We start from the raw sequence: 57,671 nt of genomic DNA, 5'->3' as shown, positions 1-57,671 counted from the left end.
TTGCTGATGCTGCACTTGGAAAAGGTATTGGCTCTAAACTAATAAACCATTTGGTCAAAGTCTCAGCGCTTTCAGGCTATAAAAAAATACGGTTAGTTGCGGTTCAGAACTCTCGCTTATTTTGGCAGAAGCATGGCTTTACACCTGTCGATATTAGTGTCTGCGAAAGCTATGGTTCTGATGCCCGTTTGATGCAACGAGAAATTCTGGTATAGCAAACGGCCCATGAGGACTGTCAGCGTATGATGTTGCCATTTCTGATGAGTGGAAATGATTCATGCGTTACTTTGTTTTTTGCTGGGTATCTGCTTATCCGTAGTTGCCTTGTGATTGATTGTCGTGTGCTGGCATTCAGGCTCGTCAGTATCCGATAAGTATCTATAAAATGAGTCTGTAAAATGAAGATTTACCACTAGGGACGATGAGATAGAGGATTATCTGGTGTTTATTTCACACATCGTCTTGAAATAATAAAAATGGAGAAGTAAAGGTGCAATTTTCGAAAGCGTTCCAATATAAAAAATGGGCCAATGATGAGTTATTAATGTTTGGTGAGCGTCAGTTTTCCCAGTTACCTGAAAAGGATGCCACTTTCTTTCTTCGAATTTTGAATCATACCACTGTTGTCGATAGTTTATTCATTAGCCGTATTTCAGGTGAGCCTGAAAAGTATCAATCGGATAATACCGTGGAAACACCGACGCTGGCTGAATTGCGCCAGGTTATCGAAGAAAACGACGCTTGGCTGGTTCAGTTTACGGAGTCAGTAACGCAGGAAGAGTTAAACCGTCTGATTACGTTTCGCTTTATTGACGGTGGTTTTGGTCAACTGACCGTAGAAGAAATCTTATTACATTTGTTGACGCACGGGAGTAACCACCGTGGGATGGCATCACGAGTACTCGCTGAAAACGACCTTGAACGCCCGGGAGACACTTTCACTCGTTACCTACACCAATCTGAACCCACTAGACGACAATTGATCAACGAACAATAAGCGTTTTATTCAATAGACTGGCACATATGATGTTGCCAGTCTTATTAACGAATAACGATGCTTTTTGGGGAGAGCACGCGTTGTTTTCAGCGTTTCATTTTTCTGTTTTCTGTTACCGCTTAACAATCTATTTGACTCATCATCGGTAATAGCTTGCGTTACCAAACTCAGAATTTGTAGTTCATACCAAGTGTTACGATGTAACTATCGCTGCTATAAAAATCAATATTGGATGAGGTGATAGTACTTCCAGCGAAAGAAGTTACGCTCCAGTTATCCCATCTAGGAAGGTTTTTATATTCATATGCAAGAAATACCCGGTATATATCATCACTTCGTCGTTTAGAAAAAATGGGGTTTATTGCATTATAATCACGCAGACCGTAACTGCCCGTTAATGACAAGGAGTAATTTTGAGCCAAATAAAAGTAACTGAGGTCAGCTTTATACTCGTTAAATGAGGCCGCTTTTCCTTCAGCATTGTGATCTGTATGGCTTATCGCTGAGATGTAACCTGAGTTAGGCGTTAGCATTGAGCGGTACTGGCCTTTGAGGTAATAGGTATCACTCTTACGTAGCAGCGAAGAATCTGAAATCATCTCATTATCAATTTCTGAGGTTGCATACGCCATATCAAATGAGATACCGCTGTTCGCTAGGTTGGATAATTTTAGTCGGTAGACATTCCCACTACGATCTGTTGTCTCACGCTGTTCGCCGATCAGGTAAGGGTTTGACCAAACTTCATCGGATAATACGGTCGGCAAATAGCCAATATCCAATTTTGTCCCATTGCTGAAATCATACTGATAGCCGATTTCAAAGGCGAGTGTACCCACTGCCAAGTCATCACGAGATGTACCTAAATAGACGCGCTGGTTGTTTTGTTCATTCAGTGCGTAGTAGAGGGTGCCTAAAGGCGCAATAAAGGTATCGTTTGTTTGCGAGCCTTTATCCAAGCGAGATAGTGTGTTAGGGCCATTTGTATCGAGGTTGGAATTAGTGCTTGTATAACCGGTATGGAGAGAAACCTCACCTCTAAAGCGCGATAAGTCGACGGCTTGTGCTGTTGCCGTAGAAAGAGAGAGAAGGGTAAATAGGCAAGTCAGATTCTGGTTCATCAGTTTTTCTCATCAATAGGTTATAGCAATTATAAAGCGCCGGATCCTTAAGTTGCTGAGAAGTTTATCGTGGATGAGGTGCCTCAACGATGAATTAGAGAAATGCATTATTGCTATATCTGAGTTAACCCTTGGGCTGCGTGACACGATCAAAGTAAGACTGGATAATTTGATGGAGCTTCTGGTTGAGTGGATAGCCCCGTTTAGTCTGCAGATAGCCGCCGCAGATTCGTATATGTCTCATCTGTTTTGGTAGCTCGGGTAATGGATAGCTAGAAAGGCGTGAATCCATTGAACTCACAAAGCGACTACCAAACATAATCGCATCGGATTGGCAGAGTTTATTTATTAGCACGCGAATACTGTGTGTGGCCAACGTCACCCGCGGCTGATACCCTTTTGCTAAAAACACTTCCTCAACGGGTGAGCGCTTAGAGTTTATCCCATCGATAAATACTCGGGTTAATGGTAGCTGGTGGATGGCGTCCCACGCCGAAGTCTGGCTGAGAATGGGGTGGTTCTTTCTTGCAATAAGGCAAAGTTCAACATCTTCCAATGTATGACAATAGATCTCCTGAGGAAGCGGGTAGCCTTCAAAATGAATCAGGTAGTCGATATCACCATTGAGGACTTCTGCTAATGATCGTTCTTGCCAATAGACCAGCTTAAAATTGGCATTGGGAAATTCGCGACGTAGCACGTTAAAAATGCCATCACCATAGACTTCCAGAAAGAAAATATTCATCGCGATTTTTATCTCACCACTAAATTGAGCCGGTTCAAAATTCTGGTAAGACTCAATGACTTTAATCAGAGGGTTTAACATCTGCTCGCTTGCTTCCGCTAATTTTACAGCAAGTTCTGACGGTTCAACTCCGTGAGCCTTGCGAATGAAAAGTTGTTCGCCGAAAACATCCTTCAATTTTGCCAGGCCGCGACTCACGCTGGTTTGAGATATGCCTAACTGATTTGCTGCCGCATGAGTGTTGCGGGTGTCGACCACGGCTTTCAGTAGTTTCAACAGGTTTAAATCGAGGTCTTGGAGTGTATTTTTCATAAGTCTGTTTCTGAGTCCTTCTGAGGCAATAAGATCGGGTAAAAAGTGAGCGTTAATAGAGGTTGTTGATATATTGGGAACTTATATGTTCTGCTTTTTAGCCAGCGTTCGTAATAGCTTTAGGTGTAAAAACGTTTGTTGCAAAAACCTGTAGCTACAAAAACCTATAGTTACAAAAAACGTTAGTTACAAAAACTGGGTGTAAGCCACTGTTCTAAATCTATAAAGCCTCATAGGTGGCATCTTTTTATCCTAGCAAATAACCCGCGATGTGACTGGGTTTCTCGGTTTCAAGTCGCTGGCTTCAGTCAAATATGAATTTCTCTAATTCATATGCCCGGTGATTTGTGATGCGTACATTACGGCTATCCCAGCAAGGAGTGCTTTAACTGCAAACTGTAGAGGTGAAGCTATGAAAACACGTCACATCGTTATTTCTCTTATCACGGCAAGTATTGTCAGCACTGGTGCATTGGCAAAGGTGGACAAAAATAATTTGTCTCTATCTACGTATCCGGTTCCTCTTTCGTCGGCGGTAAGTGATGAGTTCTACGCATTTTCCTGCCGTGTCCCGGCCCCAGATATAGCAGCACTGCAGGAGAATATTCCATCTAATTCTGAGGAGTGGCGCGCATTCATTGAGTCTCGGGATAAACCAGCCATAAAAAGAGCCGAGACGCTTGCTCAGCAGTTAGGCGTCACAATAGAGAAAGACTCGATTGCGGGCGTGGATGTGTATTGGGTAACCCCAAAAACAGTTGCCCCAGAGCTAAAAGATAAACTGCTGGTTGCCATTCAGGGCGGTGCTTACTTGCTAAATAGTGGCTTGGCTTCAACAATAGAAGCGTCAATGATCGCAACACACATGCAGATCCCAGCAATCGCGATTGACTATAGTAAAGCACCTGATTTTCCAGCTCCCGCTGCGCGCAACGATATCATCAAGGTGTGGAATGAATTGCTGAAAACGCGCTCAGCTGAAAACATGGTCATGGGTGGATCTTCAGCGGGCGGTTCATTGAGCCTGGTGGTGACTCAGGCATTAAATAAGCAGAAAATTCCAACACCCGCGGCATTGTATAGTGGGACTCCAGGCGTCGATATGACGATGACAGGAGATAGCCGATTCATCAATGAAGGTCTAGACCATATTTTGGGAAGTTGGCGAGGTTTATCTTCGGCGATGGTCGATGCCTATGTAGGTGAGTTACATCATAGCGATCCTGTTGTGTCGCCAATCAACGGCAGCTTTGACAATTTCCCGCCTGTTTACCTGATAACGGGTACTCGGGATTTGTTATTGAGCGATACCGTTCGACTCCATCGAGCGCTTAAACGGGCCGGTTCAGTCGCAGAACTCAACGTGTATGAAGGACAGTCACATGCAGATTACGCTATCGCTTATGGCACGCCGGAATCACAAGAGCATTATCAAGCTCTGAGTGAGTTTTTTTACGGCTATCTCGTGAAGTAGATGAGTATGCAATGGGGGAGACCTAATTGGGGATAGCTAATAGGGGATAAATAATAAGGGATAAGTAAATAAGGGATAACTATCGGGACAGCCAACTTGAATATTGAATCATAGAGATGAAACTCCTCATTTCCGTGCTTGATTAACACTGAGGCGCCAGAAAAAACGCTATGGCCTGATATGTATTTACGCCGGTCATAGCGTTTCTCGATTGAGACAACTGCCTGCTCCGCAGAGCATCAGATTTTGTTTTGGAAGCCTGCGACCATTCCGGATAATGGAATGGCTCGCGGAGTCACATTACTGACGTTTTGGCTGCTGATAAGTGCGGCCGGCAGCCTGGTAAACATCTTTCTGCTTCATGTCGAACATGTCAAAGAAGAACCAGGCAACAAATTTGATCACGTCGTCACCAACGTTCATGATCCACTCAACGTATTCTTCTTCCAGACCTTCATCGTTTTCCTGCATTGACACATGGTAAATACGTTGCTCGCCCTCGATTTCAGCCAGTTTGAACTGCCCGGTCAGGGATTGTGCCGCTTCAGCCACGTCTTCGTGCTCACAGTTTTTCAGAATATCCAGGGCTTCAGGCAGTGTGTTTGCTTCACAAGCCGATTTAACCAACGTCACGAATTGATCGTGTTGCATGTTTCTTTCCTCAGTCGTCCTCAGGGGTAATGGCGCTATTGTAGCAGTGACGATGGACGACACAGCTATTTTCTTCCAGAAGCGGCCTAGTAATCACTGCAACTGACGAATTTTTGCTCAGTCACGGATCCCGAGATTGGCCAGAAGCCGATAACCGATTCAACCAACGACGAAAAATGTCAGATTCGTGCGTGTTTTCACAATGTTAGTGACTGATAAATTGAGGAAGGTGCAGTTTGCGCAGGTTCTCAGTATGAGATGAGGGAATTTGCTAAACGGGTGCCAAAAAACTGGTCATGTCACGCTTCGTAGCCCTTCCGGTTTGGCTTAATCCGTAGAAAAAGGCAAAAAAGCACATTGCTTTCGAACATCTGAGCGTCGTTTCCACTACGCCCTTTGTCTCCGCCCCCTTTCTATGCCCCAGAAACCGCTTCAGGCTGGGCGGTCAGGAGGGTCACAGCACGCTAAAGGTATGAATAAATAAGGAGATAACAAAAACTGTTCAACACTTATATTCGAGCGCTTGTTAAAGAGTGGCTGAGGGATAGCCAGGGATAACCCGGTTGAGCGATGAGCGATAATGGAGAACACGGTTGTGAAACAAAACATTGTAAATAGAACAAAAGCACCGACATTGCTCGCAATGACAATTGCTGCGACGTTGAGTACTTGTAGCGTGGCTGCAACGGCATCGTTGCCTGATTCATCTGCTCAGCAGACACAAACGGTGTCGTCGGCTTATGCCTGTCAGCCGGACATGATGACCCGCGCAGATAATCTTCGCATTTACCAAATCATGGTTGAGAGCTTTGTTGATGGTGACAAAGCGGTTGGTCATGGAACCGGTTACGGTACCAGCCACCATCATGGTGATCTTCAGGGCATTATTAATTCGTTGGACTATATACAGTCTTTAGGAATGAATGCGATCTGGCTGACGCCCGTGTTTGAGTCCCTCCCAATGGAGGGGCAAGATCACTGGGCAGATCGTCTGGATGCAACCGGTTATTTTGCCAGTAACTATTTCGCGATTGATCCCCGATTTGGAACGCTGGAGCAAGCGAAAACCTTAGTGGATCAAGCTCATGCCAAAGGAATGTATGTGTTTTTTGATGGCGTGTTTGGTCATCACAAAGGCAATGTAGTGCCATCACCAACCGGCAAGTTGCCGGTTGGCGAATCAAACCCCGTAAGCTATCCGGAAAGCCTGCCGTTTTATCAGGAAGTGGCTACGTACTGGATCAAAACATTAAAAATTGATGGCTGGCGTCTGGATCAGGCGTATCAGGTGCCGCCCGAAGCCTGGCGAGAAATTCGTAAAAGTGTCGATGACGCTTCACAATCCGTGACCTATCAAAACCATGAAGGTAAGCAAGTGCATCCGCTGGGCTATATGGTTGCAGAAATCTGGAATAACGAGAACTATATTACTCAACATGGGTACGGAACGAATATGCAACCGGCACTGTGTTCTTCGTTTGACTTCCCCGTGCGATATCGGTTGGTCGAGACTTTTGCCGTCAATGAAAACGGAAATGGCGGGAAAGGTGGAGAGTGGCTTAACGAAGGGATGGCGCTGCACCGTTTATACCCTGAGCATGCCAAGCCGAATCTGATGTTGGGCAACCATGATCTCGTCCGGTTCGGTGATCTTTTGGAAAGAGGCTATCTAGCGACACCAGCCGATGAGCAGTACTGGGCCCGCCACAAAGCGGCGCTGTCATTTCTGGCCGCTTACACCGGACCGATCACCTTGTATTACGGTGAGGAGATTGGGGATGAAGTGGCCGACTATGCTGCGAAGGTTTATCAGGACTGTGCCGTGCAGGGATTGTGCGACGACCATGTCGCGCGCAGCAGCGCGAAGATTGACGGCCTGACAGTAACGTTGGAACAACGCCAGCAGGATTTGAAAGCGTATGTGTCAGCCCTGATGTCAGTACGGGCTAAACATCCGGCGTTGTCACAGGGTAAACGCACAAACCTGATAGCGACGGCAACAGCATACATCGACCATAAACAGGCCGATAATGATAAAGGTGTAAATGAAGCGGTGTTGTACGCCGTCAGCACCATGGATGCGGCTTCTACCGTTGATCTGCCGGTTGCGGGCTCCGGATCAGAAGGGGTACTGACAGATCTGATAAGCGGGGAGCAGTTTCAGGCCAAAGAGGGTTACTACCACATTCCACTGAAAGGGTTTGAAGCGCGTTTCCTTCTCATTGAAAAGCCTGCTGCATCTGGTGTGAAATTGACAACGCAGGCTGAAATGTCCCTGTCCGGGCAAGGATTTATGGCGCAATGTGATAACCCGACAGTCAGTGATGCCGGGCCTATGTCGGAAACCTTGTATGTGGTGGGAGACTTTACTGATTCTGGCTGGAAGCATAAAGATCATCGCCAGTATGCTTACAAGGGTAACGGTGTTTATCAGGCAGTGATTGAAGAGCAGGCCGGAGCCTATCGTATGCAGTATGCTGCAAAAGACTGGACACCACAGTTCACGGCTGATGGACTGACATTAAAGGCTGGCGAGGAAGGCACGCTGAAGCGGGGCGGTTACGGTAAAGATACTGCTGTTACGCTGCCGGAAAGCGGAAAATATGTCTGGAGCCTGAAATTTTCGGTAACTGGTGAACCTGAAACAGTCATGGTATCGAAATGTCCTGATGCCCTGTGACATTAAATGATCGACATTAAGTGAAACGTTATTTAAATCACAGCTAACACATTGATAAAATAGGAGGGCCTGGCGTCCTCCTTAGTTCATTGGTTTGCCGTGGGCGTACACATGCCCCAGTTTGTTTTTTTACTGCTAATAGTGATTATCTGGAAGGGGCTCAAAAGTGCAATCGGATCCCTAACGCTCTAATGCGCTTTTCTGCTCGTTCTTGTTCAAAATTTAGATGGAGATTGTTATGAGTGATTCCTCCCCATACTGTGTGGTCATGACGACCTTTGCTGATGAAGAAGTGGGTGAGTCCATCATTCACTCGTTGATTGAAAAGCGCCTTGCCGCCTGTGTGCAGGTGCAGTCGATTGAAAGTTACTATCACTGGCAGGGGAAAGTGAACAAAGACAAAGAAAAGCTGGTGATGATTAAAACGACCGAGGCACTGTACCCACAAGTGGAAGCGGATATTCTGGCCAATCATGATTACGAAACGCCAGAAATAATAAGGCTGCCGATTACCGCGGGATATGCTGATTATCTGGCATGGATACAGGCTGAATGCCGTTCTGCCTAATTGAATATGTACGGTATGTACAAGCTTAAAAGTAGTATGAGTTATTTGGGCTGGCAGTAGGCCAGCCATTGGTTACTGTTTTGTGCTTACTTATATCAATTAAGACCTGACCCGACAGTATTGATTATGTAGTGTGGCTTAATCGTACAATTTGCATTAAACATCACGTATCTCATTTCTGGACAAAAGTGAGTCAGTGAATTTGCTAATTTAGTAAAGTACGGATAACTTCACGTATTGTGTAGTGGCACACTAAGTTTGGCCACCTGATTAGAGGTGATATCATCGCCTCAGAAGCCAACAGGTGACAACATGACAAAACGTAGCAGAAGAAGATTTAGCCCCGAGTTTAAACTAGAAGCTGCGCAACTAGTTCTAGACCAAGTGACCTGACACTGATTGTTTAAGGTTGTGCTAATATAAATTAAGTTGATAAGGATATAAATAATGAAGAAAGTGACTTGCTCTAAAGTTCAAACTTTAAGTGAATAAGATTTAAATCAAGTTGTAGGTGGCTTTGATCCCAGAAATCAAAATGACTATACAAATGAAATAAATCGAATTTTCGGTAGCGCATTAGGTGGTGGTCGGTATGGTGGTTCTGGTACGAATGCCGGAGACATTAAGAAAGGTAACAATATGAATCAAGGCACTCCAATTCAAACCGGAGGCTGTAATACCCGAGCTAGTGGAAGAGGTCGAAGTTCAGGTAGCAGTTCGGGTAGCGGCGCTGGTCTAAATGTAGTACGCGTTTTTGCTGCTAAAGCATCCTAGAAACATAAACACTAACTGCCAGACTTAAATGTAACAGCACCATAACTTTCAATATTTTTGACCAACTAAGATTGTTTTATGTTCATTCTTTAGTCGAATTTGGGGCTTTACGTTAATATGTTTCGTTTCGCTAAAAAACATAAATCAAGTTTGGCTTATTAGATAGACGCTGTTATTAGAATTTTATAAAATTAAAGGCTTATTCTCTGAAGGTTTAAGCTTTATTGCTCTTTAATCGATCAGTATTGAAACTAAAGAGTAGTTTGTTGATTATACGGATTAATTATTAGTTAACGAATAGCTAATGAGATTTAGCTGCGTCAAAGTGACAAATTTAAATGAATTTTAATATGAAAAAAAATCACTCTTCCTCTTCGGATTTTTTGCTTTATTGTTAGTCTTGTCATTGTTATTGTTGTATAACGCAAATACTTCTAGAGATAACGAGTTAGTAGTACATAAATGCAGTAAAAATGATACATTAACCACCACTTTAAGGTTTTTCGTCGATCGCTCAATTGATATGAGCGAAGAAGATATTGTAAGCCGGATTTCCGAATTGGTGTTGACCTCCAATCAAGTTTTGCAACGTTCATGTATATCTATTGAACGTCTCTTAACTAGTGTTACTTTCGTTGATAACGCATTCACTCCGTACAGTGCGAAAGAGTTTTCACTTCTATACGATCGTCTGATAAGCAATTTGTCTAACCAAGAAAAACAAGAACATCTAGAGTCGTTAACTGACTTTATAGTTGTTGTTGTCAAGACTCTACCATCAGAATATAAAGGTTATACTTATCCAGAAGTTGTTGCTCGAATGGCTGCGATTACGCTAAATGGCAACCCTTATGTTCTTGAACATGAACTAGGGCACCTTGCAATGGCTGGCCATCAGAGAGGCGGACTCGAATGGTTTCAGGCAGCACAATCCCAAGCGCATGCCTATCATTGCGGGCCTTATCGTACAGTGATGAACGAGAACCTTAAAAATGGTTTCGTGATTGGTTTGTATTCGAACCCTGACATTAGTATTGGTGGTCAGCCATGTGGAGTGCAAAACGAAGCAAACAATAGTGAGGTGCTCAGGCAATGGGCTGCTTTTACTCAGGCTAAGCAGAAATTGTTAGAGAAAGTACGAGGATAAATAATTGGTCGACTTATTTAAAAGAGCGGTCTGCATGTTCGATAAATTTATAGATGAAGAGAATTATGATCTAATCAATGAGACTATCTGCAAAGAAAACATAAGTACCATAGATCTTTCTAGCTTCGACATGCATGAGGTACCTAATTATTGCCATTTTATCTGGCTTGGCAAGCTTAACCTAAATAACTTAGATTATTTAAATATCTGGAAAAAATACTTCATCTGTGACACTTTGGATTGACAGTCAAACTCGATACTCTTCTTTATCTGACACTAGGGAGAATGACGACGATTATTACCGTAGGCTCCAGTACTATCGTTATGATGGAATTAAAAAAGGAGTTGATGAAGAAGTAACTCTTATTTTAACTGGACCATCACTTTTGTTAGAAGTGATGATTGGATGTGCTTATCAATTGTGTAAACTAGACAGTGAAGCAAGCCCCAGTGCGATCTCCTATGCTATTAGACTTAGGACGTTTGGTCTTTCTTATTCGGATCAAACTATGTTCACTCTCAAACACATTAACTCTTCTTGGATGAATCAATGAGATTATTACTAATTTTAATACTTGGCATCTCTAGTTATTCTTATGCTAACGATCCCTCCATTTTAGGCAGCTGGAAGTGCATCAACGACGGACCAGCTGCAACTACTATTGAGAATACTACCTATAGTCAAGAATCCTTTCAAAGTGATATATTCACACTACTATTGAAAGTTCCCAACGGAGAGGTTTTGCAATACAAAACAACAGTACAGGGGCAATGGGAATTGCTAGATAATATTGTGCATCACCAAATCCAAGAGATCCAAATTACAGCACTCAATGAGCTAGCATCTTCTTATGTTAAAGTACTTAGAAAAAAGGCAGATAATACCACTGGGTATAACTCAAAAATTCACAGTGTTGGCCCTCGCTTTATGAGTTTTTGGATATCTTCACAGAGCCTTAGCTACTGTTTAAAAATATAGTATGCTTTGTTGCGTAATTTAGTTTTTAAGCCAAGTTGTTTTATATTAGGTGCGCATCAATCAATACGTCAAGTTTTAGGCATATCAAGCTCAATCATATTGTTCAGCGTATCGCTAAAGTTTCGCCGACTTGTGCGTTAAAACCTTTTGGACTTACTCTCCTCATGAGCAATTGTTTCACACGACACATCGTTGTTTTGAATACCCACCTCAATTTATTAGTTTCGTTCATTTAGATAAAATACTGACATTATGAAAAGTAAGTCAAATGATACTTAGGTGTAGTTGTGTGTTCATTCGGTCGAAACACGGAATGGGGCAAAAGCGCGTTAGAACAGCCTGTAGGATCTGATTACATCGTTTTTTGAATACGGACAGGTTGAGTTCTGACGAGTCGAGTTTTTACTACACATTCTTTTTCGTGCTCCTTTCTTTTCTCCATCTTTCTTCCTTTTGGCTTTTATTACGCGTTCTCTCTACGGAGGGATTTCACGGCGTAAAGTCTGATCATTTTAAATCCTTCATCAATTCATCATCAGTCATGGATGGTTAAATTCATTTATTTCATTGGCTTATGTCATTTTTCAGAGGGCAGTGGTCGGTGCCAGTATTGATTGTACAAAAAAAATCTTTGTACAAGGTGATCGCTTGCGCTACATTGATTGTACAAGAGTTATGTTTTGTACAAGGTGGGATGAACCATGACTATTCAGGTTGGTATCAGTGCGTGCGTGTTTGGTGAACGTGTCCGTTTTGATGGTGGCCACAAGCAAAACCGCTTTGTGGTGGATGAGCTGTCGAAGCATTTCACCTTCAAACCAGTATGTCCGGAAGTCGGTATCGGGATGACGGTACCACGTCCGGTTATTCGCCTTCTGCAGTTAGCTGAAGGGGATGAACGGTTAGTGGAAAGTAAAAATCAGTCCATTGATTACACCGACAAAATGAAAGCCTTCGCAGATAAACAGATTCGCCAGTCAGACAATATGTGCGGATATATCGTGTGTGCCAAATCACCGACATGCGGTATGGAACGAGTGAAACTGCATATTCCGAACAACAACACGGTGCCCGGCGGAACAACAGGGATCTACACCCGTGAGTTGATGGAAAAAATGCCATGGTTGCCGATAGAAGAAGATGGGCGCTTGTGTGATCCGGTTCTACGGGAAAATTTCGTGTTTCGGGTATTTGCCTTGCACGACTTTTATCAGAGCGTACGCAATAACCTGTCGGTAAATGCCTTTGTAAAGTTTCACTCTCGCTACAAGTTGATTTTGATGGCGCATAGCCCGGCGGCTTATAAAACCCTGGGGCAGATGGTTGCAAATATTAAAGAATGGGACATTGACGATTTTTGGTTCGAATACCGTCAGCAGTTTATGGATGCCCTGAAAGAACGTGCAAGCCGGAAAAACAAAACCAATGTGTTGATGCATTTGCAGGGGTATTTCAAACGTAGCTTAACCAAAGACCAGAAACATGAGCTGGCGACATTGATCCACAGCTACCGAGAAGGTAACCAGCCATTGCTGGCTCCACTTGCGCTGATTAAACACTATTTACGGGAATATCCGGATCCTTATTTGCAAATTCAGATGTTTATTGATCCGTACCCAGAGGAATTGAAATTACGTTATGGACTCTGAAATCGCCCTATACGCTATTAAAGAAGTGTCTGAAATGACAGGAGTAAACTCGGTCACGCTGCGGGCTTGGCAACGACGTTATGGCTTGCTTAATCCGCAGCGGACTGAACAGGGTCATCGCCTTTATTCAGACGTCGATATCGAGACGATCCGCCAGATCCTTGGCTGGCTCGATAAAGGTGTCGCGATCAGCAAAGTACGCCCATTGCTGGAAGGGAACACTGAACTGGCTGACAACCCTGATTCGGATGCGTCATCACAAGCAGCCGTGGATCAATTACTTCAATCGCTGGTGGCACTGGATGCTCAAGCACTTGATCGGCAGGTTTCTCAGTTGATGAAAGAGTATCCTCTGGATCGTTTCAGCGAACACATTGCTGCTGTGGTGCAGGCAAACATTCATCGCAGTGAAAATCCTCTGGCCGGGGTGCAGAGCGCTTTGTGGCGCAGTGTCATTCGTGAGCGGTGTCTGTCACTGGTGGCTGGTTTACGAAAGCGTAACCGAAAACCGTGTCTGCTTCTGGGATTTGACTCAGTGCCGGAAAACGGCGTATGGCTGACATTGCTGGCGCTGTCTGAGCAGGGTTACAACGTCACCTTGTTGACCTCCGTTGATGGGAAACTCAGCGCACTGTCTGCGCTACTGAAATCCTGGCAAGAACGGCTGATTGTTGTCACTGGGGAGTACAAATTAGACCGTGATGTCGCTAAACAGTTAGGTCAACTGGTCGCAGAGACGAACAGTGAGTTAAAGCTGGCGGGCAGCATCAGCGCTATCCATCCGGAATTAACGGAGTTGTGCCATGAGTCATAACAAGAGCGGGTTAGTGTGGTTCCGTGCAGACTTACGAACCGTAGACAACACGGCTTTGCTGGCCGCCCGGGAAACCTGCGACTCGCTGGTTGCTTTGTATCTGGCAACGCCGATGCAGTGGCATGAACACCATGTGGCCCCGATCCAGATTGATTTTATCCACCGTCGGTTACAGGTATTACGCGAGCAGTTGCGTGCGTTGAATATCCCCCTTCAGGTGATGGAAGTTGCCGATTTCTCTGAAGTCCCTGCGGCAGTGCTTAGTCTGGTTGACGAACACCAAGTCGGCCATGTCTTTTGTAACAAGCAGTACGAGTGGAATGAACTGCAACGGGATCATCAAACCGGGCACCTGCTCAGTCAGCATCAGATCAAATTCAGTGCGTTCGATGACAGTTGCGTGATTCCACCCGGTGAGGTGCTTACCCAGAAAGGCGATCCGTTTAAGGTGTATACCCCGTTTCGCCGGGAATGGATCAAACAGTTCAGAATGCAGGGGGCAGCGGTACAACCTGTGCCCGCGGCGGTGGAAGCTTCACATGCTCTCAATCTGTCAAATGGGTCTTCTGTTGGGGCGTCCGGTATTGCTGACAAAGTAGATGAACCTTTTACGTACCCCCAGACAGACAGCATGGCCTGGCCGGTTGATGAAGAAGCCATCCGGCAACGTTTGCTGACGTTCTGTGAAGAAAAGGCGGAAGATTATCATAAATATCGTGATTTCCCGGCCTTTGACGGAACCAGTTGCTTGTCACCCTATCTGGCGCTCGGTTTGGTATCACCGCGCCAGTGTCTGGCTGTATTACTTCATGAAGCACCGAACTGTCTCGATGAGCCTGAATCCGGTGCGTTCTGCTGGCTGAACGAGCTGGTTTGGCGTGAGTTCTACCGCCATCTGATGGTTGCATTTCCGCAATTGAGCCGTAATCAGCCCTTTATCGCCTGGACCAGAAATGTTCAGTGGCAGGAATCAGATAAAGCACTGAAAGCATGGCAGCAAGGCTTGACCGGTTTTCCGATAGTCGATGCCGCAATGCGTCAGTTGAAAACCACGGGCTGGATGCATAACCGGCTGAGAATGATCACAGCCAGTTTTCTGACCAAGGACTTACTGATTCACTGGCAAGCCGGAGAACAATGGTTTTTCTCGCACTTGATTGATGGCGATCTGGCTGCCAACAACGGTGGGTGGCAGTGGGCGGCATCGACAGGAACGGATGCGCAGCCATACTTTCGCGTATTCAATCCGACCACACAGAGCGAACGCTTTGATCCAAAAGGGGAGTTTATCCGTAAGTGGGTGCATGAGCTAAAAGACGTACCGGACAAGTACATCCATGAGCCGCACAAATGGCCGGGTGCCGTAACGTTGAAATACCCGAAGCCGATTGTTGATCACAAAGCAGCCCGCCTGCGTGCTATCGACAGGTTTAAATTGGCAAAAGGTGACAATTAACGCTTAGCACGAATCAGGAGCAGCTGTCATGACACAAGATGCGGCACATTCGCTGGATACTTTTATACAGGTTTACGAAAAGCTGACGACGCAGAACGTTGTTTCTCTGGCGGAGATATATCACCCGGACGTGATTTTCGAAGACCCGGCGCACCGAGTGGAAGGCTGGCCAGCGCTGAGTGAGTATTTTTCGCGATTGTTTGCGTCTGTTCCTGATTGCAGGTTTGAGATTCATGAATCGGTGGCGCAGGGCGATATTGCATACGTGCAGTGGACGATGCAGTTTCGCCATCCTCGACTCTCTGGCGGAAAGCCGCGCACCGTCAAAGGCTGCTCTCGGCTACAGTTTGAACAGGGCAAAGTCCGGTATCACCGAGATTACTTCGACATGGGCGAAATGATTTACGAAGGTATTCCGGTTCTCGGCAGGCTGATCAGCCATCTGAAGGCGAGGTTATAAGTATGACCACCAGTGATCCCCGTCATGACCGCATTGCTAGCGACAGTCAAAAGAGTTCGCATCACAACACAGCCAATGTACAGACTAACGTGCATACAACAAGCGATGTTAATAACAAAAGGGACATTCATAAACAAAGCGACATTAGTAACAAAAGCGACGTTAATGAAATTCCATCTACCAGCATCGTGAATGCACAGTCGGTGCTCATTACCGGGGCAAGCTCTGGCATTGGGAAACAGCTGGCCATCGACTATGCCAAAGAAGGCTGGCATGTGTTCGCCTGTGGTCAAAATGAAGAAAAACTCAACCAACTCATCGAGGCTGAAACAACCGACAGGCGACAAGGTCTTATCGAGCCCCTGGTCTTTGATGTCACGAATGCTGACGAAGTGCAAACGGTGCTGGGCACACTCACCTGGTTACCTGAGCTGATTATTCTCAATGCCGGCACCTGTGAATATATCGAAAACGGGTGGGTCGATGCCGCTTTGTTTCGGCGGGTCTTCGACATCAATGTGTTCGGTATGCTGAACTGTATTGAAGCGATGCAATCGCGGTTTACGGCGAACACCCATCTGGCACTGATGGGGTCAACCGCTTGTTATGTGCCATTGCCCAGAGCCGAAGCCTATGGTGCCTCAAAAGCGGCATGTGCTTACATTGCTCACACGCTGGCGATAGATCTGGCAAATCGTGGGGTGACGGTGTCACTGATTAGCCCCGGTTTCGTCAAAACCCCTCTAACGGATAAGAATGATTTTGCGATGCCACTGTTGGTGTCACCTGAATATGCGTCTGAGAAAATTCGTCAGGGTATCGGGAAGAAAAAACGTGAGATTCATTTTCCGAGGCGATTCAGCTTGTTTATGAAAATGTTGGCGTTGTTACCGCTGAATATACAGTTGGCAGCAATAAAAAGAATGACGGGGAAAACAGCATGAAAATAGCGATTATCGGTACAGGTATTTCAGGGCTTACATGCGCGCACTATTTACATGAAGATCATGACCTGACCATCTACGAAGCCAATGATTATATCGGTGGACATACAGCCACCGTGGATGTTGAGGTAGGCAGCGGTCGCTATGCCATTGATACCGGCTTTATCGTCTATAACGATCGTACGTATCCCCACTTCATTTCGTTGATGTCAGACATTGGTGTTGTCGGGCAGCCGACCGAAATGAGTTTCAGCGTACATAATGCTGAAAACGGACTGGAATATAACGGCCATAATCTCTGGTCATTGTTTGCACAAAAGCGAAACCTGGTAAACCCGCGCTTTTATCTGTTTATCAACGAAATATTGCGATTTAACCGTCTGGCGATTGCACTTAATCTGCCGGATATCGAAATAAACGCTGGTACACACCGCGATGCAACTAGTGCTCAACCCTTCACTGCTAATACTCAAACTCCGGAGCATTTCAGTCTAGGGGCGTTTTTACAGCATCACGGTTTCAGCGATTATTTTTGCGAGAATTATATCCTGCCGATGGGGGCGGCCATCTGGTCATCTAGCTTGTCCGATATGCGTGACTTTCCGCTGGCATTTTTTATTCGCTTCTTTCGCAATCATGGTCTGCTTGAGGTAACCAATCGCCCGCAATGGTATGTCATTCCCGGTGGCTCGCGAGAATACGTAAAAAAACTGACCGCACCGTTTCGTGATCATATTCGTCTCAGCACCCCAGTAGATGAGGTACGGCGAACTCATCGGAAGGTGGCTATCACCAGTCACGGCATTACCGAGATTTATGACCACGTTATCTTCGCTTGTCACAGCGATCAGGCATTGCGTTTGCTGGCCGATCCTTCCCCAGAAGAACAGGACATTCTGGGAGAGATGGAATATCAGATTAATGATGTGGTGCTGCATACCGACCACACTATTCTGCCCAAAGCCAAAGCGGCCTGGGCGTCATGGAATTACCATTTGCCGTCAAACGAAGATGGTCAGCGCGATAAACGGTTGGCCAGTGTGACTTACAACATGAACATTCTCCAGGGCGTACAGGCACCGGAAACATTCTGTGTGACGTTGAACCAGAGTGATTTGATTAAGCCGGATTTAGTGCTTCGGCGGTTTGAGTACGCACACCCTGTTTTTACGACCGAGAGCATTGCGGCGCAGAAACAAAGATCGCAGATAAACGGGCACCGTGAAACCTGGTTCTGCGGCGCTTATTGGTACAACGGCTTCCACGAAGATGGGGTGAGAAGTGCGCTGGATGTGGTGCAAGGCATCAAGTCTCAACTAGCCGCTACTGAAGTGAGCAGTAACGACAATATTGTCGGTAATGCTATCGGTGAGGCGCATCAGCCACAATCATTCATTTCCCGGGAGTCTTGAGGCGATCATGATGGATGCACTGAACAGCGGGCTGTACGTCGGGCATGTTCGTCACCGGCGCTTAACTCCGACGTCTCACGCGTTTACCTACCCAATGTTTATGCCGCTGATTGATTTGGATGAGATTGAACAGCTGGAAAATTCCGTGACGGGGTTTGGCACCGCACTGCTACATTTTGCCCGCTGGCGCAGCCGAGATTATCTGCGTGATCGGGGCGATCAGGATCTCAAACAGGCTGTTATTACTAAGCTGGCAGAGCTGACCGGAGAAACAGTCAACGGACGTGTGCTGATGCTTTGTCAGCTGCGATATGCCGGCATCTACTTTAGCCCGATTAACCTGTACTACCTGTATGACACGCAAGGGGTGTGGAGATGGGTGCTGGCCGAAGTCAGCAATACGCCCTGGAACGAGCGTCATTACTATGCTGTACCGGCCCCAGACACTTGGCAGGATGCGAAATGGTGCCATCAGAAGGGATTTCATGTTTCGCCGTTTAATCCGATGTCTCAGCAATATCGCTGGCGGTTAAGCGCACCAGACCGACAGCTGATGATCCATCTTGATATTCATGATCGTACTGATAATCACAAGATCATGGATGCAACCATGGCCCTCAAGCGACAGCCATTTACCTCAAAAGTGCTGTGGCGCTTGCTGATGAAAACGCCGGTGCAGACCGTAAAAGTGGTTATCGGTATTTACTGGCAGGCGTGGCGGCTGTGGCTGAAGAAAGTGCCGTTTTATGGTCATCCGGAATCGGGAGATTCAGCAGTTTCGGTAAGTAACGAGGCATCCAGTGTCCCTGAGCATCAAACTTCATGGAACCAGAGTGACAGCAATGAGGAACGGATGAAAGTCACAGCACATGAAAAGGACTTAACAACAAAAAATTGTGGGGTTAACCATGTTCAAAAGTGAAGTCAGTAACACAGAACGAAGGATAACCGGTTCAGATAATATCGCCAGAACGTTGGTCTTTAAGGTATTTGAACAATTACAGAATGCGGCACTGACTGTTTCTGAATGTAACGGCGAGACCTACCAGTTCGGTGACAAAACGGCGGACTGTCAGGCTCAGTTGATTATTCATCATCCGGCCGTGTATCGGCGACTGTTGTCCGGGGGCAGCATTGCCGCCGGGGAGGCCTATATTGACGGCTGGTGGGATTCACCGGATATCACTCAGGTTGTTCGTGCTCTTGCCCGGAATATGGCACTGCTGGATCGTATTGAAGATAAAGTCGGATGGATAATTCGTCTGAAGGATTTGTGGTTACATCGCAAACGTCGTAACTCCAGACAAGCCGCACGGGAAAATATCCTCGCGCATTATGATCTCGGTAACGAGTTCTACCGTACCTTTCTTGACCCCAATATGTTGTATTCCGCCGCGATTTATGACGATGAAAATACTACTCTGGCTCAGGCACAGATCGCCAAAATGGATCGGCTGTGTCGTAAATTACACCTCACTCAACAAGATCACTTGTTAGAGATTGGGACAGGCTGGGGAGCCTTGGCTATCTATGCAGCCAGAGAATATGGTTGTCGGGTCACGACTACAACAATTTCAGAGGCTCAATATCAGTGGGCAAAAGAGCGTATACAGGCTGAGGGGCTGGAACACAGAATCACTTTATTGCGGGATGATTACCGGGATCTGACAGGTCAGTACGACAAGATTGTATCGGTAGAGATGATTGAAGCCGTCGGGCAGGAATATCTGACCACCTACCTGCAAAAATGCCAGTCACTGTTGAAACCGAACGGCATGATGGCGATTCAGGCAATTACCATCGCGGATCAACGCTATGACAAATACAGTCAGGGGGTCGACTTTATCCAGAAGCACATTTTCCCGGGTGGTTTTTTGCCGTCGATAACCGCGGTCGCCAATGAATTAACCAGACATACCGATTTTGTGGTGCGGGACATCCGGGATATTGGTCTTGATTATGCCCAAACACTGGCTGACTGGCATCACATGTTCAATCAACAGGTAACGACGTTGAAACAGCAGGGGTTTGATGAGCGATTCATTCGTATGTGGCGTTATTACCTGTGTTACTGCGAAGGCGGATTTCTTGAAAGAACTATCAGTACCATTCAGCTGGTTGCGACTCGACGAGACTGGCGTTAGCGGATCGTAGCAAGGTAAGCAGGAATCATGGGTACTCAGAAACCAAATAACCAATCGGCAAACAAACTGACCCCAAAAGATCTGTTCATTGCTTGCACCGGATTTAATGTCTTCTGGCTGGTAGCGGTTGTCGGCCAATACCCATGGATGCCGTTACTGATTCTGCTTCTTGCGGTTAGCTGGTGGTACTACCTGGGCGCCTGGCGGTTTTCAATGTTGATGGGGGGATTGGGTATTCTGATGGATTCAGCGCTTGCTTTTGCTGGAATCCTGGTGTTTGACGACCCTATCTTTCTGCATGGATTACCGACGTGGCTGATGCTTTTGTGGATCGCTTTTGGTTGTTTTGTGTGGGTTTGTCGGCAGTACATCATGACATCGCAGGTTGCCTTCATGCTTCTGCTCGGCAGTGTTGGGGGAGTGGTGAGCTATTTTGCCGGTTATCGGCTTGGAGCGGTTCACTGGCCGTTTGGTATCCCGACTACCTTATTGGGATTACTGATTTGCTGGTTGGTTTTTAGCGGGATCGTTATAGCGCTGTTGAATCTTTTTGCTGCTTATTGCAGGAGGAGCTATGAACAACCTGTTCACCGTTAAATGGTCTGTTTGGGCGATAGTCGCGGCGGCGATACTTCCGCCGGTAAACGCATCTTCGTTTGATAATGCCACCCTATATTCACCCAACAATTCTGTGCCAATCTCGCCGACACGTTCAACGCTCCCTTGGCAACGATGGCCAGTAGTGGGAGATGCCACTTTACGCTGGGGGCCTTGGGTTATTTATGATTCGGAACTTCGAACCCCGAATGGGCGCTATCATCATCAGGACAGCCAGTTAGCACTGGTCATTAAATATCAGCGTAACATTGAAAATGAGGATTTGCTGACGGCTACTGACGAGCAGTGGCAGCATCTGGGGATTCAGGCTGGAAAAAGGGCCAAATGGCTGAGGATGCTGGCCCAGATTTGGCCGGATGTAAAACAAGGGGATCGCCTGATCTTTGTCCTTCAGGATCGCCAGGGTGTTTTTTATCAGGATAACCGACAAATCGGTATTATCAGCGACCCAGAAATGGCGCGTTCTTTTATTAACATCTGGTTATCCCCTCAAACGGCGTATCCTGATATTCGACGGCAGTTAATTGGTCAGTCCTGAGTTTGGGTTTACGCCCACGCACCATTCTATTCCGGCATCTTCATTCATTTAGTGAGTCGTTAGCTTATACCAGACGATAACAACGGAGGGTACACAATGAAAGGTTGTCAGAGACACTATGGTCTATCTCCCTTTTATCCCCTTTTTCAACCTTTCAGGCGGTGCCGGGTATCAGCCCGGAAAAGTGTTCCGGGATGGTTCATCCAAGGCCATATTGCCTTTCGGCTGTTGCTTATCGGCTTTTGTGCGCTGTTGTCTGGCTGTTCTGCGTCGGTAGGTGACTATCTGGGAACTAAACCAACTTTCGACTTATTTCGCTATTTTGATGGTCAGGTGCAGGCTTGGGGAATGGTGCAGGACAGAAGTGGTAAACAAATCCGTCGGTTCGAAGTGATGATTACCGGCACCGTTCAAGGTCATCAACTGACCCTGAACGAAAACTTTGTGTTTAATGATGGGGAAAAGCAGCAGAGAATTTGGCGAATCACTCGCCATAAAGATGGTAGTTATACGGGGACTGCCGATGACGTGGTTGGGACCGCTAAAGGGCAGGTGGCAGGGAACGCGCTGAACTGGCGATATGTGTTACGTGTTCCGGTTAGCGATTCCACCTACGATATTCAGTTTGACGACTGGATGTACCTTCAGGACGAACAGCACATGTTTAATGTGGCAGAAATGAGCAAGTGGGGATGGAAAGTCGGGCAAGTGACGCTGTTTTTTAAAAAGCTGGATTCTGACAAAGCTAACGTCCAATGAAGCATAACAAAAATGCGTTAGAGATTGCTCTAACGCATGTCTTTAATGCCGCATGATTTTAATCCAACTTGTGCGGGCTGAACCACTTCGTTCTGAACGTACAGAGAACACCCCTTGAAAAGGTATTCACACGGCGTGCAGCCAGTGTGGCTCGACCTACTCTCGTATGGGAATGTTAAAGCGGATAGACTTTATCGAACCGTTCAAGTACTAATTCTGACGTTTCGGTGAATTCAGCCCCTATGGTTTTGGCATACTCAGTAAAAAAGTTGATATGGGCTTCGTGCCACCATTCGTAAGTACCATCACCTTCACCTTCTGATTTCGCAAACTCTTCAGTCACTTCATTGAAAGGGCAGAAAGAAACGTGATTCAACTTTACGATGCATACTGGCTCTTCGGCCCAATTTAAAACGACGGTTAATCGGCCTATCTCTGGAAAGGGTTCATTTTCAATGTCGTAGCCCGCTTTTAAACTGCATGAAGCTGTTTTCATGCCTGCATTTATCAAGCGCGCACATTCATTGGCATTGTATTCATCGGCACAATAATATTCAGCGGTGATTTGAGGAATTTGAGAGCGCTCTTCTGCGGTTAATGTGTTCAGGTAGTTATCCAGGTACTGCTGCTGTTCAATATTCATTTCATTCCTTGAAGTAATACAAAATATGTCTGACGGAGACAAATGGGGATAATTGGTTGTAATTGGCCAGCTAAAGTTCCCAGCCAGATTTGTAGGTTCTGGCGCTGAGTAAATGACAAAGCTCTGCCATGACTTTCATTGATTTTTCCAGTCTGGGCATACGTTCTCGTGAAAGTTTGCCATCAACCCAATGACGGTTATGCACATAAAGGTTATAGGGATTAATAATACATTTGAAATCAAGGGATAGGGACGTTGATAGCGCTGAATGCGCCATATAGCTATGAGGTAAACCGGCTGAGTTTACCAATGTGACGACTTTATCGAAAAGTGCTCCCGTCAGGCTTCCATCAGGTGGCGTTGAGCCCACGTATTCTATGTATTTTTTCAATTCGGAGCAGCACCCCCAGTTATAGGTAGGACTGCATAAGACTAGCCCGGAAGCTTCGTCAGTCAACTGATGAAGTTGTTTGTACTGAGTCGTGCCATAAATGGTATCGTTGTCAAAATTTGGCACATTCAGTTCTGCCAAGTCGACGTATTTGGTTTCACAGCCTAACGCACGCAACGCGTTTAAACAGCTCTTGGCTAATTCTCGGCTACGGCTGTTGGGGTCAAGTCCTGAGCTTACAACAAGAATGTACATAAGAATTACCTACAAATAAGAAAAAGGCTGATTCACAAAAAATAGGCTTATCAGGAAATTAGGGAACCAGGGAACAAGTCAGAGGCAAATGCATTATTTCAAGATTCCTTCGGAGATGCCTTGCTGAAGCTTTGCTTCTACCGCAGCCCATATCTCAGGACTTGCCGCAGAGATTCTTTCACCATTGAGGGCTAGTACTTTTTCTTTAGGTATGTTGTGTATTTTCCAACCATGACCGTCATCATTGAGGTTGTGCAGCAGAGGGGGAATTCGGTCAATCGCTTTGGCGAATTTAGCATCGGCAGTGACACCGGCTTCAAACTCTTCCCACAGCGCTACATACTGGGCGCCAAGGTTATCAGGAAGCAGATTAAAGATGCGTTTGACGCCATGCCATTCCTTTCCTTTTTGTTCTACGGTTTCACTGGTGTAAATAATTTTATCGCCAGCGTCGATTTCACCTAAATCGTGGTTCAGGAGCATTCTGATGACACGGTTTATATCAACGTCTTTTTCAGCGTAGTTGTGAAGAAGTAAAGCACTCAGGCAAACATGCCAACTATGCTCGCCAGCGTTTTCATACCGAGATAAACCCACAGGTCTCGATTTGCGCAAAACGCCTTTCAATTTTTCTATTTCGACCATGAAATCTAAAATCTGAGTGATGTCCTTCAATGACTGCGCCTCCCTGCCTGCCTGTCTGTCATTCACTTATTGGTTGATAACGTTGATTAAATAGATGTGCATTTTTCAAAACCTTGTAGGTCGAACCCATTACCCATTACCGATAACTCATAACAGCTTTACCCATAACGACATTGTCGATAGCAACGTTAGATGGCTAAATGAGTTGCTCGATTATATGTGCAACAAGGTGGTTATGGAATGCAAAGTTCAAAATGAAAAATGCGAACGCGATTGGTGATCGATGTGAGAAAGCGAATAGTTCTTGCGATTCTTAGCAGGATAAGCGCTTTTTCATGAAAGCGCTTATCCATCTGTGAGGTTGTTATGAACATACAGTATCAATTACGGAGTCTGTCAGACTTGCCCGCGAGACATCGCCACCATTCGTTTAAGCACCCAGCGTAACAACAGGGGAATATTGTCGACGTTATCTTCATCAATGTAATTAACCATCGCCAGTGCCACATCAGGTTTAGCATGACGTTTAAGGGCTCGTTGGATAATTTTCTTCGGCGTCTGCGGAGAATCGATTGGCGCATGAGCCAATTTACGAAAGAGTGGCTCGAATCCGTGATGAAACAGGAAATGTTCAATATCCAGATTGGGCAGCATAGTCAGGCGATGGCGCTCTGCGTCTGAGCCCAACATCCCCCGAACGGTATCCGCATATTTTTTCCCCGCCATATCACCGTCGGTAATCACATGCCATTCAATGCCCAGACTTCGCGCAATTTTTATTAATGGCCGCAAGCCACTCTGGGCAAACTCGATAATCTGCACGCCTTCGGCGGCAAGGTTGTAGCCACAGATACGCGCCAGCTCGTTAAACAGCCATACCTCGGTTTCACCTTCAACTAACAGCCAGGCGCGGGCAAAGAGGGCGCTTGGGCGATGGACGCGTAAGTGAAAAGTGACACGCCGTTCTTCATCCCGGCTCAGGCGATGGTGGTTAATGGTGAAAACTTGAGTCTTATTTGGCTTACGGATCAACTTATTGAGGCTGCTCAGCGGTACGACAGAACACAGATCCGGGCTGTTAGTAGTTAAGATCTTCTGCATCGGCATCTTAACGATAAAGCTCCATGCCTGATGCAAAAATGTCGGATGCAGTCGACCTTCCGGATCTTCAAGGATCATAATCGGACGGCTGATCCGTTTTAATTCCACAGGGCCACGGGCACGAATAAACGCGTTTAGCAAACCCATCAGCACTAATCGACTCTGCTTGCTGACATTTGGTTCGGTTAACTGTTCAAGGGGATTGACCGCGTACTGTGCCCGCTCAGGAAAATGCGAACGGTCAAAGCCCATAGATCGGCTGTGCGGCGTAAACGCGAAGTAGCGGTCAACCAAGGCCCGAAGTGCATTGATGCTGCTTTTGATTTCGGCCGGGCTGACATGGCCGGGACGAGTGAGCAATCGGCGGCAGGTATTGTCTAACCGACGCTGGATACGTTCATTTTCAATGGCTTTTTTATCAGGAACGCCGGTTGGCTTGTGCCCGTTACCGTTATGGTGACCGGAATGCAGTGGTTCAGCCTCCCGTAAACGACGGGCATCCCGGATTCGGACAATCGGGTGAAGCACCATTAGTTGCTTGGCAATTCGGTCAGTTTCTTTACAGGCGATGGGGACGCCAGTTGGATCAAGGAATTGACGGTGAGTCGTGACTTTATCTTCGTCAATACTGCTGGTGATCTGATAATACAGGTGCTTACGCTCCTGATTGTCCAGAGAAACCCAGACAGGATGAAACCCGCGATAGCGCCGCGATTTGTATTCGCCCGGGTAATCTTCGCCCCAATGCAGGATAATATTCAGGTGCGTCGCTTTGGCGTGGCCAGCGCTGTAATCCACATGAAAATCATCAAAGTGAAACGTGTGAAACTCAGCATCCGGCGCGAGCGCAATTTCCAGCGCATCGAGTAACGAAGACTTACCCCAGGCATTTTCACCAATCAGCACTGTCAGCTCATTAAATGACAGTGATAATCGGTTGATACCTCTGAAGCCTGAAATTTCAATTCGTTGTAACTGCATAGATTCCTCTGAACCAGTACAAAATGCGCAAGCCTTTCAATGACTAAGGCTAAGTTTGAAGACTTACTGGTAGTTTTAAGCCTACAGGACTATAAAAAGATGCGGCTGTGCGTTGGTCACATTATTGAAAACAAATCGCTCTGAGAGTATCGGAATATTAGGTTGTTGCTGTCAGAAGGACTTGATATAGTCCCGTTGCATAAAAACACCCGCTAACTGGTTGAAAATCAAACCGGTTAGAATAAGCATAGTGGAGATGTCAGATGGCTAAAATTATTCACTCAATGGTTCGTGTCGGTAACCTTGATAAATCACTGAAATTTTATAAAGAAGCACTGGACCTGGATATCGCCGAGCGTCTTGACTTTGAGGGCTTCAGCCTGGTTTACCTGCGCAATGATGAAAACGACATGGAAATCGAACTGACCTGGAATGAAGGGACGGAAGAGTACACGCATGGTTCAGGTTATGGTCATATCGCGGTGGCTGTCGAGGAACTGGAAGCGGATCATGCGAAGTTGACTGAACTGGGCTATGCGCCAGCGGACATTAAAGAATTCCACCGTGATGGACAACTTCTGGCGAAATTCTTCTTTGTACTGGATCCTGATGGTTACAAAATTGAATTCCTTCAGCGTCATGGCCGCTACCAGTAATTGTTGCTATCAGGCAATTTTTTCAAAACGCCAGATTTTCAAAACGCTAGCTAACACACAAGCCTGTTATCAGAAGACCACGATTAGCTGAACGCCCGAATACTAGGAGCGGAACACTAGAGCAACGGTTTCAACGTTGAGATAGTTACCATCGTTGAGTTCGCTGATCTGGTTGTGGTAGCTCAGCTAAATGTGAAAGCTGATTAGTCGTATTTTCAAGCCACGCATTTCGCGTGGTTTGTTGTTTCTGGCTGCTGTGTTGAGCGGCAAGTTACCAGTAAAGCCAATCTAATTTATTGCTGATGATCGTATGTTATGTCACCAGCTAGCTCGGTGCCTTTGAGCAATTCATCTCAGCGTCATGTTATTACGGATAATGCCAATAAGAGTATGAGCATTGTCACTCATGGAGTGAAACTGCAATAGAAAAAATCATCAAAAACCTGAGATTCAACGTAATCTGTTATATGATGATGGTTTAGTAGAGATTCATGGAGAGTTTGTTACGGATATGTCAGATCATCGCCCAGTGAAAATGACCATTGCCCACATCAACGACACGCATTCACATTTCGAGCCGTCGTCGATCTCGCTAAAGCTGCCTTACGACGTACTGAATAATGAAATGTCGGTATTTGCGAGCTGTGGTGGTTTTTCCAGGGTTTCTTCGGCCGTTAAGGATGTTAAGCGGCATGCCTACCTGAATGAGCGTGAATTTATGTTTGTTCATGCCGGAGATTGCTTTCAGGGCACATTGTATTTCTCTTTGTACAAAGGGGTGGCTAACGCTCGCCTTTTGAATGCTATCGGTATCGAAGCGATGGCATTAGGTAACCATGAACTGGACATGGGCAATGGGATCGTGGCGGATTTTATGGATATGGTCGATTTTCCGCTGCTGGCAGGAAACTGGGATCTATCACAGGAAAATCCGGATAAACCGAATCCGCTGGCACCTAAGCCTCAGGTTCTGGCTTATGACCATCTTAATCAACACGCCCACTTTCTGGTGAAAGAGGTGGATAGTGAGCCGGTGGCGATTTTTGGCTTGTCGATTGAGAACATGGCCGCGATAGCCAATCCGGATCCCGATACGTTTTTCCTGAATGTTACCGACGTCGCTAAGAACACAGTTGCAGCGATTCGTCGCCAGGGGATCAACAAAATTATTTTGCTGAGTCATCTGGGGTATGAACGTGATCTTGAATTGGCTGCTCAGGTTGAAGGTATCGGGGCGATCATTGGTGGTCACACCCATACGATGCAAGGCAATTTCCAAAATGTTGGTTACGGTGTCACTGATGAATACGCCAGAATGGTCAATGGCACCTGCGTTGTTCAGGCTGGTTGTAATGCGATGGCATTGGGGCAACTGGAACTTGATTTTAATGCTGATGGTACGGTGGCGAAGGCTGGCGGGGTAAACCAGCTGCTGCTCGGGCGTCAGTTCACTTTAGACGCAAGCCGTAGTCAGCACCTGGATGAATCAACTCACGAAGCGGTAAAAGCGTATCTGTACGCACAGCCCAATGTTCGTTTTTGTGCCAAAGATCCGCTGATTGAAAATTTACTCAATGAAGAGTTCCGTCCGGCGGTTAGACTACTTCAGACAGAGCAGATAGCCGTTGTTGCCGAGCCGCTTCGTCATACCCGCATCCCGGATCAACGTGGTGCCAGCCAGATTGCACCGCTGGTGGTTGACAGCTTTGTCTGGCAGTCCCGTCAGATGGGGTTTGAGGTTCACTTTGGAATTCATAACGCGGGTGGCGTGAGAACCTCATTCCATGAAGGCCCGATCACCTCGGCCGATATTGCAGGCCGTCTGTTGCCTTTTGCGATTGGACTGATGGTGTATCCGGTCACCGGGGCCCAGGTGAGGGCGGCGTTGGAAGGTGCCATTGATAACGCTATTGATAATGGCGTAGAAGGTACAGGTTCGGGTAGTTACCCTTATACCTCACACTTGAAGTATCTGTATCGTTGCTGTGCTCCGAAAGGTAAGCGTATTGAAGCGCTACAGGTTTACTTTGAAGGGCAGTGGGTGGATGTTAATGATGAACAGCGATACTTATCAGTGTCGTCTGGTTACACTGCGACAGGTAAAGAAGGCTATAACGCGCTGGTGGACGAAACCTCTGAGCCACAGCCACTGAACATCACGATGGCAGAAGCCTTCGAAGCATACGCTCGTGTAAGACAAAGCCTGACAGCGCCACCGGAGGATATCTCCTTGTTCATTCCTTGTGAATGCCAGGATGATTCAGCTGAAGGCGCTGCCTGATACTGGTTATTACGTCTGGTTGATACCTGTTACTGACATTTTTCATCCGTACTGCATCTCTTTAAGCCTGTCGTTATTTTACATGCCGATCATTCGATTGTTAAAAATGACAACAGGCTTTTTAATTTTTCCTTCCAACCTGTCGGTAAATATACAGTGTGGTCTGTTTAAAAAGCTGGCTGAAAAGTGGGCAAATCGAAAACCTGGCAGGCTCAAACGCCATTGAGCAGACGTTCGGGTTAAGACCTAGTTGAAGGTGAAGATAAATTCAGGGATGTATGATGAGAAATGGATGGTTTGATGCCGTGACGGCAGCAACAGTAATCTGGGCTTCAGTGTGGATTGCTCTGGTATATTTTTTGCCGCCTTTATTTGGGTAAATCAGCAGTCCGAAACTAAAAAGCCGGGATCAACCCGGCTTTTTTGAATCTGAATCAGATGACTTATCAGGCCGTCAGTGCTTCAGTTTCTTCAGAGTTGGCCACTTCTTTAGCCAAACGGTAGGCTGCCAAATCTTCAATGGTCAGAACCGGCATGTTGTGCACTTTACCAAACTCAATGACCTCCGGCAGACGAGCCATAGTGCCGTCGGGATTGGTCAGTTCACACAATACACCGTAAGGTTTCAGACCCGCCAGGCGCATCAGGTCGATAGTGGCTTCTGTGTGACCACGGCGAGCCAGTACGCCTTCCGAGTTTGCTTTCAGTGGGAAAACATGGCCTGGACGGCTCAAGTCAGAAGGTTTTGCACCATCAGCAATAGCGGTTTTGATCGTGGTAACACGGTCAGCAGCAGATACACCGGTTGTGACACCCTTGGCGGCTTCAATCGTTACAGTAAAGCCAGTTTGGTTGGCACTGGTGTTGTTGTCGACCATCATTGGCAGAGCCAGTTGATCGCAACGTTCTTCAGTCAGACAAAGACAAACGATACCCGAACATTCACGGATCATCAGTGCCATCTGTTCTGCAGTCAGCGTTTCGGCTGCAAAAATGATATCACCTTCGTTTTCACGATCTTCATCGTCAACAACCAGCACACCTCGTCCTTGACGAATAGCCGTCAGGCCGGCTTCAACGCGCTCAAAAGGGGTGCCGTAAGGGGTAAGTAGAGACTGATTCATGGTAAGAAACTCCAAATATAAACAATTACCAGAATCAGGGCTTGGAAAGTCAGCGAACAGCATAAAACAACGTTGCTTAGCAACAAGAATGTATAGCTATAGCAAATCGACCGACATAACAAAAATCATGTACGGTGCAGTTTAGAACTATTCAGAGCTAAATGCTCCGCTGAAATCCTCTTCCATCCGGACTTTAACCGTCGGCTCTGGAATCATGTATGTCTCAATACACTGCACCAGATCTGCTGACCTTGCATGGCGATGAAGTGTGCTATGCAAGCGCTCGCGGGCTCTCCCTTTTGAGGACTACCGCCGGTGGGGAATTTCACCCCGCCCTGAGAATTCCCCAGCAATATAGGGAAATGTCATATTCAGTGCAAGATAATCAACAGTTTTATTGATAAATGTTTGAGGTGGCTACGGATATGACGTTTAAATGCTCAACTTCCGGGGATGACTCTACAGTGGGTTGGGGCAGACTCGTTTGCAGGGTGAGTACCACCCCGCGCATTTAAGATATGGATTAAAGGTTCGGTCACTAGCAGCTAGGCTGCTTTGTCTTTATTGCTGCCGCCTTGATGGGCATCAACGGCTTTGGAAACGCTGTCGGCGGTATGGTTAGCAACATCTTTGGATTGTTCGCCTGCTGACAGTTTTGATTGAGGCTTAGACTCAGACTTTGAATTTTAAGCCGACGATTCTTCCGTTTGTGGCTCGCAAAGCTTTCCATTCAACCAACGAACAAATAAGGGCAGGGTGTAAGTCGGCAACTGTAGTGCGCCCATAATAATCAGAAAATCCGGCCCCAAATAGCTTCCTGCTACTGTATAGGTCAGAAGGACATTCCGGTTAGCTGAAGTGATGGCGGCAATCAGAGCCATGTTTTTGTCTGTACGCCAGTAAACGAGGAAACCGGCAACAAAAAACAGTGCGCATAAAGCCAGGCCGATCAGAAAATAGTTTATGGCGGACAGGAGGGAGTCATCGAAAATGGATCGGAACGGTCCGATGAGTCCGAACGGGAAAGAGAACACCAGAATGATGGTGACCTGAGATAGCTTGCTGTGAATACGGTGCAGAGTATCGTGAGGCACCAGATTGTAGACCAATGCTGAAAACATCATCGGGCCCACAATAAAAATAAGCAATCTTTGAAGATAGCTGACCAGATCCAGGCTGAAGGCATTTTCCTGGAAAAGCATCAGGTTAATATAAAGCACGACGGGCATAAGCAACGTTGTGGCAATCGTCATCGCCATCGCCTCTAGCGGAGCCAGCCCAACTGAGCGAACAATGGCCGGCGTCGCAAACAGAGAGCCGGTTGCTGTTACAGCAGAAATGGCCAGAAGCATACTGCTGCTGGCATCAAGCAGGCTAGCAATGGTACAGCTGATCAGGGTTAACACTGCCGCATGCAGAAAAGCATATCCCCATACCCATGCCTTAGCTAATAGCCCGACCAGTACTTTTTGCTGCATGCCCAGCAGTGTAAAGAGCATAAGGCAAAAAAGAACATACGGCAGGTAGGGAAATAGAGCAGCTGATGCCTGAGGGAAAATAAATCCGGCAACAGCAGCAATGATTAAAAAGATGGATGAATGTTTGGCAAGCAGCGAAAGCATAATGAACATCTTATTTTTGTGTGTTGCGCTATTGTTATACAAAAGTAATCGGTGATGCAAGGGTAATTAAAGTTCTGCATACTTTATAAGAATGGTTAGGGATTTAATCGCTTTGGCTGCATGGTTTTTCATTGGTTTTGTTTTGGCTGAAACTATTCATTAACAGATTAGAAAATCTAATCTTTATGGCGAAATATTGTCATTTTCTTGTGTCAGAGTGGATGGATAAAATACTGGCAGTTAAAAAACAATGACAATGAGAGGCAATCATGGCACAGGCAATGAATTTCGACACCATCGCTACGTCTACTGCAATGGATAAGAAAGCCTATGCGTTAAATGTCAAAGGACTGATTGCACACGCATTGGATATTCTTTTTGGTGGTAAAAAGGCACCTAAGCAGTACTCAGTTTCTGACCTGCCGGTACACCTTCAGAAAGATATCGGTATGTACCGTTAAGCGCAGGATAGCGTGGAACACAAAAACGTCGGCTTAGTCCGGCGTTTTTTTATGCCCTGATTTTATTAATCCGAACGATGTTTTATTTAGTGAGTGAGAAACAGTGCAAAAATCTTGCATATGACTTAGGGTAATATCATGTTTTTAAATAATTTAATCAGAGCTTAACTTTTTTTTATGAGAATATGGCATGATGTCACTGTAACGATATATGCGCGGGAGATAATTTAGTGGGCTTCTTCTCAAAATTGTTTGGGCTAGAGAAATCAACGCCTGTAAAAGCTGATGTTGAGCCAATTGAGTACAAAGGCTATCTCATTTACCCGGAGCCGAAGTCCGAAGGCGGACAATTCCGGATTGCAGGTCGAATCTGCAAACAATTCGATGATGAGTTGAAAACACATGCCTTTATTCGCTCCGATTTGCTGGCCTCAAAACAGGATGCTGAAACCTTTATGGTCAACAAAGCCAAGATGTTTATCGATCAGACAGGAGACAGTATGTTCCGCTGATCTGATTCGGTTTGAGCTCTGGTAAGGCAGTAGCCTTGCCTTACTGGTCTGAGTTTCGGTTAATCCTTCTCTTTTGTTGAGAACGGAGAGGCTGGAGGCGTAGGTAAGCTGTTGCCTGTGTCGTAATTCATCAAGGAATGATGAAACTGTCCCTTCTTTAGTTTCAATATTCTTTTTCTTTGATGTTTTAAACAAGAATCCATCTGAAATGAGATTTTATTTTAGATGTTTATAAGGTCATTTGGCTGGTTGTGGTTATTTCTTCATGTTTTAGTGAATAGATAGCTAATTTTATTGGTGGTTTGACCTCTGTCCAGGCGTTGGGGAAGTTATTTTCTTTCGTTCTGGCGGTAACATTTGTTGTTAAAACAAAGCATAGCTATGTTTGTTTGTATTTTTCCTACAAAATGCTTGATCTTGCATCAGTGGTTAGATACAAAATTGTTACTTATTTGCCAAATTTTAGGGAATAATGATGCAAATTGGTGTGCCAAGAGAAACGCTCGCGGGAGAAACGCGAGTTGCTGCGACACCCAAAACGGTAGAGCAGCTGCTAAAGCTGGGTTTCAGTGTAGTGGTCGAACACGATGCTGGTATTCACGCTAGCTTTGATGATGCGGCCTTTGAAGAAGCAGGCGCGACTGTTGTTTCAACCGATGAGGTGTGGGACTCAGATCTGATCCTGAAAGTCAACGCTCCCCTGGTTGATGAAGCCAATGAAATCGATGAAATTGCGTTGATCAAAGAAGGAGCAAGCCTGGTTAGCTTTATCTGGCCAGCGCAAAATCCTGAGTTGCTTGAGAAACTGTCGAGCAAAAAAATCAACGTTATGGCGATGGATTCAGTGCCACGTATCTCAAGAGCACAGTCGCTTGACGCGCTGAGCTCAATGGCCAACATCGCCGGTTACCGTGCTGTGGTTGAAGCTGCGCACGAGTTTGGTCGGTTCTTCACCGGCCAGATCACGGCGGCCGGTAAAGTACCACCTGCCAAAGTACTGGTTGCCGGTGCGGGTGTTGCTGGTCTGGCTGCAATTGGTGCGGCTGGTAGCCTGGGTGCGATTGTTCGCGCATTCGACGTTCGTCCTGAAGTAAAAGAGCAGGTCGAGAGTATGGGTGCTGAATTCCTGGAAGTTGACTTCAAACAGGAAGATAACGGCCCGGGTGATGGCTATGCCAAAGAAATGTCAGACGATTTCAACAAAGCGGCTGAACGTCTGTACGCAGAGCAAGCCAAAGACGTTGACATCATCATTACGACTGCACTGATTCCTGGGCGTCCAGCTCCTAAGCTGATTACCCAAGAAATGGTTGACTCTATGAAGCCGGGCAGTGTGATTGTTGACCTGGCTGCGGCCAACGGCGGTAACTGTGCTTATACCCAAGCGGATAAAGTCATCGTTACGGATAACGGCGTAAAAGTGATCGGCTATACCGATATGGTTGGTCGTCTGCCAAACCAGTCTTCTCAGCTATACGGTACAAACCTGGTTAACCTGCTGAAACTTCTTTGCAAAGAAAAAGACGGCATCATTGATATTGATTTCGATGATGAAGTTATTCGTGGTCTGACTGTGATCAAAGAAGGGGAAGTAACCTGGCCAGCGCCACCAATCAAAGTGTCCGCGGCACCAGCTCAAAAACCAACAGAAGTTAAAAAGCCAATTGAGAAGGTCGAACAACCTACCTCGCCGGCTAAAAAATACGGTCTGATGGCTGCTGGTATCGTGCTATTTGGCTGGGTGGCAAACTCTGCGCCTGCCGAATTCCTGTCTCACTTTACTGTTTTTGTTCTTGCCTGTGTGGTTGGTTACTACGTTGTGTGGAACGTTACTCATGCGCTGCATACACCACTGATGTCTGTAACCAATGCTATCTCGGGGATCATCATTGTTGGTGCATTACTGCAAATAGGCCAAGGAATCGGTGTTGTAACCTTCCTGTCCTTTATTGCGGTTTTAATCGCCAGTATCAATATTTTCGGTGGTTTCACCGTGACCAAGCGCATGCTTGAGATGTTCCGTAAAGATAGATAAGGAGTAACAAATGTCTGCAGGAATCGTACAAGCGGCATACATTGTTGCTGCAATTTTATTTATCATGTCTCTGGCAGGGCTTTCCAAGCAAGAAACGGCCCGTGCAGGTAACTATTACGGCATTGCCGGTATGGCTATCGCACTGATTGCAACTATTCTGGGCCCGGATTCTCAGGGCACGGGATGGATTATCCTTGCGATGATCATTGGTGGTGCAATCGGTATCTACTTTGCCAAGAAAGTTGAAATGACTGAGATGCCAGAATTGGTTGCTATTCTTCACAGCTTCGTGGGTATGGCAGCGGTACTGGTTGGTTTCAACACCTTCATTGATCATGGTGATCTGACAGGTGTAATGCTGAACATTCACCTGGTAGAAATCTTCCTTGGCGTGTTCATTGGTGCAGTGACATTCACCGGTTCAATCGTGGCGTTCGGTAAACTGCGTGGCCTGATTTCGTCAAAGCCACTGATGCTGCCTCACCGTCATAAACTGAACCTGGCTGCCGTTGTGGTTTCCGTTCTGCTGTTGTTCTCTTTCGTGAACGCAGAAGGGTCAATGTTTGCGCTGATTCTGGTGACTATCATCGCGTTGGCGTTTGGTTACCACCTGGTAGCTTCAATCGGTGGTGCTGACATGCCGGTTGTGGTTTCAATGCTTAACTCATACTCAGGCTGGGCAGCGGCAGCGGCAGGTTTCATGCTGGCGAACGATCTGTTGATCGTAACCGGTGCGCTGGTAGGTTCATCGGGTGCTATTCTGTCTTACATTATGTGTAAAGCAATGAACCGCTCTTTCATCAGTGTTATTGCCGGTGGCTTTGGTACTGACGGTTCAGTTTCTACTACAGAAGAAGAAATGGGTGAGTACCATGAAGCGTCTGCAGAAGAAGTGGCTGAAATGCTGAAAGACGCCCGTTCTGTGATTATCACTCCTGGATACGGTATGGCTGTCGCACAGGCGCAGTACCCAGTTCACGAAATTACTGACAAACTGCGTAAGCAAGGTGTGGAAGTCCGTTTCGGTATTCACCCTGTTGCTGGCCGTCTGCCGGGTCACATGAACGTGCTGCTGGCTGAAGCGAAAGTACCTTACGACATCGTGCTTGAAATGGATGAAATCAACGAAGATTTCCCAGAAACGGATGTTGTACTGGTTATCGGTGCTAACGATACGGTCAACCCGGCTGCAACTGAAGATCCAAGTAGTCCAATTGCCGGCATGCCTGTTCTGGAAGTGTGGAATGCAAAACACGTTATCGTATTTAAGCGTTCAATGAACACAGGTTATGCTGGCGTTCAAAACCCGCTGTTCTTCAAAGACAACTCGCAAATGCTGTTTGGCGATGCGAAAGACAGCTGTCTGAAGATTCTTGAGCATCTGGATTAAGTCCAAGACTGAAATTCATGCTTAGTAACGCGTGATAAACAGAAGGGAGCCAATCGGCTCCCTTTTTTGTGCACGACCATTGTGACAGTTCTGATTGCAAAACTTACGTATGTGCGTATCTTCTTGACTATGCGATGATATTCGCGTCAGACGAATGACAATTTCCTGACATAGTACGTTAATGGAATGATAAACTCTGCGACATGAAAAAATATGTCCTACTACTTTCACTGCTGATATCCGGCGTGCCTAATATGGCCGCGGCAGAAAATTTGCCTGAGCGCTTAAGTGCCGTTCGATCTGAGCTATTGGCCAGTGAACCGGTGGCGACTTATGATTTTCGGCAACTGCAAAGTCAGTTTCCGACACAGCTGCTTGTGCCATCATCGCTGTTACCCCAGTCTTCCCTTTATCCTTTGAAATCGTTACAGCGACTATACCAGAGTGCACAAAGCTGTAAGGGCCCGTGGCCAGTGACGCCGTTACTGACTCAGCCACTGGTGTTTACGCGTGCATTGTGTAATAACACGGTTCTTCCGGTCGGCTGGTTTGCCCGCGCCGGATATATTCATCCGGGCGGGGGCAGTTACGCTGCCCGATATTTGCAGGCTCATCCTGATATGAAAGAGAAACTTAACAAGTTTCAGCACATTCAGGAGCGGGATCTGGATCCGACGAATACTGCGCTTGGGCGATTGCAGCGGATGAGTAATGATGAAATCATGGTATACATTGCCGGTGCCGAATCGTTTGTTTCCAACGGAGAGCTTTGGATTCGCAATGGCAATGAGTATTATATCTACGACCAGCCGACGTGGTCTGTGGCGATGAACAAGTTTGATGTTCATTTCACCAGATTGAACCAAAGTAGCTTTTGCATACTCAAAAGCGGAAACATCTGCTGGGAAGAAGAAGACCAGTCGCACCTGACTTACTACTTGTTGGTTGGTTTGCTGGTGCTCAACGTTGGCTTGCTGATCGGTTGGGGTGCCTACCGGTTGAGAATTCGACGTCGGGCGATGCAGGAGCGTATGCTGGTACTGCAGATTCTGACCCATGAACTGAGAACACCGATTGCCAGTCTGGGGATGACTGTAGAGGGTTTTCGACGCCATTTTGATGCGTTGCCGGAAACCTTATATGATGAATTCAGACGTCTGACCGAAGACTCCAGACGTCTTAAACAGCTTGCAGAAGCAAGCAAAGATTACTTGCAGGCTAATCAACAGGAACTCAGCGTTCAGCATATTGACTCCTTTAATGAGTGGATTGAATACTTGAGTGAACCTTACGAGGTGACATTGGAGTTAGCTGAAGACAGACCTGTTGATGTCAACATCTACTGGTTGGGGACGTGTATTGATAATTTATTATCTAATGCCCATAAGTACGGTGTGAAGCCAGTGACATTAACGTCATCGTTCAATAACGGAAAGTTGATTGTAAGTGTTTCAGACAATGGACAGCTTGGCTCGAAAGACTGGGCGCGATTAAGAAAGCCCTTCGTCAGTGAAAGAGGGTTAGGGCTTGGGCTTACAATTGTTGAATCGATGATACGAAGAATGGGAGGACGAATGAAACTCGTTGGTCCACCTACAACGTTTATATTGGAGATACCGTGTGAATCAAACTCTGCTTCTGGTTGAAGATGACCGCAACCTTGCTGATGGTTTACTCGAAAGTTTAAAAGAAGCGGGCTATAAATGCCTGTATGCTGATTGCGCATCAAATGTTGCCGATAAATGGGCCGATGCCGATTTAGTTGTTCTTGACCGTCAGCTACCTGAAGGGGATTCCCTGAACTATTTGTCCAAGTGGTTGAAAATTAAACATGTACCTGTGATTCTGCTGACTGCAATGGTATCGGTATCGGATAAAGTGATTGGCCTGGAATCGGGCGCGAAAGACTATTTGACGAAACCCTTTGCGGAAGAAGAACTACTGGCGCGTATCCGCTTGCATTTGCGTGATGGTGCACCTGAACAGGTGTCATCCAACATCGTGAAAGTAGGTGATATCAGCATTGATTTGGATAGTCGTGATGTACAGTACAGTGGTGACAGTGTCACTTTGACCCGTACTGAGTTCGAATTGCTGGTTTTTCTTGCTAAACATGCGGGCCGTGTATTCACGCGTGACGAGCTGTTGGATCAAGTTTGGGGCTACAACCATTATCCCACCACTCGTACCGTTGATACCCACATTCTGCAGTTACGTCAGAAATTGCCGGGTATTGAAATTGAAACTCTGCGTGGCGTTGGCTACCGGATGAAATCAGCGTAAGTTAAGGCATGTCCAAACTCACTCTTACCTGTTCTCTGCTTTTGTTACATTCGGCGCTCTGGGCGCCGAATGCCTACGCAAAATGGTTTCTGAGCAAAGATATTTATACTGTCGCTCATCAGAAACTCCTTGAAGGCAATACTCGGGAAAGTTTTGATGCCATGGTGCAAGCCTGGCAGCAGTCGCCAAACCGCGACGAACAAACTAACCTCAACGAATTACTCCAGCTCGCGATCACTGAAGACTGCGGACATAGTTTGAACGCAACAAACCTGCCAGAGTGGATAACCAAGCTGGTAATTCAGCGTGAGATGGTACAGAACCAGACACAGGTTCTTCCGCGCCTTTCTATCAACGGCATAGCCAAAAAGAACGTCACGAAAATCGAATTTACCCGCTGGCCAGATCAGGCTGTCATTGCTGGTATACCCAAAATGGACGAAGGGAATGTCTTTTCGATTGATGCAAAACGGCTTGAGAATGCGACCAGTGAGGGGCTTTATCAGCTGAATATTCAGGTGGAAGGGCATCCGGAAGGGTTCAAGACCTGGGTCATTCTGACACAGCCACAAAGCAAGCAGCGCATCGGTTGGATTAACAGTAAAACCTGGCGTATTGAACGCAATGGCATACCTGATAGGGTGTGTCCTGCACCTATTTTGTCGATGAATGTGTACGACCTCAACGACACGTCCTGGACGCCGCTATGGACCGAAAATGTTGATGGAAAACTCCCAACCACCTTGCCGAAAATTGATTTACCGGAAGGACGCTACTGGTTAAGCGTCGGTATCATCGAAAGCCGCTGGCAAGGGGATATCTCCGTTCTCGATATTCAGAGAATAACCCGTCCGGTCGATTACCCCGGCATATAGACTATTCGAAAACAGTCGACTTCGTGTTGGCTGTTTTTCTTTCTAGTGCTCATCTAGTTTGCTCGTCTTTTCCTCTGTTAGATTCATAACATTTGCTTTAATAGATGTATTTAAATTGCATCTTTAAAGGTGTATTATTTATGCATGTTTTAAGTGGGGATAACCACATCATGATGCAAATACTTGATAATGAAAAAGAACAGAGAATGTTGCCAATTTTTAGGCTTGCCTTTCGTCCTTTTTTCCTGGGTGCCAGCCTGTTCTCTGTGATTGCAATGTTGCTTTGGGCCGCTTTTTGGGCGGGATATTCCAATGTCGCAAACTGGATGTACCATGATCCGATATGGTGGCACAGCCATGAAATGCTATTCGGGTTTACTGGCGCAATCATTATCGGCTTTCTACTCACCGCAGTTCAGAATTGGACGGGGAACCCGGGAATCCGGGGCAGAAAGCTTGCGGTGATTTTTGGTCTGTGGCTAATTGCCAGGGTAGGAATTTTGTTCGGGTCACCTAATCTGGTCTGGATGGTAGCAGACTTGCTCTGGATGCCTTTAGCCGGCTATTTTTTGGCCGTTCCCATACTTCTTCGCCGTCAATTGAATAACCTGTTTTTTGTTCCTTTGATATTGTTGCTGACAGCGTTAAATGCGGCATTCCATGCCATCAGTCTGAATTGGCTGGCTCTGCCACTGCGCTCAGTGTCATTTGTGGCCATACTGGTCATCAGCCTGATTGTGCTCGTAGTCGGAGGTCGAGTTATACCGTTTTTCACCTGGCGGGGAACACAAAGCGAGCCGATCACACGTATTACCTGGCTCGAACGGGGAGCTTTAATTCCGACTTGGTTATTGGTCTTACACAGTATACTGCCAATCCCGGAAGCTGTTGCAAGCTACAGTTTTCCGTTACTCTTGCTGATGACTGCCACAATGCATCTGCTGCGTTTTTTACGCTGGCGAACGCTAAGTACGCTTAGGGTGCCATTGTTATGGTTACTGCACGTTGCCTACCTTTTTTTGATTCTTGGTTTAACTCTCCTTGCGGTCGTTCAATTGACAGGTTGGGGGGCTTACAGTATTGCGCTGCACTGCCTGACGGTTGGCGGTATTGGCTGCATGATTCTGGCAATGATTGCACGTGTTTCCTTGGGGCATACCGGACGGGAACTCAAAATAGGCGCAATGATGAAAGTGGCGTTTGTGACTCTGGTCATAGCAACGCTGACTCGAACTGTTTTTCTGTTGCTGATGCCTGAACTGGCTGTAAATGCATACTGGCTTTCAGGGTTACTTTGGGCACTGGCATTCAGTATTTTCTGCTGGGTCTATTTCCCTGTACTAACCAGCCCAAGAGTGGATGGTCGCCCTGGTTAATTCTTCGGATGACAAGCAGGGATAAAATCCCTACACTAGCGGTCCGGTTTAATAAGGTAAATGCTCTATGTTTAACGACATTCCTACATTGTCTCATGCCGAGCAGCAAGCTGCGGCAGAAAAAATCCATGCACTAATGGCACAAGGTGTCAGCAGTGGTGAGGCAATCATGCGTGTTGCCAACGAAATTCGCGAAGCCGCGGCAAAAAAAGCGCAGGAACAATCGGAATCAGACGTTGAATGATGTCTTACCGACACTCATCTTTATCTGACAGGCACTTCGGTGCCTGTTTTTTTACTCAAACCGTGCAACAACTCTCATTTAGAATATCCGGTCTTCGTAAAACGGCAGAGTCTGAAATAGAATTTACAGATCCCTAATATTCCCGGGGGATACTGTTCGTTCATTCTAACTGTGAGAGAGAAGGATGAATAATCGTTACCTAAAAGCTCGCACTCTGGCTAGGGCCAAACACGAAGGACAAAAATACGGTGACGTTCCTTATTATATCCACCTTGAAGCGGTTTCGCGCTTAGCAAGTCCTTTCGGTACTGATGCCATGATCGTGGCGCAACTCCATGATGTTATTGAAGACACTGAAACCAGCTTAGATGAGTTAGCCGCTGACTTCGGATTCACTGTCGCTGATGCGGTAGGTTATATTACTGACGGTGATGTAACCAGCAGGCAAAAGCGCAAAGCGGAATTACACCGACGTCTTGAGGCATTAGACACAACGGAAGAGTCGGCGAGAATTGCGTTGATCGTTAAAGCCTGTGACAGGCTTGCTAATGTCAGGGCCAGTCGCCATAACCGTGAACATTATTTTCATCAGTATCAGCAAGAGCATACCGATTTTAAACGAGCGGTCTACCGGGAGGGTTTATGCGAAGCGATATGGTGGGAACTGGATAATTTGCTTTATAAACCTTCAAAGTCTGGCTGAAATTCGGGTTTCGTCTTTGTTAATCAGCATAACCGATAATGTTCATGTTCAAATACAAAAGGGCTCAGAGAGCCCTTTTGTTTATTTAAGCCAGTCAGAGTTATTCTTCATCGTAGATGGTTGGAATAGGTCGGCGCTTATGTTGGGTCGCTTTGTAAATGCCTACAATACGCTCGATGACTTGCTCTGACACCGTTTTGCCTTCCAGAAAATCATCAATATTTTCATACGTCAGCTGAAGTGCTTCCTCGTCAGCCTTTTGTGGCGCAAGTTCTTCAAGGTCAGCGGTTGGGACTTTGTGTACCAGCAGTTCAGGTGCACCGAGGTGATCCGCAAGCTGACGGACCTGACGCTTATTGAGGCCAAAGAGCGGGGCAAGGTCACAGGCTCCATCACCGAATTTGGTGTAGAAACCGGTAACATTCTCTGCTGAGTGATCGGTACCCAGTACCAGACCACGTACCAAGCCGGCAATTTCGTATTGTGCAATCATACGGGTACGCGCTTTTACATTTCCCTTCACGAAGTCAACCGTACCGTGACATTCTGGAATCAGGCCTGTTCCTTCGAGCGCGTTCAGAGTGCTGTCATGGGTGCCATCAACACCGTCTTTAATGTTGACGCTGACAGAGTGAGTTGGCTTAATGAATGAAAGTGCGAGCTGCGCTTCATCTTCATCCTGTTGTTCGCCATATGGCAGACGTACAGCGATAAACTGATAATCACCGGTTTGTTCTTCGGCGTTGAGTCTTTCAACGGCTAGCTGAGCCAAGCGCCCACAGGTTGTCGAATCGACGCCGCCACTGATTCCCAGAACCAGTGACTTGCATCCTGATTGCTTGAGTTTCTTTTGAATAAACGCGATGCGTCGGTTAATTTCAAAATCAACATCAATGCTTGGCAATACGCGCATTTCGTCGCGAATTAGCTGTTCCATAGTGATTGAATCCTCAGGGCGTTGCCCGTTTTGTAACCATATAGCGATGGTTCATGCCAAATATAGGTAAAATGCATTAAACCTTTGACAAAACTATGCGATAACTCTGTGTCAGGATCAATCCTCATGTATCAATTAAATGTATTTACACTCCGAACGGAATAAAAAAGGGGCACTCTCATCATGACTGCATCAATTGCCGTCTTCGGTAGCGCATTCAATCCACCGTCACTGGGGCATAAATCGGTTCTCGAACGGTTGGCTCATTTTGATCAAGTGCTGTTGCTTCCCAGTTATCATCACGCTTGGGGAAAGCAAATGCTTGACTATGATGCACGATGCGAAATGGTAGAGGCATTTATCGAGGATCTCGGGTTACCCAATTTGCAGCTCTCTCGCTTAGAGGAAGAGATTGCCTCTGAGAGTACGCCGGTTACAACCTTTGCGGTGTTGGAGGCACTGGAGCTGCTGCATCCCGATGCCAACCTGACCTTTGTTGTTGGGCCTGATAATTTTCTCAACTTTGGTAAGTTTTACAAGTCAGATGAAATTCTTCATCGGTGGCAGATACTTGCTTGCCCTGAAACCGTACCGGTACGCAGCACTAAAATTCGTGAGCACCTTATCAATAGTCGCAATTTCTCACATCTGACAACGGAAAAAGTCGCTAAGATGATTGTTAATAAAGGCTGGTACCGTTCGGGTTAGTCGATGGTGTGACAAAAACCGTACGCTCATCAGCCAAAGTGCCTGATTATTCTGTTATACGGTCATTGTTTTCTATGTTGGCTATGTCACTGATTGCTGGAATTACGCTTACGGTTTTGCCGGTTGAGGTTAAAACCTGTTTTGAACTTGATGATCATCAGTTACAGCAACTGGCTGCTGATGAAAGAAAAGCTTACCTTGCTAATTGCGACGTGTTGATTGCAAATCGCTCCTCTACGCTGACCTCTAGCGCCAGTGGTCGCCCGGAATCGGGACGACCGAACCAGACGTTACTGTGGACGGCAGACAGTGGCGATATCACTTTCTGGGATAACTGGTCAGGTGAAACGGCTTCACCAGTGTTATCGTCCAGTTCAAATACCAACTTTTACGGTCTTGGTTTTTGGATGCCAGCGATCTACGAGGAAGAATCGGAAGATTTTGCCGATTGGGTGAAGAATCACGGCGTCCAGATGAGTTTTGGCGTTGGAGGGGAAAACAGCACAGCACCCAGATTTCGCTTTGATTATCGATGGCACGATGACAACAAATGGGATGATGTCTACTTTCAGGTTGAAATCCCATTTCAGTAAGCAAGCCTGTTAAGCAGAGTAATGACAGACAGGCTTGAGTTGCTTAACTGGGCATAATACCGGCGGCTAATATGACATTCGAGCGAGGGGGCTATGTACAGTGTCCCTTGGCTTAAAAGACACTATTAAAGTGACTGACCCAAAATCGGCTGTGCCATTGCAGCGATAATTTCAGCTGGCTGTTTTAATGCCTTTGCAATTTGTTCCAGCTTCCGGCCTGAACGCGATAATTTGAATGCTTCACGCATTAAAATGCATGATTCAATCTCTTTGACTGAATAACCAGTAAACTCCTGAATTGAAGTGGCTGATGCCAAATCCGTTACACTTTGCCCATTCAGAATTTGTAACAGTGCAAGCGTTGAATGCTTATCTAAACCTGGAGCTGTTGTCTTGCTCTGAACGCTCAGTTTAGCGGCCTGATCGGCCATCACCCGCAATAAATTCCCGCTTTCGCCTTCAAGTTTTAATGGCTTATCCAATTTCGCTATGACCGTGAGTTCATCGCAGACGGCTTTGATCAAGGCATTAACCCTAAAATAACCTGCTTCACGGCATAACGGGGTCGTCAGACGGGCTGAATAGGCCATCATACGATATTGTGTTTCCGGTAGAACTGTTATTGCATGCAGACAGTCAAAAGGGACGTAAAAACCAGCTCCGGCTTTCACGGCATATTCCTCTTTACCTAAGCGCACAAAGGCACAGCCCTGGGTGACCATCAGCATAAACGAATGATGGCTTTTGCGGCGTGAGCCGACTGTCAGAAAGTGGTCGTGATGAAGGCTAAAATCAATGGCTTGTTTCATAGTGGTTCTCTGGCAAAAAAGCAGGCACATATTGTGTTGTTTTGGCGTCAGCGTCAACCGAACAGCGCTGATGTGCGTTTAAATGGCGATTTTTTGCAAAGAAATGCCAGCCATACGATAGAAAAATTAGTCAATAGTCAGTAAAGTGGCTGAAATTAAAACAGAAAAAATCTGGTAAGACCTCCAACCATTGAAGGAGTGGAGGGATGTCATTGGGAAAACGCCTGAATGTGCGTAAAATGTCGCAGTTTTTTTCGATAGACGAAGCAGTATTGTGCAGACCAATAACGATATTTATAAAGAAATTCGTCCTTACAATGACGATGAAGTGAGCGGGGCGATTAAACGCCTGGTTAACGATAAAGAATTTATCTCCGCTATCCTGAATTACCGTTTTCCACAGCTATCCGGCGCATTCGGGTGGCTGCTGACGCCGTTAATCAAATTTTTCCTGATCCGTAAGTGGTCGAATGTAAAAACTGTCGATGATGTTCAGCGTCAGGTTGCGAAATACATGAGAGCAACCATTGATCATTCCTGTGATGGTGTTAGCCATTCAGGGCTGGATAAACTGGATCCAAATCAGTCATACCTGTTTGTTTCAAATCACCGGGACATTGCGATGGATCCAGCGATGGTTAACTGGTGTTTGTATAACAACGGTTTTGACACCGTGCGCATTGCTATCGGTGACAATCTGCTGAAAAAGCCCTGTGCAACGGAAATGATGCGCTTGAACAAAAGCTTTATTGTGAAACGGTCGGCCAAAGCGCCGCGTGAAATGATGAAAGCATTGGGACTGTTGTCGGGCTACATATCACATTCTCTCGAAACGGGTCATTCAATCTGGATTGCGCAAAAAGAAGGGCGAGCCAAAGACGGTAACGATAAGACTGATCCAGCGATTCTGAAAATGTTCTACATGGAAGGCCGCAAACGGAAAATGGAATTTGGTGAGTTCATGTCTCAGCTGAAGATTGTGCCGGTGGCTATTTCTTATGAGAATGATCCGTGTGATATCGCTAAAGCGAAAGAGCTGTACCAAAAGCAGACAGAAGGCAGCTACGAAAAAGGTGAGTTCGAGGATATCGAAAGCATTATTCAGGGCATTGTGGGTGAGAAGCGCCGTATTCATGTTAGCTTTGGTGACGTCATTCAAGGTGGCGTGGACACACCAGACAGTCTGGCGGAAGAAATTGACCGTCAAATCACCGCAAACTACCGATTGTTCCCTGCTAACTTCATTGCTGCTGGCATTGAAGATAAATCAGCAACCGAGGCTGAAAAAGCGCGCTTTGAAGCTAAATTTGCAGATTTGCCTGAAGGTGTCGTCGACATTCTGAAGCAGATGTACGCGCTTCCGGCGAAGAAAAAACACCATATGGCGTAATCGACGTAATCACTGTTACTGGCCTATACCGTGTTTTTCATTAAGAAGATAGTAAAAAACAGCAGCCTTAGCTGCTGTTTTTTTATGTTAATTAGCTCGGCTACAAGGACTCATTGATGAGTCTACTAAGTAAAGGCTTTGTTAAACAATGCCGTATATTTACAAAGTAGTTGCCATACAAAGGGGCAAAAAAGCGGGCTTTAAAATTGCGGCTCAGTGTTTGGGCTCAGGGTTCTGACGATCGATTTTGGTGAGACAATTTCGACTCTGGTAGGTCGGCTGTCCATCGTCGCTTCAGTACTGCCAGCGGCGACAACTTGAATTCTTTCTTCCTCAATCCCAAAAACTGACGCTATATAGATTGCCACGCTGAATGCTCGTTCATATGAAATGGCAACGTTCTGATCTTCATCGCTGAATTCATTGCCGTGTCCGACCACAATGACGTAACTGTCAGGGTGCTGACGTAAGCGAACAGCAATTGGGTCGATTTGAAGTTGTTGTTGTACGGACAAATCAAAAACCTGCGGCTCAAAATACAGGGTTTGCCTGAGTTCAGGCAGTTCAGTCAATAACACTTGTGCATCGGGGACGACTGGCCGTTCATCAGCCACGGTCGGAGCCGCATCTTTTGGCGGGGCAATCGCTTTTTCAGGATCGGTGCCACAGGAGGTAATTCCGAGTAGACTGCTCGCAGCAATCAGCAGCACCCAAATAAAGCGTGAATAACAATACATAAGATGATCCCGCTTAGCTATTCAGCAAACATCGCTCAGTAAACATAACATCGGTATCTTAGTATTTAGGTTTAGTTGATTCGCGACAGATCACAACTGCAGGATTGAGAACAGCTGGCCTGACTCGGCTTCAGGTCAGCTGATTGATTGCATGTAAATTGGTTTTCCTGAAGTCGCTTATTGGTTGTCCGTCAGTACAGGATTGGGCGTTCTGTAAGGAGAGGTAGACATACGGTCTGCCATAAAATCAATAAATGCCCTGACCTTAGGTGCAAGATATTTCCGACGAGGATAAACAGCATAGATTGGCAGCTCAAGATCGGCTTTCCACTCTGGCAAAAGATGAATCAGTTCCCCGTTTTCCAGTTCGTTCGTCAGAAGATAGGTGGCCAGGTAGGCAATGCCTAAACCGGATTTGGCCGCATCAAGCACTGCAGGGGCATTGTCAATACGGTAATTTCCGCGCGCTCGTACTGATTGATGCACGCCATCGCGAGTAAACTCCCAGTTGACGTATTTACGCTCCCGGCTCTGGTAAGTGATGCAATTGTGCTGGCGCAAGTCACCCGGTACTTTGGGCGTGCCATGTGCTTCGAGATAGGCCGGTGAAGCCACAACCATGAAATGGCAGTCGGCAAGGCGTCGGGCAACCATGCCTTCCGGTGGGTGCTCATGAATTGCCACCCAGCAGTCAAAACCTTCTTCAAGCAGGTTGGGGCGATGATCAAACAAGCTGACTTCCAATTCGAGTTCTGCATGTAGCTTTTGAAATTCAGCCAGCAGCGAGGTGATGTGCATATTGCCAAACGACTGCGCAATTCCGATACGAAGTACTCCTTTGATTTCATTCCGGTAACCGGCAACCATCGCTTCGGCTTCGTTGACTGTATCGAGAAGTTGTTGGCCATACTCTGAATATTGCAAACCAATATCTGTCAGCGCGACCGTTCTGGTGCTCCGCTGAACTAATTGGCAACCAAGCCGCTCTTCCAGATAGCGGATTTGTTTACTGACTTGAGACTTTGAAATCCCAAGTCGCTCTGCGGCACGGGTAAAGTTTTGTTCATGGCCAACGGTGGCTAGAATCACCATCTGTTGCAGATTTTCAAGCATAGCTTCAACCAACTTCATGTTAATGAAAGAATTATACCACTGAATGATAATGCGGGAAGAGATTAACCCTATGCATAATGCCAAAGGCTGACGGTGTCACGCTTTGGTTATGTGATATTTCCAAACCCATTCGTGTGAGATCTGAACAGGTTGGGGGGATTTGAAACGGTATTAAAGGCATTGATAAGTATCATTAAAACAAACGATTTTATCGCTGGGTACGTGCTCTATATTATTTAGCCTCCATGAAGGAGGAACTATGGTATACGTTTTGTGGCAATTCTTTCTGCTAGGTCTCTACAGCTTTGGTGGTCCTGCTGCACATATTGGGTATTTTCATCGTGAATTTGTACAAAATAAAAAATGGTTGACTGAACAGGATTTCACTCAAGCTGTGGCTTTATGTCAGTTTCTGCCAGGACCAGCTAGCAGCCAGTTAGGGATGTATATTGGCTATCGACGGTCTGGGTATCTGGGGGCAATCGCTGCATTTGTGGGATTTACCACTCCGTCCTTCTTACTACTGACATTTCTGGCGATTGGAAATCAGCATTACCAGAATGTACCTGTTGTTGAAACTGTTATTCAGGCCGCCAAGCTCTTAGCCGTGATAGTGGTAGCAGATGCTTTGTGGGGAATGGTAAAAAAGAATCTGACCACTCGGTTAACGGGAATGATAGCGATACTGTCAGGTTTTGCCGTTATGCTGACAACAGGATTGTTAGGACAGGTGATGCCGATTATTTTAGCGGCCATTTTGGGTTACATCGTATCGGTAAAACGGCAGGCATCTACGTCGCTCAGCCATGCTCCTGAATCTATATACACTGACACACAGAATATTCGTCCTCATTGGGGGATAGCCGCTGTTTTTGCGGCAGGTTTATTACTACTACCTGTACTGGCAGCGTCTTCCGCTTGGCTGAATTTGTTCAATGTGTTTTATCAGGCTGGGAGCTTTGTTTTCGGTGGCGGACATGTTGTTTTGCCGCTACTTGAACCAATGCTGCAAGGGATGGTGACAGCAGACACTTTTCTTAGCGCGTATGCATCAGCCCAGCTCGTTCCTGGCCCTATGTTTACAATGGCTAGTTATTTGGGTGCGTCGGTCATGGACACATCTCCAATAGCTGGAAGTTTGATTGCTACGATCGCTATTTTTCTGCCTGGATCACTGTTGCTGTTTGCATTTCTTCCTGCCTGGAATGCACTTGTTAGCCATCCCAAGCTTAAAGAATCTATCAGTTTTGTTAACGCGGCTGTGGTGGGCTTGCTCGCGAGTGCATTCATCTCACCGGTTATCTCGAGTTCAGTGATTACGGTTTTAGATGTATTTGCTGTTGTTTTCGGGCTTTATTTGCTTAAGTGGCGTCATGTACCTGTATGGGGACTAATTATTCTGCTTTTTGCCTATCAATGGGTGATGAATTACATATTGATGTAGGAAGTGAAAGCCGTGATACGTTTATAGCCATCTTGAGTCATATCAGGATGGCTATAAATAACACACCTAGCGCACTATAACTTTAATTGTGTCTCTAAAAATATATCCACAATTGATACAAACAGTAAGCTATGTAACACGTGAATATAGCCTGATTAAGCTGAAATTAAGCATCCAAACCGTACAGTAGGGTCACCCATCTATCATTCTGCGCAACGCCATGACAATAAAAAGAAAAGTTCGACCAAACCTGACCAACTACGATGTGATTGAAATGGTCCAGCATGAAATCCGAGAGTCAGAAAGACGTATTTTTCGTAAAACCATAATGGCTATTTTTACCGGAGTGCTTTGTATAGTCCTCTTTATCTACGCTTTTTTCACGATTCAAGGCGGTGTTGTGAGGGACTATGCCGCAGAAGCGATGCGAAAAGCTTTTGAAGCAGAAAGAGCCGTTCACATCATTGACGAGGCAGCCGGAACGAATTTCTTAGATCAAGCCCAGGGACATCAAAAATAACCCTTTACTAACTTGCACATAGAAAAAGACCGCGCATTGCGCGGTCTTTTTTAGATTTGGATGACCAGACTATGGTTCTTGATAAGCAGCTCAGGTCTTGCTGTTTTGAGAACAGACTGTTTAAAGTCTTTTTCATCTAAGCGGTAAACAGGTTGAGACAAGAAGAATTGGCCAACGATTTCAACAATCGGGGACAACAGTTGCTTGCTGGGCAAGTTGAGCGTATTAGGCTCAATATCCAATTTTTCGACCTCAAGATCTTTCAGGAATATCGCACCTTCGCTTTTGTCATAGAAAGGGATAGCGCTGAAATTGACATTGAGTTCGATCTCTTGCGGAGCCTGACCATAGATAGAAACTTTGGCAAATGATTTAGCTTCTAAGTTCACTCTGTCATCAGAAATCCGGCCGATGCCGACTTTAACATCTTCAAATTTTACTTTAGCGTGAGCCAGTCCTTTTACACCTACAGAGCGCTCAAACCCTGTTTTTTTATCGAGGTACTGCTGAACTTCCTGCTCAGTGACACTGTAACTTGCACAGGAGGACAGTAAAACCATCGCCATTACTGGAAAGATAAAAGATAAAAACTTCACAACAACAATCTCTAGCTGAAAGGGTTCGCCATAGTATCAGAATAATTTCAGGCAAATGTCATGTTATGTTCGAGACGTATTGATTGCATGTTTTACATACAATGCTTGAATTCTTTTTTGTACAACTCGTTGAGTTGGCGGTGATACTTCTCGCTCTTTTTCAGATCATAACCGGCACGCATCTTTTTCTGAATCTTCTCGATGGACGCTCGGGTTTTCTGACATTGCTTTTCTTTTTTACTTTTCTCTGCATATGCATTACCAGACATCAATAGACACAAACAACAGAGAGCCATAGCAAGAGAACGTTTTGAACCAGACATAGCAATACCTCGACAAGTAATAGAGATATTGCACATCATAATTTCCTGAAACTCTGATGGGAGAGTTTGAGAGCAGAGCTTCGAGTGATTTAACGCTTTTGAACGCCGCGCCTAAGCACGTTTCATGAAAAATGGTTACGATAGAATGAAATAGAGAAAGTACCAGAATGGTACTTTCTCTTCAGATCAGACTCGTTAGCACACCCTAACGTTTATTACGCTGTTTCTGCGAACAACACTTCTAGGTCATAGTTCTCACGACAAAGTGCATTTTTGAGTTTTTTCAATGAACTTACCTGAAGCTGACGAATCCGCTCGCGGGTTAATCCGACTTCATCGGCAACCTCTTGAAGTGTTTGAGCTTCGTATCCCAGTAAACCAAACCGGCGGCACAGTATTTCCCGATCACGAGCATTCAGGCTATCTAACATGGTTGTCGCCAAACGTGTAATGTCATCCTGATCCATCTCGCTGTCGGGTTTACCACCGTCATGATCTGCAATGAATGCAGATATAGTCTGTGAGTTACTGTCCTCTGAGATTTGTTGGTCAATTGACACAACAGGGGCGTCGTAAGCCAGTACACTTGAAATTTCGTCAACAGAACGCTGCAGTTTTGCCGCAACTTCTTCGTGGGTTGGCTCCTGATTGGTCTGCTTCATCAATTGTCTGTATGTACGAAGAATGGTGTTGATTTCTTTTGAGACATGCACAGGCAGGCGAATAGTACGCGCTTGATTGTGTATAGCACGCTCAATAGTTTGTTTGATCCACCAAGTCGCATACGTAGAAAAGCGGAATCCACGCTCTGGGTCAAACTTTTCAACAGCAGTGATCAGGCCAATGTTTCCTTCATCAATCAGATCACTCAATAACATACCGCTGTTACGGTACTTCTTCGCGATACTGACCACCAGGCGCAAATTACTTTCAATCATTGTTGCTTTGGCCGCCAGATCACCAACCAGGCTTTTTCGGCTGTACAGGATTTCTTCGGTCTTGGAAAGGAGCGGTTTGTGCGCAATTTCTTGAAGATACAGATGGATTACGTCAGCATCAAAGCCATTCATATCTTGTGATTTGATATCCATATCTTACCCCCGAATAAAAAGTTGAGAGGTTGCTACTGCTTTCTCTTTGTAGTAACAAGTTCACACTAACATGTTCATTTTTCTTATACCATGAAGGAATGGTTAAAATTTGAATAAAAGCAACTATCTACTGAAACTGATTATTGACTAGGCAGGAAAATTTGATTCATTGTCTAACTTATATTTTTTTGTATTAACATTTAACATATTTAAAGCAGATCTATCCCTAATATTGTCAATTAACAGTACTGAACTGATTTTGGCGTATAGTGTTACTAACTGATACATATTTCTAAATGAGAATAAAAATATGATTCCTATCAATACCTCAGTGGTATCTGGTGTTGTTCTCTCAATGTTTAGTAATAAATACAGAATGTTATTACTAAAGAGGACAGGAGAGGGTTACTGGTGTCATGTCGCAGGAAAAATAGAGAATGGAGAATTGGCCTGGGAAGCTATGGTCAGAGAGCTCCGAGAAGAGACAAATATTGAAGCAAAAGACCTTTATAACGGTGAATATCAGCAACAGTTCTATGATCCATCTCACAATCAAATCATGCTAATTACCTGTTTTGCTATATATTGTGAACCCGAACAGATAGTTCATCTGAACGAGGAGCATACAGATTATAAATGGTGTGATTTAGAAGAGGCCAAAGCCTTGGTACCATTTCCTAATCAAAAGAAATTATATGATCACATTTGGCTTAATTTTGTTGAAAGTAGACCACCAGACCATTTAAAAATAAATGTTTGTTAATTAACATTATTAAATTCAATGCATGCTTTTATTGGTGGTGCTCACCCTCAAACTTTGCATCAGACAACGTTGATATATCACAATCAATATAAACTTTTGATATCGTTGGAATCACTGATGAATACACAGTTATTTCATCAAGTAAATAGTGTGAGGCTCGGTCACAAAAAACAATAGTGATTTTTGGCAGAAAGAAATAGTTGTAATACTCTCCACAACAAGGACAACATGTAGATGTGTTTGATAATGCATCAGAAATAGAAGGGGATGAACGCATTGGATAGCCCTAAAACAGTGCATCTCATGTAAGCATAGTTACACAAACCATTTTGTACAACTTTACAGGCATGTTGTAAGCGCACCAAATTTCATCTTTAAAGCTGCACCATATCGATAGCAGAGTAATGACTTTCATTATCTTTAGCTCACCCAAACCTTGAACATAGCTCTTCTGATGAATTCACTTTAGAAAGGCGATACTGCGTTCCAAATAGGTCTAATCTCTGACATAAAGACGGTTTCATGACATGAAAATGGTAATAATGTAATGGTTCCCTGAGGAACCATTACATTAAAAGGCTATTTATATTTTTAACGTCGTTCTATTCGAGCATTGACCAGCTTGTTTACATTACAATCCAGGAAAATGGTCGAAAAAATTTTTCTTTCGTCTGGTAAATCAGCCACTTCATCCAGTAATGACTGCTGAACGTCATCACAGAACATAACTGTCATTTCAGAGAATAGAAAAAAACTGTAGTACTCGCCACAACAAGGACAGCATGTTGTACAACATGGCGACGCATCGAATGTAGGGTTCGACTGCATAGCGTGTACTCCAAAAGTAAGTTGCTTGATAAGCATAGGTTCCAGAAGTGTTATATACAACATTGTTAATAGCTGGATGGGTATCGTTTTACCAAACTCCAACTCAATGTCTCAAAAAGTGTGAATGTATAAGTATGCTATTCAATGTGATCACGTGTGCCATCGGTAATCGAATGTCGATTCGGTCGCACGTTCATTTGGTGGACAGTGGAATCACCGATGTAAACCAGCATCAGCATACACTACTAGGATCTTAGCCTTCGAGTTAGTCATGGTGGGAATCAGAACCAGTTTACTGAGACAATCGGGCCGGTGGATAAAAGTCAAAGTTTGTAATTTTAACGTCTCATCATGACGATGACTGCCAGGCTGGCCACGTGTTAAAGAAACCTAACTCGACCGAAAAAATTGTCGTGGACTCAGATTAAGTCGACGAGCTCCAAATACAGCAAAGAAAGCGTGTTTTGAAGCTAGAACATCTAACTTAATCTTACTGGCTAAGTGCGCATTATGTACCATAGGGTAAAACTAAAAACGCCCCGATTAAGCGGGGCGTCCTTCATGCAACGCATTGATTAAGCGTGGGTTTTCATATTTATCTTCAAGGAGGCTGTGAACTACAATTTGATCATTAATTCCAAGTAAATCAGCTATTTGGAATGCCATATCCCAGTCCATAGAGTTCAATTCTTTTCGCCATTTGTACAGGCGAGACTCACTAACGCCTAACTTCTTAGCTAGTTTGTACTCTGAAGCCAAAGAATACTTGGATTTCACCATATCCAATAATTCATTTGTGTAAGTCATTCTGACACCGTCGAAATCCCTTGAATTGTTAAATAATAGGCGATCAATTTGATCATTCCCATACCCGCGGCCACGTTGTGTAAAACCAAAAGTTAAGTAAGAATTTGTTTGCATAAAAAACACACTTGCTTGTATGGGGATACAGACATGGACAGACTGCAACACCTCGCCAAACTGAAAGAGCAATTCAAACAACTGCGCGTAACGACCGTTAAGCCGAAGAACGCAAACAAGCAATTGCCGAAAGGCTGTGCTGACTTCCGTTACAGCCGTACCTTCCAGATTCAAGCCCGCCGCGCCGTACTGGCAAAAGGGGGTGTTGCATGAAACCTATTAATCTCGAGAATGCCGTCATCCTGGACACGGAAACAACCGGTTTAGATTCCAATGCTGAAATCGTAGAAATTTCTGTGATTGAAGCCGTATCTGGCAAAGTGTTGATTGATACGTTAGTGACGCCAGTGCAACTCATACCGGCAGAAGCGATCGCCATTCACGGCATTACCAACCGTCAGGTTTCTGGCTCGCCAACCTTTCCAAAGGTGTTTAAAGAGTTAGCTGAAATCGTCAAAGGCCGTGATGTGATGATTTATAACGCTGACTACGATATGCGTTTGATTCAGCAAAGTATGAAGCGTTATGGCGTTACTGTTTTTCCATTTAAAACACAATGCGTTATGGAGTGGTACGCAGAGTTCTACGGTGAATGGAATGAGTACCGTGGCAATTATAAATGGCAAAGCCTAACCAATGCCGCACGTCAACAATCTATTGATATTTCAGATTTAAGTGCGCACCGCGCTAAAGCTGACTGTGAGATTACACGCCGAGTCATTCTGGCAGTGAATAAGCAGTTAGAGGTGATGCCATGAGCGTGATTCGGTTCCCTAAGCAAGTGACCAAAGCCCCTTCGGGGGCGGCGGTTTCTTCTCGCTTAACCCAGCTACTTAAAAACGAAATCCGCGCCAGCATCCAACTGGCGCGAAACTACCGTTTAGCCGGTGAACGTCGCTTGGCTGCTCAATTCCTGAATGATGCGGCAGAAAGTCGCCTGGAGTTGTTGGGAGTTCTGCATGCTCCCAACTAACGATCTCTTATTCGTGGCGGGTGCCGTTCAACCCGCAAACATCACCCATGACCACCAAGCCAGCTATGATGCTGGTTTTTTAGGATTCGATTTTTGTGGTCCACGGCCTGAACCCATCACACCGGAGACACTTTGGGACTTAAATCGGGTTAACCGTGACACCGCTTTTTATGCTCGCAAGCAAAAAGAGCATGCCGAATCTTTGCCGTATGTTTCCGCCGAACACCTCCGCGAAGCGGCGGCACGCAGTGCCGAAAACAATAGGCTTGTCCAAGGGCGCAAAAGTCCGACACACCCACAACAGGCCAGTTTAAACCGCCTGATGGCGCAGCAGCGTAGGCTAGAAACGCGTGATGACGAATTGGGAAGCTCCGAGGCTTACTACAACCATGACACGCTGTACGGGCTGACTGAGGCCGGAAACCGTGCCCGCGTTCTGCCACCAAAAGGCAAATCTAAGGTGGCCGAGCCAACTATCACGCCAAACGTGGTTCGCCTGATGAAACGCGACTGGTCAGGGCAGCGCAAAATCCAGTATTACACCCAGACGCCGAGCAGTGCCGCGCCGGATGCACAGCAAGGCGAGCGTTTTACCGAAAAACTGACCAAGCGCGCCGTCAGTAAAATCTTTGAGGCGGGTGCCTACGTGGCAACCTGTCACGGCGGTTTCTGCACCTTCCTGACTCTGACATTCAGCCAGGCCGAGCGCGCCCGTATTTTTTCCAGCATGGTCGAAGCTGACGACGTGAACGGCGACCACACACCGGTATTAATTACCCGCAACATGGCCGAGTGTGTCCCGCACATTGCCGGTGCCTATTGCTACATCGACACCACCGCTGACGACCCAGCGGCCACCGTCGATATTCTGGAAGATGGCACGGTTAAAGTGATGAATGCCGACGGCGTGATAGCCGGAGCCTACACACCAACGTTCCTGAAACCGGAAAAGCTGTTCACCATCACCAAAACCGCCGAAACCACCATCGGCAAAGAGGTGTCCCGTTTCCTTGATGGTGCAAAGAAAATGTACCAGCGCGGCTGGGTAGCCAACCACACACAGGAAATCGACGCCGAATCCGGAGCCAAATATTCCAAACTGACCGAAAAGCGCATACCTGGCCACAGCAAGCCGAGTGAGTTCGGTCCCACTCGTGAAGCCGCCGATTTCCACTACATCTGGGTGGCGGAGTGTCCGGCCAATGATGACGGCGAGCCAAACCCGCATGTTCACGTTTTGCTGAATTGGGCGGTACCACAAAACCTGTTTCCAGCCTGGGCGCTGCGCCTCGAAAATCTGTGGGGCAAAGGGTTCGCGCACCTGGAGCGCATCAAAAAACCGATGGCCGCCGGCAGTTACATCATCAAGGCCGTGGGCTATGCCGCCAAAGGCGATAACGCCGACCAGGGGCTGATTCGTGGCAACCGCTACAACATCGCCCGATGCAGCCGCGCTCCGGCGTGGGAATGTATCGCCAGTTTTCAGGCCGACAACATGGCCGCGATCATCAAAGAGTGCGGCTACCGGTTAGAGCAATGGCGCAAACCGATTAACCGCCGCTTAAAGCGACTGGAAAAACAGCTAAACCAAACCATTAAGGCGAAAGCCATAGCGAAACAAGCCAAACAGGATGAGCAGGCCATCAACAAGCTGACCGCCCGCATTATCCGGCTTGAGAACCAAATGCGGGCAACCCGCAAGGCGATAAAAAGCCGTGAGGTGCACGCCAGTACCAAAAACGTGTTTTGCATGGCATTTGACGGCGAGCAGGCCGAGCAAAAAGCCTTTGATTTTCTGCTGTGGGCTGCCGGTGCGCGGGGCTGGGGCATGACCCTGGTTGACGACGAAACCGAGTTGGCCGACAGCGTCACCGAAGCCAGAGCCGTCGCCCAATCGGAATACGCAGGCCAATACCTGCGCCACTTAGACCGAAGGGCGTACTGGCAAAGCGTGTTTAGAGACCCACTTGCTCCACCCAGGGAACCGACTGACCGCGAGATTGCCAGCGCAATGGCAGCCCGCGAGCACTACGAACAATGGCAATTAGCAGCGTAAAAGGAAAGGCAATGGACAAACTGAACCAAATTACTGAACAACTACAGGG

At 46.1% G+C, this 57,671-nt stretch carries 58 protein-coding genes and 1 riboswitch (1 of these 59 running past the window's edge); of the genes, 41 read left to right on the top strand and 17 right to left on the bottom strand.

The window, feature by feature from the left end:
• On the top strand, positions 1–215 hold the final stretch of the coding sequence (locus C9I92_RS21525; RefSeq protein ID WP_242551973.1) for a GNAT family N-acetyltransferase. The gene continues 325 nt to the left of window position 1, outside the view; 215 of the gene's 540 nt are visible here — the last part of the coding sequence; its start codon lies beyond the left edge, outside the window; its stop codon occupies positions 213–215.
• A 275-nt stretch (positions 216–490) separates the two neighbouring features.
• On the top strand, positions 491–997 hold the full coding sequence (locus C9I92_RS21520; protein WP_047884285.1) for a DinB family protein: 507 nt from the start codon (positions 491–493) through the stop codon (positions 995–997).
• Positions 998–1,164: 167 nt separating this feature from the next.
• Here C9I92_RS21520 and C9I92_RS21515 read toward each other — a convergent pair whose 3' ends face one another.
• Both C9I92_RS21515 and C9I92_RS21510 read right to left on the bottom strand, forming a co-directional pair.
• A complete protein-coding gene (locus C9I92_RS21515; RefSeq protein WP_047884284.1) occupies positions 1,165–2,118 on the bottom strand; it encodes a DUF2860 family protein in 954 nt (317 codons plus the stop codon).
• A 124-nt stretch (positions 2,119–2,242) separates the two neighbouring features.
• Entirely contained in the window at positions 2,243–3,175 is a 933-nt protein-coding gene (locus tag C9I92_RS21510; protein WP_047884283.1) for a LysR family transcriptional regulator, read from the bottom strand.
• Positions 3,176–3,587: 412 nt separating this feature from the next.
• Here C9I92_RS21510 and C9I92_RS21505 point away from each other — a divergent pair, with 412 nt between their 5' ends.
• Positions 3,588–4,649 carry an alpha/beta hydrolase fold domain-containing protein gene (locus C9I92_RS21505; RefSeq protein WP_047884282.1) on the top strand — a complete coding sequence of 354 codons (1,062 nt, stop codon included), beginning with the start codon at positions 3,588–3,590 and terminating at the stop codon, positions 4,647–4,649.
• A 300-nt stretch (positions 4,650–4,949) separates the two neighbouring features.
• On the opposite strand, the gene C9I92_RS21500 is transcribed toward C9I92_RS21505, so the two are convergent.
• Positions 4,950–5,300 (bottom strand): hypothetical protein, encoded by a 351-nt coding sequence (locus tag C9I92_RS21500; RefSeq protein WP_047884281.1) that lies wholly within the window; start codon positions 5,298–5,300, stop codon positions 4,950–4,952.
• Positions 5,301–5,943: 643 nt separating this feature from the next.
• Between C9I92_RS21500 and C9I92_RS21495 the strand changes: the two genes are divergently transcribed.
• The 15 genes from C9I92_RS21495 (at position 5,944) to C9I92_RS21420 (ending at position 22,242) form a co-directional block, all read left to right on the top strand.
• Positions 5,944–7,980, top strand: coding sequence for an alpha-amylase family glycosyl hydrolase (locus C9I92_RS21495; protein ID WP_047884802.1), 2,037 nt, complete (start codon positions 5,944–5,946; stop codon positions 7,978–7,980).
• Positions 7,981–8,218: 238 nt separating this feature from the next.
• A complete protein-coding gene (gene cutA, locus C9I92_RS21490; protein ID WP_047884280.1) occupies positions 8,219–8,548 on the top strand; it encodes a divalent-cation tolerance protein CutA in 330 nt (109 codons plus the stop codon).
• Between the two features lie 1,297 nt (positions 8,549–9,845).
• Positions 9,846–10,469 (top strand): hypothetical protein, encoded by a 624-nt coding sequence (locus C9I92_RS21485; RefSeq protein WP_053061750.1) that lies wholly within the window; start codon positions 9,846–9,848, stop codon positions 10,467–10,469.
• Between the two features lie 550 nt (positions 10,470–11,019).
• Positions 11,020–11,448 carry a hypothetical protein gene (locus tag C9I92_RS21475; RefSeq protein WP_047884278.1) on the top strand — a complete coding sequence of 143 codons (429 nt, stop codon included), beginning with the start codon at positions 11,020–11,022 and terminating at the stop codon, positions 11,446–11,448.
• 701 nt (positions 11,449–12,149) lie between these two features.
• Positions 12,150–13,097 carry a YbgA family protein gene (locus tag C9I92_RS21470; protein WP_047884277.1) on the top strand — a complete coding sequence of 316 codons (948 nt, stop codon included), beginning with the start codon at positions 12,150–12,152 and terminating at the stop codon, positions 13,095–13,097.
• A gap of 34 nt (positions 13,098–13,131) precedes the next feature.
• Positions 13,132–13,911, top strand: coding sequence for a MerR family transcriptional regulator (locus C9I92_RS21465; protein WP_169776012.1), 780 nt, complete (start codon positions 13,132–13,134; stop codon positions 13,909–13,911).
• A complete protein-coding gene (gene phrB, locus C9I92_RS21460) occupies positions 13,901–15,367 on the top strand; it encodes a deoxyribodipyrimidine photo-lyase (protein ID WP_047884275.1) in 1,467 nt (488 codons plus the stop codon). Before C9I92_RS21465 ends, phrB begins: the two co-directional genes overlap by 11 nt.
• A gap of 28 nt (positions 15,368–15,395) precedes the next feature.
• Positions 15,396–15,827 carry a nuclear transport factor 2 family protein gene (locus C9I92_RS21455; RefSeq protein ID WP_047884274.1) on the top strand — a complete coding sequence of 144 codons (432 nt, stop codon included), beginning with the start codon at positions 15,396–15,398 and terminating at the stop codon, positions 15,825–15,827.
• 188 nt (positions 15,828–16,015) lie between these two features.
• Positions 16,016–16,771 (top strand): SDR family NAD(P)-dependent oxidoreductase, encoded by a 756-nt coding sequence (locus C9I92_RS21450; RefSeq protein ID WP_047884800.1) that lies wholly within the window; start codon positions 16,016–16,018, stop codon positions 16,769–16,771.
• Positions 16,768–18,183 (top strand): NAD(P)/FAD-dependent oxidoreductase, encoded by a 1,416-nt coding sequence (locus C9I92_RS21445; RefSeq protein WP_084712493.1) that lies wholly within the window; start codon positions 16,768–16,770, stop codon positions 18,181–18,183. The genes C9I92_RS21450 and C9I92_RS21445 overlap by 4 nt, the downstream gene beginning before the upstream one ends.
• Before the next feature lie 7 nt (positions 18,184–18,190).
• The gene (locus C9I92_RS21440) at positions 18,191–19,105 is read left to right on the top strand and encodes a DUF1365 domain-containing protein (RefSeq protein WP_084712492.1); all 915 of its coding nucleotides are present in this window, start codon (positions 18,191–18,193) and stop codon (positions 19,103–19,105) included.
• On the top strand, positions 19,092–20,327 hold the full coding sequence (locus C9I92_RS21435) for an SAM-dependent methyltransferase (protein WP_047884273.1): 1,236 nt from the start codon (positions 19,092–19,094) through the stop codon (positions 20,325–20,327). The genes C9I92_RS21440 and C9I92_RS21435 overlap by 14 nt, the downstream gene beginning before the upstream one ends.
• 27 nt (positions 20,328–20,354) lie before the next feature.
• On the top strand, positions 20,355–20,924 hold the full coding sequence (locus C9I92_RS21430; protein ID WP_053061749.1) for a DUF2878 domain-containing protein: 570 nt from the start codon (positions 20,355–20,357) through the stop codon (positions 20,922–20,924).
• Complete coding sequence (locus C9I92_RS21425; protein ID WP_047884272.1) at positions 20,902–21,483, top strand: chalcone isomerase family protein; 582 nt, start codon at positions 20,902–20,904, stop codon at positions 21,481–21,483. The genes C9I92_RS21430 and C9I92_RS21425 overlap by 23 nt, the downstream gene beginning before the upstream one ends.
• 96 nt (positions 21,484–21,579) lie before the next feature.
• Positions 21,580–22,242: a DUF3833 domain-containing protein gene (locus C9I92_RS21420; protein ID WP_084712491.1), complete on the top strand. Its 663-nt coding sequence runs from the start codon at positions 21,580–21,582 to the stop codon at positions 22,240–22,242.
• 175 nt (positions 22,243–22,417) lie between these two features.
• Here the strand turns inward: C9I92_RS21420 and C9I92_RS21415 are convergent, their stop codons facing one another.
• The 4 genes from C9I92_RS21415 to C9I92_RS21400 all read right to left on the bottom strand — a co-directional run bounded on the left by C9I92_RS21415 (position 22,418) and on the right by C9I92_RS21400 (position 26,258).
• The gene (locus tag C9I92_RS21415) at positions 22,418–22,885 is read right to left on the bottom strand and encodes an ASCH domain-containing protein (RefSeq protein WP_047884271.1); all 468 of its coding nucleotides are present in this window, start codon (positions 22,883–22,885) and stop codon (positions 22,418–22,420) included.
• 70 nt (positions 22,886–22,955) lie between these two features.
• Entirely contained in the window at positions 22,956–23,531 is a 576-nt protein-coding gene (locus tag C9I92_RS21410) for an NADPH-dependent FMN reductase (RefSeq protein WP_084712490.1), read from the bottom strand.
• A gap of 93 nt (positions 23,532–23,624) precedes the next feature.
• Positions 23,625–24,206, bottom strand: a complete 582-nt coding sequence (locus tag C9I92_RS21405) for an HD domain-containing protein (RefSeq protein WP_047884270.1) — start codon at positions 24,204–24,206, stop codon at positions 23,625–23,627.
• A gap of 366 nt (positions 24,207–24,572) precedes the next feature.
• A complete protein-coding gene (locus C9I92_RS21400; RefSeq protein ID WP_047884269.1) occupies positions 24,573–26,258 on the bottom strand; it encodes a DUF2813 domain-containing protein in 1,686 nt (561 codons plus the stop codon).
• Between the two features lie 263 nt (positions 26,259–26,521).
• Between C9I92_RS21400 and C9I92_RS21395 the strand changes: the two genes are divergently transcribed.
• Both C9I92_RS21395 and C9I92_RS21390 read left to right on the top strand, forming a co-directional pair.
• Complete coding sequence (locus tag C9I92_RS21395; RefSeq protein WP_047884268.1) at positions 26,522–26,914, top strand: VOC family protein; 393 nt, start codon at positions 26,522–26,524, stop codon at positions 26,912–26,914.
• A gap of 511 nt (positions 26,915–27,425) precedes the next feature.
• Entirely contained in the window at positions 27,426–29,195 is a 1,770-nt protein-coding gene (locus C9I92_RS21390; RefSeq protein ID WP_047884267.1) for a bifunctional metallophosphatase/5'-nucleotidase, read from the top strand.
• A 446-nt stretch (positions 29,196–29,641) separates the two neighbouring features.
• Here the strand turns inward: C9I92_RS21390 and ribB are convergent, their stop codons facing one another.
• Both ribB and C9I92_RS21375 read right to left on the bottom strand, forming a co-directional pair.
• Positions 29,642–30,319 carry a 3,4-dihydroxy-2-butanone-4-phosphate synthase gene (gene ribB, locus C9I92_RS21380; protein WP_047884795.1) on the bottom strand — a complete coding sequence of 226 codons (678 nt, stop codon included), beginning with the start codon at positions 30,317–30,319 and terminating at the stop codon, positions 29,642–29,644.
• A 170-nt stretch (positions 30,320–30,489) separates the two neighbouring features.
• A riboswitch (FMN riboswitch) is annotated at positions 30,490–30,666 on the bottom strand.
• A gap of 339 nt (positions 30,667–31,005) precedes the next feature.
• Positions 31,006–31,941, bottom strand: coding sequence for a hypothetical protein (locus C9I92_RS21375; RefSeq protein ID WP_047884265.1), 936 nt, complete (start codon positions 31,939–31,941; stop codon positions 31,006–31,008).
• A 269-nt stretch (positions 31,942–32,210) separates the two neighbouring features.
• Here C9I92_RS21375 and C9I92_RS21370 point away from each other — a divergent pair, with 269 nt between their 5' ends.
• The 10 genes from C9I92_RS21370 (at position 32,211) to C9I92_RS21325 (ending at position 41,820) form a co-directional block, all read left to right on the top strand.
• Positions 32,211–32,402, top strand: a complete 192-nt coding sequence (locus C9I92_RS21370) for a hypothetical protein (protein ID WP_047884264.1) — start codon at positions 32,211–32,213, stop codon at positions 32,400–32,402.
• A 230-nt stretch (positions 32,403–32,632) separates the two neighbouring features.
• A complete protein-coding gene (locus tag C9I92_RS21365; protein WP_047884263.1) occupies positions 32,633–32,914 on the top strand; it encodes an HlyU family transcriptional regulator in 282 nt (93 codons plus the stop codon).
• A 475-nt stretch (positions 32,915–33,389) separates the two neighbouring features.
• Complete coding sequence (locus C9I92_RS21360) at positions 33,390–34,949, top strand: Re/Si-specific NAD(P)(+) transhydrogenase subunit alpha (RefSeq protein WP_047884262.1); 1,560 nt, start codon at positions 33,390–33,392, stop codon at positions 34,947–34,949.
• A gap of 10 nt (positions 34,950–34,959) precedes the next feature.
• Positions 34,960–36,339 (top strand): Re/Si-specific NAD(P)(+) transhydrogenase subunit beta, encoded by a 1,380-nt coding sequence (gene pntB / locus C9I92_RS21355; RefSeq protein ID WP_047884261.1) that lies wholly within the window; start codon positions 34,960–34,962, stop codon positions 36,337–36,339.
• A 203-nt stretch (positions 36,340–36,542) separates the two neighbouring features.
• Positions 36,543–37,985 (top strand): sensor histidine kinase VxrA, encoded by a 1,443-nt coding sequence (vxrA, locus tag C9I92_RS21350; RefSeq protein ID WP_047884260.1) that lies wholly within the window; start codon positions 36,543–36,545, stop codon positions 37,983–37,985.
• On the top strand, positions 37,960–38,622 hold the full coding sequence (locus C9I92_RS21345; RefSeq protein ID WP_047884259.1) for a response regulator transcription factor: 663 nt from the start codon (positions 37,960–37,962) through the stop codon (positions 38,620–38,622). The genes vxrA and C9I92_RS21345 overlap by 26 nt, the downstream gene beginning before the upstream one ends.
• 8 nt (positions 38,623–38,630) lie before the next feature.
• The gene (locus C9I92_RS21340) at positions 38,631–39,497 is read left to right on the top strand and encodes a DUF2861 family protein (RefSeq protein WP_084712489.1); all 867 of its coding nucleotides are present in this window, start codon (positions 38,631–38,633) and stop codon (positions 39,495–39,497) included.
• A 140-nt stretch (positions 39,498–39,637) separates the two neighbouring features.
• Entirely contained in the window at positions 39,638–40,873 is a 1,236-nt protein-coding gene (locus C9I92_RS21335) for an NnrS family protein (protein WP_242551974.1), read from the top strand.
• 67 nt (positions 40,874–40,940) lie between these two features.
• Complete coding sequence (locus C9I92_RS21330) at positions 40,941–41,117, top strand: YoaH family protein (protein WP_084712488.1); 177 nt, start codon at positions 40,941–40,943, stop codon at positions 41,115–41,117.
• Positions 41,118–41,301: 184 nt separating this feature from the next.
• Positions 41,302–41,820, top strand: coding sequence for an HD domain-containing protein (locus C9I92_RS21325; protein ID WP_047884258.1), 519 nt, complete (start codon positions 41,302–41,304; stop codon positions 41,818–41,820).
• A 100-nt stretch (positions 41,821–41,920) separates the two neighbouring features.
• On the opposite strand, the gene nadE is transcribed toward C9I92_RS21325, so the two are convergent.
• A complete protein-coding gene (gene nadE, locus C9I92_RS21320; RefSeq protein WP_047884257.1) occupies positions 41,921–42,757 on the bottom strand; it encodes an NAD(+) synthase in 837 nt (278 codons plus the stop codon).
• A 183-nt stretch (positions 42,758–42,940) separates the two neighbouring features.
• Between nadE and C9I92_RS21315 the strand changes: the two genes are divergently transcribed.
• Complete coding sequence (locus tag C9I92_RS21315) at positions 42,941–43,465, top strand: nicotinate-nicotinamide nucleotide adenylyltransferase (protein ID WP_047884256.1); 525 nt, start codon at positions 42,941–42,943, stop codon at positions 43,463–43,465.
• Positions 43,466–43,473: 8 nt separating this feature from the next.
• The gene (locus C9I92_RS21310) at positions 43,474–44,058 is read left to right on the top strand and encodes a hypothetical protein (RefSeq protein ID WP_146149712.1); all 585 of its coding nucleotides are present in this window, start codon (positions 43,474–43,476) and stop codon (positions 44,056–44,058) included.
• A 125-nt stretch (positions 44,059–44,183) separates the two neighbouring features.
• On the opposite strand, the gene C9I92_RS21305 is transcribed toward C9I92_RS21310, so the two are convergent.
• Positions 44,184–44,867 carry a cupin domain-containing protein gene (locus tag C9I92_RS21305; protein ID WP_047884255.1) on the bottom strand — a complete coding sequence of 228 codons (684 nt, stop codon included), beginning with the start codon at positions 44,865–44,867 and terminating at the stop codon, positions 44,184–44,186.
• Between C9I92_RS21305 and C9I92_RS25485 the strand changes: the two genes are divergently transcribed.
• Both C9I92_RS25485 and C9I92_RS21300 read left to right on the top strand, forming a co-directional pair.
• The gene (locus C9I92_RS25485; protein WP_170108377.1) at positions 44,838–45,011 is read left to right on the top strand and encodes a hypothetical protein; all 174 of its coding nucleotides are present in this window, start codon (positions 44,838–44,840) and stop codon (positions 45,009–45,011) included. The two genes, C9I92_RS21305 and C9I92_RS25485, sit on opposite strands and share 30 nt — an antisense overlap.
• A 130-nt stretch (positions 45,012–45,141) precedes the next feature.
• Positions 45,142–46,257, top strand: a complete 1,116-nt coding sequence (locus tag C9I92_RS21300) for a 1-acyl-sn-glycerol-3-phosphate acyltransferase (protein ID WP_047884254.1) — start codon at positions 45,142–45,144, stop codon at positions 46,255–46,257.
• A 200-nt stretch (positions 46,258–46,457) separates the two neighbouring features.
• Here the strand turns inward: C9I92_RS21300 and C9I92_RS21295 are convergent, their stop codons facing one another.
• Both C9I92_RS21295 and C9I92_RS21290 read right to left on the bottom strand, forming a co-directional pair.
• Positions 46,458–46,994, bottom strand: coding sequence for an OmpA family protein (locus C9I92_RS21295; protein WP_053061747.1), 537 nt, complete (start codon positions 46,992–46,994; stop codon positions 46,458–46,460).
• Between the two features lie 177 nt (positions 46,995–47,171).
• Positions 47,172–48,107: a LysR family transcriptional regulator gene (locus C9I92_RS21290; RefSeq protein WP_047884253.1), complete on the bottom strand. Its 936-nt coding sequence runs from the start codon at positions 48,105–48,107 to the stop codon at positions 47,172–47,174.
• Between the two features lie 259 nt (positions 48,108–48,366).
• On the opposite strand from C9I92_RS21290, the gene chrA reads away from it, so the two are divergent.
• Positions 48,367–49,551: a chromate efflux transporter gene (chrA, locus tag C9I92_RS21285; RefSeq protein WP_047884252.1), complete on the top strand. Its 1,185-nt coding sequence runs from the start codon at positions 48,367–48,369 to the stop codon at positions 49,549–49,551.
• 220 nt (positions 49,552–49,771) lie between these two features.
• On the top strand, positions 49,772–50,071 hold the full coding sequence (locus C9I92_RS21280; protein ID WP_047884251.1) for a hypothetical protein: 300 nt from the start codon (positions 49,772–49,774) through the stop codon (positions 50,069–50,071).
• Positions 50,072–50,121: 50 nt separating this feature from the next.
• Here C9I92_RS21280 and C9I92_RS21275 read toward each other — a convergent pair whose 3' ends face one another.
• The 3 genes from C9I92_RS21275 to rpoS form a co-directional block, all read right to left on the bottom strand.
• Positions 50,122–50,667: a YceB family lipoprotein gene (locus C9I92_RS21275; RefSeq protein WP_242551975.1), complete on the bottom strand. Its 546-nt coding sequence runs from the start codon at positions 50,665–50,667 to the stop codon at positions 50,122–50,124.
• Between the two features lie 92 nt (positions 50,668–50,759).
• A complete protein-coding gene (locus C9I92_RS21270; protein WP_146149711.1) occupies positions 50,760–50,990 on the bottom strand; it encodes a hypothetical protein in 231 nt (76 codons plus the stop codon).
• 215 nt (positions 50,991–51,205) lie between these two features.
• Positions 51,206–52,081 carry an RNA polymerase sigma factor RpoS gene (rpoS, locus tag C9I92_RS21265; RefSeq protein WP_053061746.1) on the bottom strand — a complete coding sequence of 292 codons (876 nt, stop codon included), beginning with the start codon at positions 52,079–52,081 and terminating at the stop codon, positions 51,206–51,208.
• Positions 52,082–52,391: 310 nt separating this feature from the next.
• On the opposite strand from rpoS, the gene C9I92_RS21260 reads away from it, so the two are divergent.
• Positions 52,392–52,844, top strand: a complete 453-nt coding sequence (locus C9I92_RS21260) for an NUDIX hydrolase (protein WP_047884248.1) — start codon at positions 52,392–52,394, stop codon at positions 52,842–52,844.
• Positions 52,845–54,215: 1,371 nt separating this feature from the next.
• On the opposite strand, the gene C9I92_RS21255 is transcribed toward C9I92_RS21260, so the two are convergent.
• Positions 54,216–54,593, bottom strand: coding sequence for a hypothetical protein (locus tag C9I92_RS21255; RefSeq protein ID WP_415721600.1), 378 nt, complete (start codon positions 54,591–54,593; stop codon positions 54,216–54,218).
• Positions 54,594–54,626: 33 nt separating this feature from the next.
• On the opposite strand from C9I92_RS21255, the gene C9I92_RS21250 reads away from it, so the two are divergent.
• Genes C9I92_RS21250 through C9I92_RS21235 form a run of 4 tightly spaced genes read left to right on the top strand, consistent with a single transcriptional unit; the run spans position 54,627 to position 57,622 of the window.
• Positions 54,627–54,806, top strand: coding sequence for a hypothetical protein (locus tag C9I92_RS21250; protein ID WP_047884247.1), 180 nt, complete (start codon positions 54,627–54,629; stop codon positions 54,804–54,806).
• On the top strand, positions 54,803–55,351 hold the full coding sequence (locus tag C9I92_RS21245; RefSeq protein WP_047884246.1) for a 3'-5' exonuclease: 549 nt from the start codon (positions 54,803–54,805) through the stop codon (positions 55,349–55,351). Before C9I92_RS21250 ends, C9I92_RS21245 begins: the two co-directional genes overlap by 4 nt.
• Positions 55,348–55,566, top strand: coding sequence for a hypothetical protein (locus C9I92_RS21240; protein ID WP_047884245.1), 219 nt, complete (start codon positions 55,348–55,350; stop codon positions 55,564–55,566). The genes C9I92_RS21245 and C9I92_RS21240 overlap by 4 nt, the downstream gene beginning before the upstream one ends.
• Entirely contained in the window at positions 55,553–57,622 is a 2,070-nt protein-coding gene (locus C9I92_RS21235) for a hypothetical protein (protein WP_047884244.1), read from the top strand. Before C9I92_RS21240 ends, C9I92_RS21235 begins: the two co-directional genes overlap by 14 nt.
• Positions 57,623–57,671 lie beyond the last annotated feature (49 nt).

This window comes from Photobacterium ganghwense (genome assembly GCF_003025595.1).
GTDB lineage: Bacteria > Pseudomonadota > Gammaproteobacteria > Enterobacterales > Vibrionaceae > Photobacterium > Photobacterium ganghwense.
The sequence above is the reverse complement of the archived record's forward strand: the minus strand, read 5'-3'. Positions and strand labels throughout refer to the sequence as shown.

What these genes read in the sequence shown, in the direction of transcription:
- C9I92_RS21515 (WP_047884284.1), bottom strand. Translation starts at nt 2,118, where the DNA reads ATGAACCAGAATCTGACTTGCCTATTTACCCTTCTCTCTCTTTCTACG.
- C9I92_RS21510 (WP_047884283.1), bottom strand. Translation starts at nt 3,175, where the DNA reads ATGAAAAATACACTCCAAGACCTCGATTTAAACCTGTTGAAACTACTG.
- C9I92_RS21505 (WP_047884282.1), top strand. Translation starts at nt 3,588, where the DNA reads ATGAAAACACGTCACATCGTTATTTCTCTTATCACGGCAAGTATTGTC.
- C9I92_RS21500 (WP_047884281.1), bottom strand. Translation starts at nt 5,300, where the DNA reads ATGCAACACGATCAATTCGTGACGTTGGTTAAATCGGCTTGTGAAGCA.
- C9I92_RS21495 (WP_047884802.1), top strand. Translation starts at nt 5,944, where the DNA reads ATGACAATTGCTGCGACGTTGAGTACTTGTAGCGTGGCTGCAACGGCA.
- cutA (WP_047884280.1), top strand. Translation starts at nt 8,219, where the DNA reads ATGAGTGATTCCTCCCCATACTGTGTGGTCATGACGACCTTTGCTGAT.
- C9I92_RS21485 (WP_053061750.1), top strand. Translation starts at nt 9,846, where the DNA reads ATGAGCGAAGAAGATATTGTAAGCCGGATTTCCGAATTGGTGTTGACC.
- C9I92_RS21475 (WP_047884278.1), top strand. Translation starts at nt 11,020, where the DNA reads ATGAGATTATTACTAATTTTAATACTTGGCATCTCTAGTTATTCTTAT.
- C9I92_RS21470 (WP_047884277.1), top strand. Translation starts at nt 12,150, where the DNA reads ATGACTATTCAGGTTGGTATCAGTGCGTGCGTGTTTGGTGAACGTGTC.
- C9I92_RS21465 (WP_169776012.1), top strand. Translation starts at nt 13,132, where the DNA reads ATGACAGGAGTAAACTCGGTCACGCTGCGGGCTTGGCAACGACGTTAT.
- phrB (WP_047884275.1), top strand. Translation starts at nt 13,901, where the DNA reads ATGAGTCATAACAAGAGCGGGTTAGTGTGGTTCCGTGCAGACTTACGA.
- C9I92_RS21455 (WP_047884274.1), top strand. Translation starts at nt 15,396, where the DNA reads ATGACACAAGATGCGGCACATTCGCTGGATACTTTTATACAGGTTTAC.
- C9I92_RS21445 (WP_084712493.1), top strand. Translation starts at nt 16,768, where the DNA reads ATGAAAATAGCGATTATCGGTACAGGTATTTCAGGGCTTACATGCGCG.
- C9I92_RS21440 (WP_084712492.1), top strand. Translation starts at nt 18,191, where the DNA reads ATGATGGATGCACTGAACAGCGGGCTGTACGTCGGGCATGTTCGTCAC.
- C9I92_RS21435 (WP_047884273.1), top strand. Translation starts at nt 19,092, where the DNA reads ATGTTCAAAAGTGAAGTCAGTAACACAGAACGAAGGATAACCGGTTCA.
- C9I92_RS21430 (WP_053061749.1), top strand. Translation starts at nt 20,355, where the DNA reads ATGGGTACTCAGAAACCAAATAACCAATCGGCAAACAAACTGACCCCA.
- C9I92_RS21425 (WP_047884272.1), top strand. Translation starts at nt 20,902, where the DNA reads ATGAACAACCTGTTCACCGTTAAATGGTCTGTTTGGGCGATAGTCGCG.
- C9I92_RS21420 (WP_084712491.1), top strand. Translation starts at nt 21,580, where the DNA reads ATGAAAGGTTGTCAGAGACACTATGGTCTATCTCCCTTTTATCCCCTT.
- C9I92_RS21415 (WP_047884271.1), bottom strand. Translation starts at nt 22,885, where the DNA reads ATGAATATTGAACAGCAGCAGTACCTGGATAACTACCTGAACACATTA.
- C9I92_RS21410 (WP_084712490.1), bottom strand. Translation starts at nt 23,531, where the DNA reads ATGTACATTCTTGTTGTAAGCTCAGGACTTGACCCCAACAGCCGTAGC.
- C9I92_RS21400 (WP_047884269.1), bottom strand. Translation starts at nt 26,258, where the DNA reads ATGCAGTTACAACGAATTGAAATTTCAGGCTTCAGAGGTATCAACCGA.
- C9I92_RS21395 (WP_047884268.1), top strand. Translation starts at nt 26,522, where the DNA reads ATGGCTAAAATTATTCACTCAATGGTTCGTGTCGGTAACCTTGATAAA.
- C9I92_RS21390 (WP_047884267.1), top strand. Translation starts at nt 27,426, where the DNA reads ATGTCAGATCATCGCCCAGTGAAAATGACCATTGCCCACATCAACGAC.
- ribB (WP_047884795.1), bottom strand. Translation starts at nt 30,319, where the DNA reads ATGAATCAGTCTCTACTTACCCCTTACGGCACCCCTTTTGAGCGCGTT.
- C9I92_RS21375 (WP_047884265.1), bottom strand. Translation starts at nt 31,941, where the DNA reads ATGCTTTCGCTGCTTGCCAAACATTCATCCATCTTTTTAATCATTGCT.
- C9I92_RS21370 (WP_047884264.1), top strand. Translation starts at nt 32,211, where the DNA reads ATGGCACAGGCAATGAATTTCGACACCATCGCTACGTCTACTGCAATG.
- C9I92_RS21360 (WP_047884262.1), top strand. Translation starts at nt 33,390, where the DNA reads ATGCAAATTGGTGTGCCAAGAGAAACGCTCGCGGGAGAAACGCGAGTT.
- pntB (WP_047884261.1), top strand. Translation starts at nt 34,960, where the DNA reads ATGTCTGCAGGAATCGTACAAGCGGCATACATTGTTGCTGCAATTTTA.
- vxrA (WP_047884260.1), top strand. Translation starts at nt 36,543, where the DNA reads ATGAAAAAATATGTCCTACTACTTTCACTGCTGATATCCGGCGTGCCT.
- C9I92_RS21340 (WP_084712489.1), top strand. Translation starts at nt 38,631, where the DNA reads ATGTCCAAACTCACTCTTACCTGTTCTCTGCTTTTGTTACATTCGGCG.
- C9I92_RS21335 (WP_242551974.1), top strand. Translation starts at nt 39,638, where the DNA reads ATGCATGTTTTAAGTGGGGATAACCACATCATGATGCAAATACTTGAT.
- C9I92_RS21330 (WP_084712488.1), top strand. Translation starts at nt 40,941, where the DNA reads ATGTTTAACGACATTCCTACATTGTCTCATGCCGAGCAGCAAGCTGCG.
- C9I92_RS21325 (WP_047884258.1), top strand. Translation starts at nt 41,302, where the DNA reads ATGAATAATCGTTACCTAAAAGCTCGCACTCTGGCTAGGGCCAAACAC.
- nadE (WP_047884257.1), bottom strand. Translation starts at nt 42,757, where the DNA reads ATGGAACAGCTAATTCGCGACGAAATGCGCGTATTGCCAAGCATTGAT.
- C9I92_RS21315 (WP_047884256.1), top strand. Translation starts at nt 42,941, where the DNA reads ATGACTGCATCAATTGCCGTCTTCGGTAGCGCATTCAATCCACCGTCA.
- C9I92_RS25485 (WP_170108377.1), top strand. Translation starts at nt 44,838, where the DNA reads ATGAAGGCTAAAATCAATGGCTTGTTTCATAGTGGTTCTCTGGCAAAA.
- C9I92_RS21305 (WP_047884255.1), bottom strand. Translation starts at nt 44,867, where the DNA reads ATGAAACAAGCCATTGATTTTAGCCTTCATCACGACCACTTTCTGACA.
- C9I92_RS21295 (WP_053061747.1), bottom strand. Translation starts at nt 46,994, where the DNA reads ATGTATTGTTATTCACGCTTTATTTGGGTGCTGCTGATTGCTGCGAGC.
- C9I92_RS21290 (WP_047884253.1), bottom strand. Translation starts at nt 48,107, where the DNA reads ATGCTTGAAAATCTGCAACAGATGGTGATTCTAGCCACCGTTGGCCAT.
- chrA (WP_047884252.1), top strand. Translation starts at nt 48,367, where the DNA reads ATGGTATACGTTTTGTGGCAATTCTTTCTGCTAGGTCTCTACAGCTTT.
- C9I92_RS21280 (WP_047884251.1), top strand. Translation starts at nt 49,772, where the DNA reads ATGACAATAAAAAGAAAAGTTCGACCAAACCTGACCAACTACGATGTG.
- C9I92_RS21270 (WP_146149711.1), bottom strand. Translation starts at nt 50,990, where the DNA reads ATGTCTGGTTCAAAACGTTCTCTTGCTATGGCTCTCTGTTGTTTGTGT.
- rpoS (WP_053061746.1), bottom strand. Translation starts at nt 52,081, where the DNA reads ATGGATATCAAATCACAAGATATGAATGGCTTTGATGCTGACGTAATC.
- C9I92_RS21260 (WP_047884248.1), top strand. Translation starts at nt 52,392, where the DNA reads ATGATTCCTATCAATACCTCAGTGGTATCTGGTGTTGTTCTCTCAATG.
- C9I92_RS21255 (WP_415721600.1), bottom strand. Translation starts at nt 54,593, where the DNA reads ATGCAAACAAATTCTTACTTAACTTTTGGTTTTACACAACGTGGCCGC.
- C9I92_RS21250 (WP_047884247.1), top strand. Translation starts at nt 54,627, where the DNA reads ATGGACAGACTGCAACACCTCGCCAAACTGAAAGAGCAATTCAAACAA.
- C9I92_RS21245 (WP_047884246.1), top strand. Translation starts at nt 54,803, where the DNA reads ATGAAACCTATTAATCTCGAGAATGCCGTCATCCTGGACACGGAAACA.
- C9I92_RS21240 (WP_047884245.1), top strand. Translation starts at nt 55,348, where the DNA reads ATGAGCGTGATTCGGTTCCCTAAGCAAGTGACCAAAGCCCCTTCGGGG.
- C9I92_RS21235 (WP_047884244.1), top strand. Translation starts at nt 55,553, where the DNA reads ATGCTCCCAACTAACGATCTCTTATTCGTGGCGGGTGCCGTTCAACCC.